The organism is Variovorax sp. V93, assembly GCF_041154485.1.
In the GTDB taxonomy this organism is placed as follows: Bacteria; Pseudomonadota; Gammaproteobacteria; order Burkholderiales; family Burkholderiaceae_C; genus Variovorax; species Variovorax beijingensis_A.
Map to the genome: position 1 here is coordinate 5,035,501 of NZ_AP028669.1, position 55,585 is coordinate 5,091,085.

53 protein-coding genes (2 of these 53 running past the window's edge) are annotated in these 55,585 nt (G+C 68.5%); 30 read left to right on the top strand and 23 right to left on the bottom strand.

Annotation, left to right across the window (positions count from 1 at the left end; translation table 11 throughout):
* A protein-coding gene (locus tag ACAM54_RS23925; protein WP_145739582.1) for a magnesium transporter CorA family protein crosses the window boundary here: on the top strand, positions 1 to 1,007 show its 3' portion. The gene continues 154 nt to the left of window position 1, outside the view; only the last 1,007 of its 1,161 coding nucleotides appear in the window; the start codon falls outside the window, past its left edge; its stop codon occupies positions 1,005 to 1,007.
* Between the two features lie 85 nt (positions 1,008 to 1,092).
* On the opposite strand, the gene ACAM54_RS23930 is transcribed toward ACAM54_RS23925, so the two are convergent.
* Positions 1,093 to 1,461, bottom strand: coding sequence for a DUF4148 domain-containing protein (locus ACAM54_RS23930; RefSeq protein ID WP_369649148.1), 369 nt, complete (start codon positions 1,459 to 1,461; stop codon positions 1,093 to 1,095).
* A 265-nt stretch (positions 1,462 to 1,726) separates the two neighbouring features.
* Here ACAM54_RS23930 and ACAM54_RS23935 point away from each other — a divergent pair, with 265 nt between their 5' ends.
* Positions 1,727 to 2,632 (top strand): LysR family transcriptional regulator, encoded by a 906-nt coding sequence (locus tag ACAM54_RS23935; protein WP_369649149.1) that lies wholly within the window; start codon positions 1,727 to 1,729, stop codon positions 2,630 to 2,632.
* 18 nt (positions 2,633 to 2,650) lie between these two features.
* Here the strand turns inward: ACAM54_RS23935 and ACAM54_RS23940 are convergent, their stop codons facing one another.
* Positions 2,651 to 3,334, bottom strand: coding sequence for a dienelactone hydrolase family protein (locus tag ACAM54_RS23940; protein WP_145739576.1), 684 nt, complete (start codon positions 3,332 to 3,334; stop codon positions 2,651 to 2,653).
* Between the two features lie 46 nt (positions 3,335 to 3,380).
* Positions 3,381 to 3,986 (bottom strand): 2-hydroxychromene-2-carboxylate isomerase, encoded by a 606-nt coding sequence (locus tag ACAM54_RS23945; protein ID WP_369649150.1) that lies wholly within the window; start codon positions 3,984 to 3,986, stop codon positions 3,381 to 3,383.
* 73 nt (positions 3,987 to 4,059) lie between these two features.
* On the opposite strand from ACAM54_RS23945, the gene ACAM54_RS23950 reads away from it, so the two are divergent.
* Both ACAM54_RS23950 and ACAM54_RS23955 read left to right on the top strand, forming a co-directional pair.
* On the top strand, positions 4,060 to 4,806 hold the full coding sequence (locus ACAM54_RS23950; protein WP_369649151.1) for an SDR family oxidoreductase: 747 nt from the start codon (positions 4,060 to 4,062) through the stop codon (positions 4,804 to 4,806).
* A 2-nt stretch (positions 4,807 to 4,808) separates the two neighbouring features.
* Complete coding sequence (locus tag ACAM54_RS23955; RefSeq protein WP_015867683.1) at positions 4,809 to 5,462, top strand: MarC family protein; 654 nt, start codon at positions 4,809 to 4,811, stop codon at positions 5,460 to 5,462.
* A gap of 5 nt (positions 5,463 to 5,467) precedes the next feature.
* Here ACAM54_RS23955 and ACAM54_RS23960 read toward each other — a convergent pair whose 3' ends face one another.
* The 10 genes from ACAM54_RS23960 to purT all read right to left on the bottom strand — a co-directional run bounded on the left by ACAM54_RS23960 (position 5,468) and on the right by purT (position 16,325).
* Positions 5,468 to 5,929, bottom strand: a complete 462-nt coding sequence (locus ACAM54_RS23960) for an EVE domain-containing protein (protein ID WP_369649152.1) — start codon at positions 5,927 to 5,929, stop codon at positions 5,468 to 5,470.
* A gap of 7 nt (positions 5,930 to 5,936) precedes the next feature.
* Positions 5,937 to 7,103 carry an ABC transporter substrate-binding protein gene (locus ACAM54_RS23965; protein ID WP_369649153.1) on the bottom strand — a complete coding sequence of 389 codons (1,167 nt, stop codon included), beginning with the start codon at positions 7,101 to 7,103 and terminating at the stop codon, positions 5,937 to 5,939.
* A 32-nt stretch (positions 7,104 to 7,135) separates the two neighbouring features.
* Positions 7,136 to 9,016, bottom strand: a complete 1,881-nt coding sequence (locus tag ACAM54_RS23970; protein ID WP_369649154.1) for a long-chain fatty acid--CoA ligase — start codon at positions 9,014 to 9,016, stop codon at positions 7,136 to 7,138.
* Between the two features lie 4 nt (positions 9,017 to 9,020).
* Complete coding sequence (locus ACAM54_RS23975) at positions 9,021 to 9,794, bottom strand: ABC transporter ATP-binding protein (protein ID WP_369649155.1); 774 nt, start codon at positions 9,792 to 9,794, stop codon at positions 9,021 to 9,023.
* Positions 9,795 to 10,275: 481 nt separating this feature from the next.
* Positions 10,276 to 11,100, bottom strand: a complete 825-nt coding sequence (locus ACAM54_RS23980; RefSeq protein ID WP_369649156.1) for an ABC transporter ATP-binding protein — start codon at positions 11,098 to 11,100, stop codon at positions 10,276 to 10,278.
* Positions 11,097 to 12,173, bottom strand: a complete 1,077-nt coding sequence (locus ACAM54_RS23985) for a branched-chain amino acid ABC transporter permease (protein ID WP_145739563.1) — start codon at positions 12,171 to 12,173, stop codon at positions 11,097 to 11,099. The genes ACAM54_RS23980 and ACAM54_RS23985 overlap by 4 nt, the downstream gene beginning before the upstream one ends.
* A gap of 94 nt (positions 12,174 to 12,267) precedes the next feature.
* Positions 12,268 to 13,143 carry a branched-chain amino acid ABC transporter permease gene (locus tag ACAM54_RS23990; RefSeq protein WP_192325514.1) on the bottom strand — a complete coding sequence of 292 codons (876 nt, stop codon included), beginning with the start codon at positions 13,141 to 13,143 and terminating at the stop codon, positions 12,268 to 12,270.
* 17 nt (positions 13,144 to 13,160) lie between these two features.
* A complete protein-coding gene (locus tag ACAM54_RS23995; RefSeq protein WP_369649157.1) occupies positions 13,161 to 13,991 on the bottom strand; it encodes a helix-turn-helix domain-containing protein in 831 nt (276 codons plus the stop codon).
* 126 nt (positions 13,992 to 14,117) lie between these two features.
* Positions 14,118 to 15,059, bottom strand: a complete 942-nt coding sequence (locus ACAM54_RS24000) for an alpha/beta hydrolase (protein ID WP_369649158.1) — start codon at positions 15,057 to 15,059, stop codon at positions 14,118 to 14,120.
* Positions 15,060 to 15,122: 63 nt separating this feature from the next.
* Entirely contained in the window at positions 15,123 to 16,325 is a 1,203-nt protein-coding gene (gene purT / locus ACAM54_RS24005) for a formate-dependent phosphoribosylglycinamide formyltransferase (RefSeq protein WP_369649159.1), read from the bottom strand.
* Positions 16,326 to 16,506: 181 nt separating this feature from the next.
* On the opposite strand from purT, the gene ACAM54_RS24010 reads away from it, so the two are divergent.
* Together ACAM54_RS24010 and ACAM54_RS24015 are read left to right on the top strand one after the other, a co-directional pair.
* Entirely contained in the window at positions 16,507 to 17,355 is an 849-nt protein-coding gene (locus ACAM54_RS24010; protein ID WP_145739552.1) for a 3-hydroxybutyryl-CoA dehydrogenase, read from the top strand.
* A 34-nt stretch (positions 17,356 to 17,389) separates the two neighbouring features.
* Positions 17,390 to 18,205 (top strand): crotonase/enoyl-CoA hydratase family protein, encoded by an 816-nt coding sequence (locus ACAM54_RS24015; RefSeq protein WP_369649160.1) that lies wholly within the window; start codon positions 17,390 to 17,392, stop codon positions 18,203 to 18,205.
* A 13-nt stretch (positions 18,206 to 18,218) separates the two neighbouring features.
* On the opposite strand, the gene ACAM54_RS24020 is transcribed toward ACAM54_RS24015, so the two are convergent.
* Entirely contained in the window at positions 18,219 to 18,989 is a 771-nt protein-coding gene (locus ACAM54_RS24020) for a type III pantothenate kinase (RefSeq protein WP_369649161.1), read from the bottom strand.
* Between the two features lie 134 nt (positions 18,990 to 19,123).
* Between ACAM54_RS24020 and lysM the strand changes: the two genes are divergently transcribed.
* Entirely contained in the window at positions 19,124 to 19,585 is a 462-nt protein-coding gene (lysM, locus tag ACAM54_RS24025) for a peptidoglycan-binding protein LysM (protein WP_209537316.1), read from the top strand.
* 56 nt (positions 19,586 to 19,641) lie between these two features.
* Here the strand turns inward: lysM and ACAM54_RS24030 are convergent, their stop codons facing one another.
* Positions 19,642 to 20,055: a rhodanese-like domain-containing protein gene (locus tag ACAM54_RS24030; RefSeq protein WP_369649162.1), complete on the bottom strand. Its 414-nt coding sequence runs from the start codon at positions 20,053 to 20,055 to the stop codon at positions 19,642 to 19,644.
* Between the two features lie 219 nt (positions 20,056 to 20,274).
* Here ACAM54_RS24030 and ACAM54_RS24035 point away from each other — a divergent pair, with 219 nt between their 5' ends.
* The 3 genes from ACAM54_RS24035 to ACAM54_RS24045 all read left to right on the top strand — a co-directional run bounded on the left by ACAM54_RS24035 (position 20,275) and on the right by ACAM54_RS24045 (position 24,086).
* Entirely contained in the window at positions 20,275 to 21,384 is a 1,110-nt protein-coding gene (locus ACAM54_RS24035) for a TRAP transporter substrate-binding protein (protein ID WP_145739543.1), read from the top strand.
* A gap of 123 nt (positions 21,385 to 21,507) precedes the next feature.
* A complete protein-coding gene (locus ACAM54_RS24040) occupies positions 21,508 to 22,176 on the top strand; it encodes a TRAP transporter small permease subunit (RefSeq protein WP_369649163.1) in 669 nt (222 codons plus the stop codon).
* Complete coding sequence (locus ACAM54_RS24045; protein ID WP_369649164.1) at positions 22,173 to 24,086, top strand: TRAP transporter large permease subunit; 1,914 nt, start codon at positions 22,173 to 22,175, stop codon at positions 24,084 to 24,086. The genes ACAM54_RS24040 and ACAM54_RS24045 overlap by 4 nt, the downstream gene beginning before the upstream one ends.
* A 57-nt stretch (positions 24,087 to 24,143) precedes the next feature.
* Here ACAM54_RS24045 and ACAM54_RS24050 read toward each other — a convergent pair whose 3' ends face one another.
* Complete coding sequence (locus tag ACAM54_RS24050) at positions 24,144 to 26,207, bottom strand: PEP/pyruvate-binding domain-containing protein (RefSeq protein WP_369649165.1); 2,064 nt, start codon at positions 26,205 to 26,207, stop codon at positions 24,144 to 24,146.
* A 139-nt stretch (positions 26,208 to 26,346) separates the two neighbouring features.
* On the opposite strand from ACAM54_RS24050, the gene ACAM54_RS24055 reads away from it, so the two are divergent.
* Together ACAM54_RS24055 and gorA are read left to right on the top strand one after the other, a co-directional pair.
* Complete coding sequence (locus ACAM54_RS24055; RefSeq protein WP_369649166.1) at positions 26,347 to 28,281, top strand: DUF6600 domain-containing protein; 1,935 nt, start codon at positions 26,347 to 26,349, stop codon at positions 28,279 to 28,281.
* 102 nt (positions 28,282 to 28,383) lie between these two features.
* Complete coding sequence (gorA, locus tag ACAM54_RS24060) at positions 28,384 to 29,742, top strand: glutathione-disulfide reductase (protein ID WP_369649167.1); 1,359 nt, start codon at positions 28,384 to 28,386, stop codon at positions 29,740 to 29,742.
* Here gorA and ACAM54_RS24065 read toward each other — a convergent pair.
* Both ACAM54_RS24065 and ACAM54_RS24070 read right to left on the bottom strand, forming a co-directional pair.
* Positions 29,739 to 30,635, bottom strand: a complete 897-nt coding sequence (locus ACAM54_RS24065) for a ketopantoate reductase family protein (protein ID WP_369649168.1) — start codon at positions 30,633 to 30,635, stop codon at positions 29,739 to 29,741. The genes gorA and ACAM54_RS24065 overlap by 4 nt on opposite strands.
* 59 nt (positions 30,636 to 30,694) lie before the next feature.
* Positions 30,695 to 31,603, bottom strand: a complete 909-nt coding sequence (locus ACAM54_RS24070; protein ID WP_369649169.1) for a LysR substrate-binding domain-containing protein — start codon at positions 31,601 to 31,603, stop codon at positions 30,695 to 30,697.
* Positions 31,604 to 31,790: 187 nt separating this feature from the next.
* On the opposite strand from ACAM54_RS24070, the gene ACAM54_RS24075 reads away from it, so the two are divergent.
* The 7 genes from ACAM54_RS24075 (at position 31,791) to ACAM54_RS24105 (ending at position 39,048) form a co-directional block, all read left to right on the top strand.
* On the top strand, positions 31,791 to 32,558 hold the full coding sequence (locus ACAM54_RS24075) for an ABC transporter permease (RefSeq protein WP_369649170.1): 768 nt from the start codon (positions 31,791 to 31,793) through the stop codon (positions 32,556 to 32,558).
* Complete coding sequence (locus tag ACAM54_RS24080; protein WP_369649171.1) at positions 32,555 to 33,583, top strand: ABC transporter ATP-binding protein; 1,029 nt, start codon at positions 32,555 to 32,557, stop codon at positions 33,581 to 33,583. The genes ACAM54_RS24075 and ACAM54_RS24080 overlap by 4 nt, the downstream gene beginning before the upstream one ends.
* Before the next feature lie 25 nt (positions 33,584 to 33,608).
* Positions 33,609 to 34,697: an extracellular solute-binding protein gene (locus ACAM54_RS24085; RefSeq protein ID WP_369649172.1), complete on the top strand. Its 1,089-nt coding sequence runs from the start codon at positions 33,609 to 33,611 to the stop codon at positions 34,695 to 34,697.
* Positions 34,698 to 34,703: 6 nt separating this feature from the next.
* On the top strand, positions 34,704 to 35,525 hold the full coding sequence (locus tag ACAM54_RS24090) for an ABC transporter permease (protein WP_369649173.1): 822 nt from the start codon (positions 34,704 to 34,706) through the stop codon (positions 35,523 to 35,525).
* Positions 35,476 to 36,024 (top strand): TIGR00725 family protein, encoded by a 549-nt coding sequence (locus ACAM54_RS24095; protein ID WP_369649174.1) that lies wholly within the window; start codon positions 35,476 to 35,478, stop codon positions 36,022 to 36,024. The genes ACAM54_RS24090 and ACAM54_RS24095 overlap by 50 nt, the downstream gene beginning before the upstream one ends.
* Positions 36,025 to 36,417: 393 nt before the next feature.
* A complete protein-coding gene (locus ACAM54_RS24100; RefSeq protein ID WP_145739517.1) occupies positions 36,418 to 37,935 on the top strand; it encodes an AMP nucleosidase in 1,518 nt (505 codons plus the stop codon).
* A 153-nt stretch (positions 37,936 to 38,088) separates the two neighbouring features.
* Positions 38,089 to 39,048, top strand: a complete 960-nt coding sequence (locus tag ACAM54_RS24105) for a tripartite tricarboxylate transporter substrate-binding protein (protein ID WP_209537323.1) — start codon at positions 38,089 to 38,091, stop codon at positions 39,046 to 39,048.
* 9 nt (positions 39,049 to 39,057) lie between these two features.
* Here the strand turns inward: ACAM54_RS24105 and ACAM54_RS24110 are convergent, their stop codons facing one another.
* Positions 39,058 to 39,753, bottom strand: a complete 696-nt coding sequence (locus ACAM54_RS24110) for an ArsR/SmtB family transcription factor (protein ID WP_369649175.1) — start codon at positions 39,751 to 39,753, stop codon at positions 39,058 to 39,060.
* 83 nt (positions 39,754 to 39,836) lie between these two features.
* Between ACAM54_RS24110 and ACAM54_RS24115 the strand changes: the two genes are divergently transcribed.
* Positions 39,837 to 41,009, top strand: a complete 1,173-nt coding sequence (locus ACAM54_RS24115) for a cytochrome P450 (RefSeq protein ID WP_369649176.1) — start codon at positions 39,837 to 39,839, stop codon at positions 41,007 to 41,009.
* 18 nt (positions 41,010 to 41,027) lie between these two features.
* On the opposite strand, the gene ACAM54_RS24120 is transcribed toward ACAM54_RS24115, so the two are convergent.
* Together ACAM54_RS24120 and ACAM54_RS24125 are read right to left on the bottom strand one after the other, a co-directional pair.
* On the bottom strand, positions 41,028 to 41,999 hold the full coding sequence (locus tag ACAM54_RS24120; RefSeq protein ID WP_369649177.1) for a pyridoxamine 5'-phosphate oxidase family protein: 972 nt from the start codon (positions 41,997 to 41,999) through the stop codon (positions 41,028 to 41,030).
* Complete coding sequence (locus ACAM54_RS24125; protein ID WP_369649178.1) at positions 41,996 to 42,655, bottom strand: glutathione S-transferase family protein; 660 nt, start codon at positions 42,653 to 42,655, stop codon at positions 41,996 to 41,998. The genes ACAM54_RS24120 and ACAM54_RS24125 overlap by 4 nt, the downstream gene beginning before the upstream one ends.
* Positions 42,656 to 42,777: 122 nt before the next feature.
* Here ACAM54_RS24125 and ACAM54_RS24130 point away from each other — a divergent pair, with 122 nt between their 5' ends.
* From ACAM54_RS24130 to ACAM54_RS24160, 7 genes are all read left to right on the top strand, one after another.
* Positions 42,778 to 43,668, top strand: coding sequence for a LysR family transcriptional regulator (locus tag ACAM54_RS24130; RefSeq protein ID WP_192325493.1), 891 nt, complete (start codon positions 42,778 to 42,780; stop codon positions 43,666 to 43,668).
* 57 nt (positions 43,669 to 43,725) lie between these two features.
* A complete protein-coding gene (locus tag ACAM54_RS24135) occupies positions 43,726 to 44,703 on the top strand; it encodes an ATP-binding cassette domain-containing protein (protein WP_186454112.1) in 978 nt (325 codons plus the stop codon).
* Positions 44,704 to 44,712: 9 nt separating this feature from the next.
* Positions 44,713 to 45,552 (top strand): ABC transporter permease, encoded by an 840-nt coding sequence (locus ACAM54_RS24140; RefSeq protein ID WP_369649179.1) that lies wholly within the window; start codon positions 44,713 to 44,715, stop codon positions 45,550 to 45,552.
* A gap of 654 nt (positions 45,553 to 46,206) precedes the next feature.
* Positions 46,207 to 46,662 carry a MarR family winged helix-turn-helix transcriptional regulator gene (locus ACAM54_RS24145; protein ID WP_369649180.1) on the top strand — a complete coding sequence of 152 codons (456 nt, stop codon included), beginning with the start codon at positions 46,207 to 46,209 and terminating at the stop codon, positions 46,660 to 46,662.
* A 93-nt stretch (positions 46,663 to 46,755) separates the two neighbouring features.
* Positions 46,756 to 47,181, top strand: a complete 426-nt coding sequence (locus ACAM54_RS24150; protein WP_145739499.1) for an organic hydroperoxide resistance protein — start codon at positions 46,756 to 46,758, stop codon at positions 47,179 to 47,181.
* 187 nt (positions 47,182 to 47,368) lie between these two features.
* The gene (locus tag ACAM54_RS24155) at positions 47,369 to 48,487 is read left to right on the top strand and encodes a DUF2855 family protein (protein WP_369649181.1); all 1,119 of its coding nucleotides are present in this window, start codon (positions 47,369 to 47,371) and stop codon (positions 48,485 to 48,487) included.
* Between the two features lie 33 nt (positions 48,488 to 48,520).
* Positions 48,521 to 49,555, top strand: a complete 1,035-nt coding sequence (locus ACAM54_RS24160) for a serine/threonine protein kinase (protein WP_369649182.1) — start codon at positions 48,521 to 48,523, stop codon at positions 49,553 to 49,555.
* On the opposite strand, the gene ACAM54_RS24165 is transcribed toward ACAM54_RS24160, so the two are convergent.
* Entirely contained in the window at positions 49,546 to 50,448 is a 903-nt protein-coding gene (locus tag ACAM54_RS24165) for a LysR family transcriptional regulator (RefSeq protein ID WP_369649183.1), read from the bottom strand. The genes ACAM54_RS24160 and ACAM54_RS24165 overlap by 10 nt on opposite strands.
* A gap of 90 nt (positions 50,449 to 50,538) precedes the next feature.
* Between ACAM54_RS24165 and ACAM54_RS24170 the strand changes: the two genes are divergently transcribed.
* The 3 genes from ACAM54_RS24170 (at position 50,539) to ACAM54_RS24180 (ending at position 54,758) form a co-directional block, all read left to right on the top strand.
* A complete protein-coding gene (locus ACAM54_RS24170; RefSeq protein WP_369649184.1) occupies positions 50,539 to 52,257 on the top strand; it encodes an acyl-CoA dehydrogenase family protein in 1,719 nt (572 codons plus the stop codon).
* Between the two features lie 29 nt (positions 52,258 to 52,286).
* Entirely contained in the window at positions 52,287 to 53,273 is a 987-nt protein-coding gene (locus tag ACAM54_RS24175) for a Bug family tripartite tricarboxylate transporter substrate binding protein (protein ID WP_369649185.1), read from the top strand.
* Between the two features lie 339 nt (positions 53,274 to 53,612).
* The gene (locus ACAM54_RS24180) at positions 53,613 to 54,758 is read left to right on the top strand and encodes a CaiB/BaiF CoA transferase family protein (protein WP_369649186.1); all 1,146 of its coding nucleotides are present in this window, start codon (positions 53,613 to 53,615) and stop codon (positions 54,756 to 54,758) included.
* Here ACAM54_RS24180 and ACAM54_RS24185 read toward each other — a convergent pair.
* A protein-coding gene (locus ACAM54_RS24185; RefSeq protein WP_145739484.1) for a LysR family transcriptional regulator crosses the window boundary here: on the bottom strand, positions 54,753 to 55,585 show its 3' portion. 73 nt of this gene lie beyond the right edge of the window; the window shows 833 of its 906 coding nt (coding positions 74-906); its start codon lies beyond the right edge, outside the window — the gene reads right to left on this strand; its stop codon occupies positions 54,753 to 54,755. The genes ACAM54_RS24180 and ACAM54_RS24185 overlap by 6 nt on opposite strands.

Here is a 55,585-nt window from a genome sequence, read left to right on the forward strand (position 1 = left end):
TGCAGTCGCTCTGCCAGGCGCAGCTGGTCGACCTGCATGTGGCGGACCTGCTCAACGACCAGCTGCCGTCGCACTACGACTACACCTCGCAATATGACGTGCTGGTGTTCCGGCGCCTCTCGAGCGGCCCTGGCCAGGCGGCGCTGGGCAACGGCAAGGGCACCACGGGCGGCGAGCCACCCCTTCCCGCGCCGTTGCGCCGCGGCCCTCCCGTATTGCGCCGGGTCGACACCCGCCCGGTGGGTTTCGCGCTGTTCGACCGCGTGCTGCTGTCGGTGCACCCCGAGGACGGCGCGGTGCGCGATGCCTTTGCCGCCCGGCTGCTCGCCGCGGGATCGCCGGACGACAAGGGCGCCCCCGCCCTCGACGTGCGCGCCACCTCGGCCCGCGTGCCCACCGGCACCGCCGACCTGATGCTGCGCGTCGTCAACCAGATCGTCGACGGCTACCTGGACATGCGCCGCGAACTCACGCGCCAGCTCGACCACTGGCAGACCGAGCTGATCGATCCGCGCAGCCGCTTCACCAACTGGGGCGCGCTGATGGAAGCCCGGCAGTCGCTGCACCACCTGGACGAGATCTGCGAAGACCAGCGCGCGGCCATCCAGGACTGGATCGATTCGCTCGAGACGCTGCCCCCGGTCAAGGGCGAGGCGGAGCAGCGCGAGCGGGAACTGATCATGGTGCGAAGCCGCGACGTGCTCGAGCACATCGAGCGCGTGGTGCACCACGTGCACCGGCTCGAACAGAACGCGGAAACCGCGGTGCAGATGCATTTCAGCGTGCAGGGCCACCGCGCCAACGACATCATGCGGGTGCTCACGGTGCTGACGGCCATCTTCCTGCCGCTCAACCTCATTGCCGGCATCTTCGGCATGAACTTCGAGTTCATTCCGCTGGTGCACAAGGCGGATGGCTTCTGGATCGCCATGATCGCGATGCTGGTGATCGCGCTGCTGCTGGTGCTGGTGTTCTGGCGCAAGCGCTACCTGGCGCGCACGCGCTGAGGGCCCCGTCCCGCTTCAAAGCAAAAAAGCCACGCAATTGCGTGGCTTTTTTGCTTACCCGCGAGGGCCAGCGGTTTCGCCGGTCTTACTTGGCGACGGCGCCCGAGCCTTGCTGGGCCTGGACACGTGCGTCCATCGGGTGGGGCATGGTCGAGACGACCTTGCTGTTGACGCGCGAACCCGAGGTCACGTTCTGGTCCGGAGCGTAGGCGGTGCGGACGGCTTCGGCTTCGACGAGCGCGCGGTCCTTCGACACGGCGACGGTTTCCGGGCCGCGCGAACCGCGGGTCACGTTCTGGTTGGGAGCCGATGCGGTGCGCACGGCTTCGGCGTTGACTTCGTCGCGGCTCTTGGTCGAGACGGCGGTGTTCACGCCTTCGTAGGATTCGGCTTGGGCGCCGGTGGCGGCCAGCAGGGTCAGGGCAGCGGCGGCGAGGATGTGCGAGGTCTTCATTTCAATTCCTTGTGTTGGTTGGATGGTTCGTCCACCAGGCTCGCTCGTTCATTCGTTCGTGCTCACCTGTGCGGCGAGTTTCCAACTGAACGGCATGTGTAAATCACGCGGAACAGAGACACGGTGTTTCCTCTATTGAAACAATGACGCACCGGCAGCATGCACACGAACCGGGCGCGCACCGGCGCCTGCAAATGCCGGGGCTTCCCCGAGAATCGAAGCGGGCGGGCCGCGGAACGGAAACAATGGGCGCTTTGACTTTGACATGGACAGTCTCGATCTGATCAGAACCTTCCGGGAAGTGGCCTCGCATGGCAGCTTCTCGCACGCGGCCAAGAAGCTCGACATGTCGAAGGCGACGGTCAGCAAGTACGTGGCGGAGCTCGAAACCCGCTTCGGCGTGCGGCTTCTCAACCGCTCCACGCGCTCCGTGAGCCTGACCGATGCCGGGCAACTGCTGCTCGAGCGCAGCACCCCGGTGCTCGAAATGGTGGAGCTCACCCAGGCCGAGCTGCAGGAGCGCGCCAGGCAGCCCGGCGGCCGGCTGCGGATTTCAGCGCCGCACGGCATGGGCAACGGCGAGTTTCCGAGCCTGCTGGCCGACTTCATGCGCTACTACCCGGACGTGAGCATCAGCCTGCAGCTGACCAACCGCACGGTCGACCTCGCGGAAGAAGGCATCGACGTCGACATCCGCAGCGGCCCGGTCGAGGACGCCAACCTGATCGTGCGCAAGCTGATGCTCATGGAGATGGTGGTCTGCGCCTCGCCGGTGTACTGGAAGAAACACGGCAAGCCCGAGCATCCACGCGACCTCGCGGCGCACGAGGCGCTCACGCATTCGCTGCTGGGCGCCCAGCCGGTCTGGCGCTTCGACGACGGCGGCGAGCCGCTGGACGTGCCGGTGAAGAGCCGCATGGACTGCACCGAGGGTGCGCCGCTGATCCGGGTCGCGATGCACGGCTTCGGCGTGATCTACCTGCCCTCGATCCTCGTGCAGTCGCACATCGAGCATGGCGAGCTGGTGCCGGTGCTGCAGGGCTATGCGCGCAAGGACATGTGGCTGTCGGCCGCCTACCTGCAGCGGCGCCACAACAGCGCGGCGCTGCGTGCGCTGCTCGACTTTCTGCAGACCCGCGTCGGCAAGGGGCCGGGCTCGCGAAAGAAATAGGCCGGGCCCCGGCCGCACTCAGCCGACGTGCTTGGCAAAGAACCCGAGCGTGCGCGTGCGCGCGAGCTTGGCGGCCTCGGCGTTGTAGGAGCCGCGCTGGTCGCAGTTGAAGCCGTGGCCCGATTCGTAGACGTGCACCTCCACCTCGGGATGCGCCTTCTTGAAGGCCTCGATGGTGTCCAGCGGGATCCAGTGGTCCTGGTTGCCGAAATGCGCGAGCACCGGCACCTTGGGCTGGCGCGCGGTTTCTTCCGGCGTGGTCATGCCGCCGCCGTAATACGGCGCCGCAGCGGCAATGCCGGGCACCAGGCTGGCGGCGCGCCAGACCAGCAGGCCGCCCCAGCAATAGCCCACGATGCCGACCTTGCCGGCTTTCGACGCATAGGCCACGGCGGCCTCGATGTCCTGCAGCACGCCGGGCGCGGGCAGCGCCTCGACCGCGGTCTTCAGCGCGAAGCCGGCCTTCATGTCCTCGTCGCTGTAGCCGAGCTCGACGCCGGGCTTCACGCGATGGAAGGTCGAGGGCGACACCGCCAGGTAGCCGTCCGCCGCATAGCCGTCGGCCACCGAGCGGATGTGCGAGTTGACGCCGAAGATCTCCGGCACCACGACCACCGCGCCGCGCGGCTTGCCGGCCGGTTCGGCCACGTAGGCGGGAAAGGTGAAGCCGTCCTTGGCTTTCAGATCGATGAATTGACCCATGTTGTCTTGCTCCTTGAATGGCAACTGAAAGGAAAAGGAATGCCGGCTACTGGCGCAGCGCGCGTTCGACGAAGTCGAGCCGGTCCTGGCCCCAGAATATCTCGCCATCGATGACATAGCTTGGCGCACCGAACACCTGGATGTCGATCGCTTCCTGCGTGTAAGCCTCGTAACGCTCCTGCACCGCCTGGCTCTGCGACTGCTCCGCGCGCTTGGGCGACAGCCCGCATTCGACGACCAGCGAATCGAGCACCTTCGGGTCGCCGATGTTGCGCTCCTGCACCCACACGGCCGCGAACACTGCCGCGCACATGCGCATGGCGGCCTCGGTGCCGTCGTGCATGTCGACCGCGATGATGACCCGGGCCGCGTCATCGCTGGCGACCGGAAAGAACTTCGGCCTGGTGTTCAGCGGCAGGCCGAGGTGGCGCGAACAGCGCGCGAGGTCGACCAGCCGGTACGCCTGGCGCTGCGGCGCGCGCTTGCCCAGCGGCAGCCCGCCCGACACCGGGAACACGCTGCCCAGGTCGATCGGCCGCACGCGCACCTTGGCGCCGGCGGCCGCGGCGATCGCGGCAAAGCGGGAATGCCCCAGATAGGTCCATGGGCTCTGTGGCGCAAAGTAATAGTCAATCGTCTTGTCAGTGCTCATGCGCTTGCCCCCGATGATGTAATCCAAGCCGACGGTTTTAACTGACACGCAGTTTCTCTGCAGGAGGTAGGTTTTGGACCAGGTGCTCTTGATCACGGGCGGCGGCCGCGGCATCGGCGCCGCCACCGCCCTGCTGGCGGCGCAGCGCGGCTACGCGGTGGCTGTCAACTACGCGAGCAACTCGCTCGCCGCCGACGAGGTGGTGCGCGCCATTCGCGCCGGCGGCGGCACCGCCATGGCCGTGCAGGCCGACGTGGGCGACGAAGCCCAGGTGCTGGCCATGTTCGAGAAGGTCGATGCCAGGCTCGGCCGGCTCACGGCTCTGGTCAACAACGCCGGCGTCGTCGACGTGCAGGCTCGCGTCGACGAAATGAGCGTGGCGCGGCTGGAACGCATGTTCCGCATCAACGTGATCGGCAGCTTCGTCTGCGCGCGCGAAGCGGTTCGGCGCATGAGCACCCGGCACGGCGGATCGGGCGGCGCCATCGTCAACGTCTCGAGCGCCGCCGCACGGCTGGGCTCGCCCGGCCAGTACGTCGACTACGCGGCCAGCAAGGGTGCCATCGACACCTTCACCATCGGCCTGGCCAAGGAAGTGGCCGCCGAGGGCATCCGCGTCAACGCGGTGCGCCCGGGCCTGATCGACACCGAGATTCATGCCTCCGGCGGCATGCCCGCCCGCGCCTTCGAGCTCGCGCCCACCGTGCCGATGCAGCGCACCGGCAGCGCCGAGGAAATTGCCGGCGCGATCCTGTGGCTGCTGTCCGCCGAAGCGAGCTACACCACCATGGCCCTGCTCGACGTGACCGGAGGGAGGTAGAAGTGAGCACCTCGATGGACCTGATCAAGCCGCTGGTCACGCTGGTGGCCATCGTCAACCCGCTGGCCATCGTGCCTTTCTTCATCCACTACACGCAGGGCTATTCGGATGCGCAGCGCCGGCACACGGTGCGCATGTCGGCCTTCAGCGCCTTCGTGGTGATTGCGGTCAGCGCGCTGATCGGGCTGCAGCTGCTGGCGTTCTTCGGCATCTCGATTGCCAGCTTCCAGGTGGGCGGCGGCCTGCTGCTGCTCATGAGCTCGCTGTCGATGCTCAACGCCAAGCCGGCCGAGAGCAAGACCAATGTCGAGGAACTGCGGGCCACCGAGGTCAAGGCGTCCATGGGCGCCTCCATTGCGGTGGTGCCGCTCACCATTCCGCTGCTCACCGGGCCGGCCACGATCTCCACCGTGGTGATCTATGCCGACAAGACGCAGCACCTGTGGGAGCTCGGGCTCCTGGTGGGCTACGGCGTGGTGGTGGCGCTGGCCACCGCGCTGGCGTTTTCGCTCGCGCAGCCGATCGCGCGCGTGCTCGGCAAGACCGGCATCAACATCATGACGCGGCTCATGGGCCTGATCCTCGCGGCGCTCGCGGTCGAGGTCATGGCCGACGGCCTGGGCAAGCTGTTTCCGATCCTGCAGCGCGTGGGCTGACTGAATCAGCCCAGCATCTTCTCGATGACTCGCCAGTGCGCGGGCTCGACCGGCGTGATCGACAGCCGGTTGCCCTTGCGCAGCACGACGAGCTCGGCCAGCTCGGGCTTGCCACGCAGCTCGGGCAGCGGCAGCAGGCGCGTCTTGCGAACGGCCTGCACGTCGACCAGCAGCCAGCGTGGATCGTCCTTCTTCGAGGCCGGGTCGTAGTAGGGCGACTTCGGGTCGAACTGCGTCGGGTCGGGCTTGATGCCCGAGGCCACGCGCGCAAGGCCTGCGATGCCGGGCTCGGGGCAGCTCGAGTGGTAGAACAGCACGCCATCGCCGACCTTCATGCCGTCGCGCATGAAATTGCGTGCCTGATAGTTGCGCACACCGGTCCAGGCCACGGTGGCGTTGGGCGCGGCGAGCGCATCGTCGATCGAGACCTCGTCGGGCTCGGATTTCATCAACCAGTAGTTGGGCATGGTCCCGCTATGGTGTCACATAGTCGGACACGACGACCCATTTCCCATCCTTGATCTGGGACAAGCGCGACTGGTCGTTGCCCAGGCGCTTGGTCGCGGTGTACGAGCTCTTGGGGCTGCCGAACATGTCGGGCTCGAAGGTCATGCTGTCCATGGACTTGATGAAGCTGTCGGTCGTGAGGTTCGGGCCGGCCTTCTGCGCCGCCTTGATGAACGAATCGATGATGACGTAGCCATACACCGAGAACACCGTCGGGTCTTCGTTGAACTTGGTCTTGTACTTGTTGGCCCAGAAGCGCAGCGGCTGCGACTGCTCGTCGGTGTAGGGGTTCTGCACCGTCATGGTGGCGTAGATGCCGTCCATGGCCTTGCCGCCGAGCTTGTGGATCAGGTCGGTGTAGGACGCGCTGGAGCCCAGGAAGGTCGGGTTGAAGCCGGTCTTGCGCGCCTCGCCCACGGTGCCGATGGTCTCGCGGATGATGGTGCCGAGCACCACCAGGTCGCAGTTGGCGGCCTTCATCTTGGCGACCTGCGAGCTGAAGTCGGTGGCGCCGCGCTTGAACGAGGTCTTCTCGGCCAGCTCCATGCCGGCGGTCTTCAGGCCCGCCTCGGCGCCGCGCAGCACCTCGAGCCCGAATTCGTCGTCCTGGTAGATGGTGCAGACCTTCTTGTCGCCCTTCTCCTTGATCATCTTCGGCAGCGCGAGGCGGATCTGGTCGTAGTAGGTGGCCGCGAACGAGTACTTGAGCCGGTTCAGCGGCTCGTACATTTCGCGCGCCGCGGTGATCGGCATGAAGTTGACGATGTTCTTCTCGAACTGCACCGGCATGGCTGCCATGTTCTGCGCCGTGCCGATGTGGCCGGCCATGATGAAGATCTTCTCCTGGTTGACCAGCTTCTGCGCCGCGAGCACGGCCTTCTTCGGGTCGTAGCCCGAGTCCTCGACGAACAACTTGAGCTTGCGGCCGTGGATGTTGCCCTGCTCGTTGAGTTCGTCCACGCGCAGCTGCATGCCGTTGCGCGCCTGCTTGCCGAAGCCCGCGAGCGGGCCCGACAGGTCCTGGATGGTGCCGATGCGGATCTCGTCCTTGCTCACGCCCTGCTGCTGCTGCGCGGACGCGAACGCTGCGGCCAGGCCCAGCACGGCCAGGGTCGTCACTGTCTTGAGCTTCATGGGGTTGTCTCCTCGGGTTGACGAAAAATGAATCAGCGGTACATCGCCTCGATGCGCTCGGCGTACTTGGCCTGGACCAGCTTGCGCTTGAGCTTCATGGTCGGCGTGAGCTCCTCGTCCTCTGCGCTCAGCTGCGTTTCGAGCAGGAAGAACTTCTTGATCTGCTCGACCCGCGCAAACTTCGCGTTGACGCGGTCGATCTCGCCCTGGATCAGGTCCCGCACCTCCTGCGCGCGCGTCAGGCTTTCGTAGTTGCTGAACGGCACGTCGTGGTCCTGCGCAAACTTCTCGACGTTCTCCTGGTCGATCATGACGATCACCGTGAGGTAGGGTTTCCTGTCGCCGATCACCACTGCGTCGGTGATGTAGGGGCTGAACTTGAGCTCGTTCTCCAGCTCGCTCGGCGTGATGTTCTTTCCCCCTGCCGTGATGATGATGTCCTTCATGCGGTCGGTGATGCGGAAATACCCTCCCGCGTCGACCGTTCCCACGTCGCCGGTGTGCAGCCAGCCGTCGGCGTCGATGGTCTCGGCCGTCTTCTCGGGCAGGTTGAGGTACCCCATGAAGACATTGGGGCCGCGCACCAGGATTTCGCCGGTCTGCGGATCGAGGCGCACCTCGTTGTAGCTGGTGGCCGGGCCGATCGAGCCCGGCATGATGCGCGAGGGCGGCACGCCGGTGGAGGCACCGCACGATTCCGTCATGCCCCAGACCTCCAGCATGGGCACACCCAGCGCGAGGTACCAGCGCACGAGCTCGGGCGAGATCGGCGCCGCGCCGGTCACGAGGAAGCGCGCGCGGTGGATGCCGATGAGCTTGCGAACGTTGTCGAGCGCCAGCCAGCGCGCCAGGCGGAACTTCAAGCGCAGCCAGGCACCCACCGGCTGGCCCTGGAGCACGCGCTCGGCAATCTGCCGGCCGACGCCGATGCTCCAGCCGTAGGCGACCTGCTGCAGCCGGCTCGCCTCCTTCAGCGCGATCATCACGCCCGAATAGAACTTCTCCCACACGCGCGGCACGGCGGTGAACACGGTGGGCGAGATCTCGCGCACGTTCTCGGGCACCGTCTCGGGGTTCTCGACGAAGTTGAGGATCGAGCCGGTGTACATCGCGAAGTATTCGCCGCCCATGCGCTCGGCGATGTGGCACAGCGGCAGGAAGCACATGCGCTCGTCGCCCTCGCCCTGCGCGAGCAGCGTGTTGTAGCCGCGCATGGTGTAGACCAGCCCGCGGTGGCTGTGCATCGCGCCCTTGGGCTTGCCGGTGGTGCCGGAGGTGTAGACCAGGATCGCGAGGTCTTCCGGGCGGCAGGCGGCGACGCGCTGCTCCAGCGCCTGCGGATGGGCCTGCAGGTGGTCGCGGCCGAGTGCGCGCAGCACGTCCAGGCTGATGACGCCCGGGTCGTCGAGGTCGCGCAGGCCTTCCATGTCGAACACGACGACCTTGCGCAGCATCGGCAGCCGCGCGCGCACTTCGAGCGCCTTGTCGAGCTGCTCGTCGTCCTCGACGAAGAGCACGGTGGTGCGGGAGTCCTCGCAGAGGTAGTGCACCTGCGAGGCCGCGTCGGTGGGATAGATGCCGTTGGACACGCCACCGCAGCTGAGCACGGCGACGTCGCACAGCACCCATTCGATGACGGTGTTGGCAAGGATCGAGGCGCATTCGCCCGGCCCGAAGCCGAGCGCCAGCAGGCCGCCCGCAATCTCGTGCACGGCTTCGGCGGTCTGCCGCCAGGTCCAGGCGCGCCAGATGCCGAATTCCTTCTGCCGCATCCAGACCTTGTCGGCGCGCAGCTCCACGGCCTTCCAGAACACGGCGGGGATGGTCTCGCCCGGCACGACGATGCCGGGACTCGGCTGCAGATGCGCCAGGTCCCAGAGGCCTGCTGGAGCGCGCAGGGCAGTCGTGCTCATGCCTTCATCTCCAGGTCTTCTTCTTTTTCCAGCGCCGCTCGCCGCGCACGCCGTCGTCCTTGACGCCGAGGTAGAACTCCTTGATGTCCTCCTTTTCGCGCAGGCGTTCGCAGGTATCTTCCATGACGATGCGGCCGTTCTCGAGCACGTAGCCGTGGTCGGAAGCGTTGAGCGCCATGTTGGCGTTCTGCTCCACGAGCAGGATGGTGGTGCCGCGCTCGCGGTTGATGCGCACGACGATCTCGAAGATCTCTTTCGTCAGCTTGGGGCTGAGACCGAGGCTGGGCTCGTCGAGCAGGATCAGATGCGGCGCGGCCATGATGGCGCGCGAAATGGCGAGCATCTGCTGCTGGCCGCCCGAGAGCAGGCCGGCATCCTGCGCGGCCCTTTCGCGCAGGATGGGGAAGTAGGTGTAGACGCTCTCCATGTCGCGCGCCACGCCGTCGCGGTCCTTGCGGGTGTAGGCGCCCATCAGCAGGTTGTCTTTCACCGACAGCAGCGGAAACACCTCGCGGCCTTCGGGCACGTGGCTCAGGCCCTGCTGCACGATGTAGGCCGGGTCCTTGGCGGTGATGTCCTTGCCCTGGAATTCGATGCTGCCTTTTCTCGGGTCGATGATTCCCGAGATCGTTTTCAGGATGGTTGTTTTTCCTGCGCCATTCGAACCCAGGACAGTCACTATTTCGCCCTGCCTGACTTTCAGGCTCACGCCGCGGATGGCCTTGATCGGGCCGTAGGCGCTTTCGACGTTGAGCAGTTGGAGGACGACGTCGGTCATGGCGTCGTCCCTCGAACGTTCGACGAGGGCGGGGAGCGGCGTTGGAGCCCATGCCCCGGCCGGGCCGACGTCACCGGCCGCTTCGCGGCTCCCCTGCGCTGCTCGCGACAGGCGGGGTCTCGCAGAACTCGCTCCACTGCGTTGCGCTCAAACAGCTGCGAGCCCTGATCCGCCTGTCGCTGCGCTGCTCGGCGGTGCCTCAACGGCCCGCCCGGGGCATGGGCCCCAACGCCGTGGACAGGCTCAGGGTATTTCCTCCACCCCGAAGCCCGGTGTGCGGTGCGGGGCGGGCGCCCCCTCTGTGCCGCCGAGGAGCGCAGCGTTTCGCGGATCAGGGCTCGCAGCTGTCTGAGCGAAGCGAGTTCTGCGAGACCCCGCGAAACGCGAGCACCGCAGGGAAGCCGCGAAGCGGCCGGCATAGTGGGGGCGATCGCGTCGCGCCGCATACCGGGCGTCTCCAACGAAGCAGCGGACACAGCCTTCATGCCACCCTCCTCAAGCTGCTCACGTCATCCACAGTCCCAAGATAGGCTTCGATGACACGTGCGTCTGCCTGCACCTCGCGTGGCGTTCCGGTGGCCAGCACCTCGCCCATGTTCATCGCGAGCACGCGGTCCGACACCTTCGACACCAGAGACATGTCGTGCTCGACCATCAGCACCGACACCCCCAGCTCATGCTGGATGTCCTGGATCCAGAACGCCATGTCCGCCGTCTCTTCGACATTGAGCCCGGACGATGGCTCGTCGAGCAACAGCAGCTTGGGCTCGGTGCACAGCGCGCGCGCGAGCTCCACCACCTTGCGAACGCCGTACGGCAGGCCAGCCACCATCGAATCGCGGTGATGCTGCAGGTCCAGCAGATCGATCACCTGCTCCGCTTTCTCGCGCGCCTGAATCTCGGCACGCCGCGTGGCCGGCGTGAAGAACACCTCGCTCCAGAAACCCGTCTGCCGATGCGTGTGGCGGCCGATCAGCAGGTTGTGCAGGACCGTGGCGTGCTCGAAGAGTTCGATGTTCTGGAAGGTGCGCGCAATGCCGAGCGCGGCAATCGCGTGTGGCGCCTGGTGCGTCAAGGCCAGCGGCCCGGCCGCCCCGCCATGCCACGTGATCTCGCCCATTGTCGGCGTGTAGATCCGGCTGATCAGGTTGAACACCGTCGTCTTGCCCGCGCCGTTCGGTCCGATCAGCGTGAACACCTCGCCGCGCCGCACGTCGAAGCTCACCTTGTTGACCGCGAGCACGCCGCCGAAGCGCACGCTCAGGTCCTTCGCCGAAAGAAGAATGTCGCCGCTGCTGCTCGTCATCTCAATCGGTCCGACTTGGTGAACGACTTCTGCCGCTTGAACAGCCCCTTGCGGTAGAACGGAAAGAGCTGCAGCCAGGTGCGGATCTTGAGCCAGCGGCCATACAGCCCCAGCGGCTCGAACAGCACGAAGGCGATCAGCACCAGCCCGTACACCAGCCCCTGCAGACCCGGCGCCTGCCCGATCACGGCCGGCAGCCAGTCCTTGCCCATCGAGATCAGCTGCGGCATCGCGATCAGGAAGATCGCGCCCAGAAACGCGCCATGCACCGAGCCCAGGCCGCCGATCACCACCATCAGCAGCAGGTCGATCGACTGCAGGATGTTGAACTGGTCCGGCGAGATGAAGCTCAGCTTGTGCGCATACAGCGCGCCGCCCAGGCCCGCGAGCGCGGCCGAGATCGCGAACGACATCGTCTTGTAGCGCGCCAGGTGAATGCCCATGCTCTGCGCCGAGATCTCCGAATCGCGGATCGCCACGAAGGCGCGGCCGGTCGGCGAACGCAGCAGGTTCAGGATGCCGAGCGTGCTGAGCACCGCCACCACCAGGCACAGGAAGTAGAAGCCATTGCCCGACCCGAGCGACCAGCCGAACAACTGCGGCGGCTTCACATGCAGCCCCGCGTTGCCGCCCGTCACGCTCTCCCAGCGCGCGAACACTTCCTCGACGATGAAGCCGAACGACAGCGTGGCGATGCCCAGGTAGATGCCCTTCACGCGCAGGGCCGGCAGCGCGACCACCACGCCCACCGCCGCCGACAGCGCCGCGGCCGCGAGCAGCGCAATCGGAAACGGCACGCCCAGGTTGGTCAGCACCCCTTGCGTGTAGGCTCCCGCGCCAAGGAAGGCCGCATGCCCGATCGAGAACTGCCCCGTGAAGCCCGCCAGCAGCATCAGGCCCAGTCCGACGATGCCGTAGATCAGCACGAAGGTCAGCTGCGCGAGCCAGTACTCGTCGATCGCCCAGGGCGCGGCGACGAGGAACGCGGCGAGCAGGCCATACCAGAAAACATGGCCGCCGTGCTTGGCGAGGCGGATGTCCTGGTCGTAGCTGGTCTTGAAGATGAAGCGCATGAATCAGGTCCGTCGCCGGGCCGCCCCAAGGCGGACCTGCGCCCCCTCGGGGGGCAGCGAGTACACGAAGTGACGAGCGTGGGGGCACATGCTTCTACACCTTCTTGCGCAGCTTCTCGCCAAAGAGACCGTTCGGCTTGATCATGAGCATCAGCAGCACCACGATGTACGGCGCCGTGTCCTTGAAGCCGTCGGGCAGGTAGAAGCCCGCGAACGATTCGACGATGCCGATCACCAGCCCGCCGACGATGGCGCCCGGCAGGCTGCCGAAGCCGCCCACCACCGCGGCCGGAAAGGCCTTGAGCCCGATGAAGCCCATGTTCGCGTGGACGAAGGTGATGGGCGCAAGCAGCATGCCGGCAATGGCCGCGACCGCCGCCGCGAGCCCCCACACCAATCCGTTCAGGCGCTTCACCGGAATGCCCATGTAGTACGCCGCGAGCTGGTTCTGCGACGAGGCCTGCATCGCGATGCCGAGCTTGCTGTAGCGGAACATCGCGAACAGCAGGCCGCAGAGGATGGCCGTGGCGATGATGATCGCGAGCTGCTCGAGGTTGACCACCAGCCCGCCCAGCTTCCAGATCTGGTCCTTGTAGGGCACGGGCAGCGTGTGGGTGTCGGTGCCGATGCCCGGCACCATGGTGATGAGCCCGCGCGCCACGTAGGCGATGCCGATGGTGAGCATCACGATCGAGAATTGCGGCTGCCCGAGGATCGGGCGGATCACCACCAGTTCGAGCAGCACGCCGAAGGCCGCCATCGCCACCACCGCGAGCAGGGCCGCGAGCCAGAACGGCATCCCGAACAGCGACATGCCGGCAAACGCGCCGAAGGCGCCGAGCATCATCAGGTCGCCCTGCGCGAAGCTCACGGTTTCGGTGGCCTTGTAGATCAGCACGAAGCCCAGCGCGATCAGCCCATAGATGCAGCCTTGTGCAATGCCCGACAGCAGGAGTTGGAGGATCTGCATGGGGCCTCTTCTTGCGGCTACTGCCTGAAGCCGCCGGCTGCGTCGTGCAGCGCGAGGCGGCGCGAGCCGGCCAGGATGTCGCTGGGCTTCAGGCCGTAGACCTGGCGGATCGAATGGCTGAAGTGCGTCGAGTCGGGGTAGCCGGTGTCCAGCGCGATGTCGGTCAGCGTGCTGGCCTGGCGCACATGGCGCAGCAGGCTGCGCGCGCGCTTCCAGGCCCGGAAGGCGCGAAACGCCATGCCGGTTTCCTGCTTGAACAGATGCAGGAAGCGCGAGAACGACAGGTGCACCGAGGCCGCGCAGTCCTCGGCCGAGGCAGGTGCGGCCGGGTCGGCGTTGATGGCGTCGATGACCTTGCGGATGCGCGCATCGAGCGCGCGCGGCGCCAGCGGCGCGCCGAAGAACAGCGCATCGAAGTCGAAGCCGTCGAAGTCCGTGCCGCGGCCCGATGCGGCGAGCAGGTGCGCATGGACATTGCGCATGCGCCGCACGAAGGCCGGCGCATCGACCGGCCCGCAGTGCTGCATGAAGGCCGGCATCCGGGCGGGATCGACCGACTCCGATTCGATCAGCAGGTTGAAGATGAGCGGATGCGCGCTTTCCACGCGGTGCGGCACCTGCGGCGGCACCACCAGCAGCTCGCCCGCCTGCCAGGCGCCGCCGCCGACGCACAGGCGGTTCGGCGGCGCGCCGGCGGGCGACACGTACACCCCGTACCCGCCCATGGTGCGCTCGGCCGCGGCCCCGAGCAGCCCGGCGTAGAACACACGCTGGTGCGTGAGCCACATCAGGCGCTCCCCGCGCTGCGCGCCGCCGCTTTCCGGCGGCGCCGCCTTCGTTCGCTGCATGGTGTCTGTCTCCTGCATCGGGCCGCCGCCGGCCCGGGGCCGGCGCTGCGTTGGCTGGATCGTAGCGGCGGGGGCCGGCTGCGCGGCGTGCATTTGCGCGGGGACTTTCCCTAGGGCTTGCTGGCGCTATGGCGCGAGCGCGCGGCGAAGCTCGGCGCAGCACAGCGCGATGGCCGTATCGGCCTCGTCGAGCACCTTGCCCATGGTGATGAAGCCATGGATCTGGCGCTCGAAGCAGGCGTACGCGGCGCGGTTGCCGGCGGCGGTCAGCGCCTCGGCGTAGGCCATGCCTTCGTCGCGCAGCGGGTCGTAGCCGGCGGTGAGCACCAGCGCGGGCGGCAGGCCCGAGAGATCGGCGCACAGCAGCGGCGACGCGCGCCAGTCGAGGTCGTGCCGGGGGTCGTCGATGTAGTGGTCGTGGAAGTACGCCATCGTGTCGCGGGTCAGCAGGTAGCCCTGGCCGTTGGCCTGGTGCGAGGGATGGCCGCGGCGCATGTCGGTGGCGGGATAGACCAGCAGTTGGAAGGCGATGGGCAGGTCGCCGGCATCGCGCGCGGCAATGGCCGCCACCGCGGCGAGGTTGCCGCCCGCGCTGTCGCCGCCCACCGCGAGGCGGCTTGCATCGAGGCTGAGCGAGGCGGCCTCGCGGCGCACCCAGCGGGTGGCGGCCAGCACGTCGTCGACGGCAGCCGGGAAGCGATGCTCGGGCCCCATGCGGTAGTCGACCGACACGACCGCGCAGCCCGCGCCGTCGGCAAGCGAGCGGCACAGCACGTCGTGCGTGTCGAGGTCGCCGATGACCCAGCCGCCGCCGTGGAAGTACACGAGCACCGGCAGCGCGGCATGGGCCAGGGAACCCAGCGGGCGGTAGAGCCGCACCGGGATGGTGCCGTACGGCCCGTCGGCCTCCAGTTCGCGGACTTCGGCGACCGGCGGGGCCTCGGGTTGGGTGGTGGCGCGGCGCTCGCGATAGAAGGCGCGCGCCTCGGCCGGCGAAAGCGTGTGCGTGGGCGGGATGCCGCGCGCCTCGATGAAGTCAAGCAAGGCGCGCGCCTGGGGGTGCAGCATGGTGTCTCCGGTGGATCGGTCCGACCATGCCCGCGCCGCCCTGGCGCGGCTTGCGAAAACTGGCTAAGCCTTGCGCGGCTTCACGCGCGAGGCGGCTTCCTTGGCCAGCCTGCGGGCCGTGCCGGTGTCGGCCGCATGCACCAGCGCCACGCCCATGCGGCGCTTGGCAAAGCTCTCGGGCTTGCCGAACAGACGGATGTCGCTGCCGGGCACCTGCAGCGCCTCGGCCACGCCGTCGAAGGCGATGCCGGCAGCATCCACGCCGCCATAGATCACGGCGCTGGCACCGGGGCTCTTGAGCGAGGTGTCCACCGGCAGGCCGAGGATGGCGCGCGCATGCAGCTCGAACTCGTTCTGCCATTGCGTGGCCATGGTCACCATGCCGGTGTCGTGCGGACGCGGGCTCACTTCGCTGAACCAGACCTCGTCGCCCTTCACGAACAACTCGACGCCGAACAGGCCCTGGCCTCCCAGGTCGGACGTGACGGCCTCGGCAATCTGCTGCGCCTTCTGCAGCGCGGCCGGCGCCATCGGGTGCGGCTGCCAGCTTTCGACGTAGTCGCCGCTCACCTGCACATGGCCGATGGGTTCGCAGAACCGGGTCTCCACCGCGCCGGCCGCGTCCCTGGCGCGCACCGTGAGCAACGTGATCTCGTAGTCGAAGTCGATGAAGCCCTCGACGATCACGCGGCCGTGGCTCACGCGGCCGCCGGCCATGGCGTAGTCCCAGGCCTTCTGCACGTCGGCCGGGCCGTCGATCTTGCTCTGGCCCTTGCCGGAGCTGCTCATCACGGGCTTGACGATGCAGGGATAGCCGATGCCCGCGTCGATGGCGGCCTGCAGCTCGGCCAGCGAGTCGCAGAACTTGTAGGGGCTGGTGGGCACGCCCAGCGTCTCGGCGGCCAGGCGGCGGATGCCTTCGCGGTCCATCGTGAGGCGGGCGGCGCGGGCGGTGGGAATCACGCGCACCACGCCGGCGTCCTCGAGCTGCTGGAGCATCGGCGTGGCGATGGCCTCGATCTCGGGCACCACGAGCTGCGGCTTCTCGGCCTCGATCAGCGCCTTGAGCTGCTCGGGGTCGCTCATGGTGATGGTGCGCGCATGGTGCGCCACCTGCTGGCCCGGCGCGTTCTCGTAGCGGTCGACCGCGATGGTCTCCACGCCCAGGCGCTGCAGCGCAATCAGCACCTCCTTGCCGAGTTCGCCGGAGCCCAGCAGCATCACGCGGGTGGCCGAGGGGGAAAGAGGGGTGCCGAGGGTGGTCATGGTCGGAGTCGAAAAGAGGGAAGAAAAAGCAATCGCCGCACTGTAAGCCACCCGCGGGCCACCGGTGTCACGCGCGGCAACGGCGGGCCGGGCGGGGCTGCTTCACAATCGATCTCCTGCCGCGGTGGCGCGTCCACCCGCTCCCTCTTTTTTCCGCTTTCATTCTTCAAGGAGTTTTCTCATGACGATTCAGACCGTCGGCATCATCGGCGCCGGAACAATGGGCAACGGCATCGCGCAGGCCTGCGCGGTGTCGGGCGTCAACGTGGTGATGATCGATGTCGCCCAGGCGGCGGTCGACAAGGGCCTGGCCACCATCTCGGGCAGCCTCGACCGGCTGATCAAGAAGGAAAAGCTCACGGCCGAGCAGAAGACTGCCGCGCTCGCGCTGATCAAGGGCTCGACCGATTACAACGACCTGAAGGGCGCGCAGCTCGTGATCGAGGCCGCCACCGAGAACCATGCGCTCAAGCTCAAGATCCTCAAGCAGGTCGACGAGCTGCTGGCGCCCGAGGTGATCATCGCCTCCAACACCTCGTCGATCTCGATCACGCAACTGGCCGCCGCCACCTCGCGCGCCGACCGCTTCATCGGCATGCATTTCTTCAACCCCGTGCCGATGATGGCGCTGGTGGAGCTGATCCGCGGCTACCTCACGAGCGACGCCACGCACGATGCCGTCAAGGCGCTGGCCGAGAAGCTCGGCAAGTCGCCGATCACGGTGAAGAACGCGCCGGGCTTCGTGGTCAACCGCATCCTGGTACCGATGATCAACGAGGCCTTCTTCGTGCTGTCCGAAGGCATCGCGACGGCCGAGGACATCGACGCCGGCATGAAGCTGGGCTGCAACCAGCCGATCGGCCCGCTGGCGCTGGCCGACATGATCGGGCTGGATGTGTGCCTGGCCGTGATGGAGGTGTACCTCGAGCAGTTCGGCGATTCCAAGTACCGGCCCTGCCCGCTGCTCAAGGAGATGGTGGCTGCGGGCCAGCTCGGGCGCAAGACCGGGCGCGGCGTGTACACCTACTGATCTGGCGTCCGACAAGAACAAGGAGACAAACGCCATGACCGCGACACCCACCACCCCGCCGGCAGAAGGCTGCATCGACACCCAGGTGCTCGGCCACGTGCTCTTGATCGGCATCAACCGCCCGGCCAAGCGCAACGGCTGGACGCCGCCGATGTTCAGGCAGCTGGCCGAGGCCTACACCCGGCTCGACGACGACCCGGCGCTGCGCGTGGGCGTGCTGCATGCCTTCGGCGACCACTTCACGGCCGGGCTCGACCTGCCGGCGGTCGCCGAGTACATGAAGCGCGGCGAGAAGGCGATTCCGGCGGGCCTGGTGGAGCCGCACGACTTCGGCCTGCCCGGCTACCGCCGCCGCACCAAGCCGATGGTGGCGGCGGTCAAGGGCATCTGCTTCACGGTGGGCATCGAGCTGATGCTGGGTGCCGACATCGTGGTGGCGGCCGACAACTGCCGCTTCTCGCAGATGGAGGTGCAGCGCGGCATCATGGCCACGGGCGGCGCCACGCTGCGCATGGCCGAGCGCGCGGGCGTGGGCAACGCCATGCTGCATTTGCTGACGGCCGACGAGTTCGACAGCGCCGAGGCCTATCGCCTGAACTTCGTGCAGAAGGTGGTGCCGGCCGGGCAGGAGCTCGACGCGGCGCTGGCCATTGCGCAGCGCATCGCGGCGCAGGCCCCGCTGGCGGTGGTGGCCACGCGGCTCAACGTGATCAAGGCCGTCGAACAAGGACCGCTCGCGGCCGTCTCGGAATTCATCGAGACACAGAAGCGGCTGTCGAACAGCGAGGACGCGGCCGAAGGCGTGCGTTCCTTCGTCGAGCGGCGGCCCGCGCGCTTCAGCGGCCGTTGACGCTGCCGGCGGGTCAGCCGCGTGCCTGGGCAATCACCAGCAGGCCGTCCATGATCAGGCTTTCGACCAGCTCGAAATCCCCGTTCATCACGGGCGCCATCTTCCAGCCCGCGCCGCCGGTCATGTAGCAGGCGGGCTCGGCGCCGCAGTGCGAGCGCACGTGCTGCACCATGCGCTCGACCGCGCCGGCAATGGCATAGGTACCCCCGCTGGTGAGCGCGTCGCTGGTGTTGGTGGGGAATTCGCGCACCTCGCCGGTCGGCACGTGCAGGCCGGCCGTGCCCGACTCCAGCGCACGCAGCATGATGCCGTGGCCCGGCAGGATCAGGCCGCCCAGGAACTTGCCGCCGGCATCGATGGCCTCGACCGTCACCGCGGTGCCGATCATCACCACCACCATCGGCCGCACCGGCCCCGCGTCCAGCATCCGGTGGCGTGCACCGATCATCGCCACCCAGCGGTCGGCGCCCAGCCGCGTCGGATGGTCGTAGCCGTTGACGATGCCGGCCTCGGCCGCGCTCGACACCACCCAGCGCGGGGCGCAATCGAAGCGCTCGACGATCTGCTCCTCGGCGCGGCGGCGCACCGCGTCGCCGGCCACCACGCAGCCGAGCATGGAGCCGGGCGCGGGCAGCTCGGCCCAGGGGCCGTCGGCCAGCCGCTCGATGTGGTCGAGGAACTCCGCCCCATGCGCCTGCAGCGCGGCCCCCGGATGCGCCGCATCGTAGAGCGCCCATTTGAGGCGGGTATTGCCGATGTCGATCGCGAGGAAGGGGGATGCCATGGGCGGGATTATTGCGACTTTGTCGTGATCGATGCTGGCACGTCTTTGACACACGCGGCGCGGACCTACGCGCCCACGTCCGGTTTCGCCGCTACATTCGCGATTCCCCTCAACCAAGGCGCAAGGAGAGAACCATGGGTTTGCTCAGTTTCATCAAGGAAGCCGGCGAGAAGCTGTTCGGCGGATCGTCGGCGCAGGCGGCCGAGCCGGATGCCAACACCAAGGCCGCGGCGGCCATCAAGACCTACATCGAGACGCAGAATCTCGGGCTCACGGGCCTGGAGGTGACCTACACCGCGAGCAGCGGCGTGGTGACCCTGGCCGGCCAGGCGCCTTCGCAGGAAGCCAGCGAAAAGGCCGCGCTGGCCGCGGGCAACGTGGCCAATGTGACGAGCGTCGACAACAAGCTGGTCGCCCCGCCCGCACCGCCGGCCCAGTACCACGACGTGGTGAAGGGCGACACGCTGTCGGCCATCTCCAAGAAGTACTACGGCGACGCCAACAAGTACAACGTGATCTTCGAGGCGAACAAGCCGATGCTGAGCCATCCGGACAAGATCTATCCGGGGCAGAAGCTGCGCATTCCGGTGCTGTGAGCTGATTCACCCAGTTGCAATGAAAAAGGCCCACTGGTTTCGGTGGGCCTTTTTGCTTAGTTCTGCTTCCAGGGCAGCCCGCGCTTGCGCCAGCCGCCGATCTGCCCGCGGTGGCCGCTCTCATCCGGATTGCCCTCGAAACCTTCGAGGATGTTGTAGGCCTCCAGCCCCAGTTCGGTGGCGCGCCGTGCGGCGGCGATGGAGCGCACGCCGCTGCGGCACAGCAGCACCAGTTTCTTCCTGCCATCCTCGCCCGCGGCGCGAATGCCGCCGTCGAAGGCCGGGTTGAGCGCCATGCCTGGCCACTGCTTCCAGGCCAGCGGCACGGCGCCGGGCACGTAGCCGACCCATTCGCGCTCGGCGTCGGTGCGCACGTCGACCAGCACGGCCTCGCCGCTGGCCATCCACTCCGCGGCCTGCTCGGGCGTCACGTCGCCGGCATAGCCTTTTTCCCCAACGGGTTCAGTCATCTCTGTTCATTCCTTCCAATCGATAGGGTTACTTCACTGGCAACAGCCGTCTTTACGCTGTTCGGCGTCCTCGCCGGATGATGGAATTTTTCACCAGTTCGTGAAAACCCTGTTTGTCACATATTCCAGCGCGCCAAAGATGCGGATGGGCCTGCCGAACATCGCGCCAAGAAGGCGGGCAGGGTTTCTTCGGTCAGAAATTGTATGGAGAGAGACAAGATGACAGACAGCAAATCGCCCGGCCGCCGCAACCTCCTGAAGGGTGCCGCCGTTGCCGCAGGCGCCATGTCGGCGCCGATGGTCAGCATGGCCCAGACCACCTCCCTGCGCTTCCAGAGCACCTGGCCGGCCAAGGACATCTTCCACGAATATGCGCAGGACTTCGCGAAGAAGGTCAATGACATGGCGGGCGGCCGCCTCAAGATCGAGGTGCTGCCCTCGGGTGCGGTGGTGCCGGCGTTCCAGCTGCTCGAAGCGGTGAACAAGGGCACGCTGGACGGCGGCCATGGCGTGGTCGCCTACCACTACGGAAAGAACTCGGCGCTCGCGCTGTGGGGTTCGGGTCCGGGCTTCGGCATGGACGCCAACACGGTGCTGGCCTGGCACAACTACGGCGGCGGCAAGGCGCTGCTCGACGAGATCTACAAGAGCCTGAACATGGAGGTGGTGTCGTACCTCTACGGCCCCATGCCCACGCAGCCGCTGGGCTGGTTCAAGAAGCCGGTGGCCAAGGTGGAAGACATGAAGGGCCTGAAGTTCCGCACCGTGGGGCTGGCGGTCGACATGTTCACCGAGATGGGCACGGCGGTGAACCCGCTGCCCGGCAGCGAGATCGTGCCCGCGCTGGACCGCGGGCTGATCGATGCGGCCGAGTTCAACAACGCCTCCAGCGACCGCGTGCTCGGCTTTCCCGACGTGGTGAAGAACTGCATGCTGCAGAGCTTCCACCAGTCGGGCGAGCAGTTCGAGGTGCTGTTCAACAAGGGCAAGTACAGCGCGCTGCCGCAGGAACTTCGCTCCATCATCGACTACGCCGTGCAGGCCGCGAGCGCCGACATGAGCTGGAAGGCGGTGCAGCGCAATTCGCAGGACTATGCCGACATGAAGAAAGCCGGCATCAAGTTCTACAAGACGCCCGACGCCGTGCTGCGCGCGCAGCTTGCTGCCTGGGACAAGACGGTGGAGAAGAAGTCCGCAGAGAACCCGCTGTTCAAGAAGGTGCTCGACTCGCAGCGCGTGTTCGCGGAGCGCGCGCTGCAGTGGCAGAACGACTACGGCGTCGATTTCAAGATGGCCTACAACCACTACTTCGGCAAGAAGAAGAGCTGACACCGGTCGGCGTGCGCTTCGTGTCGCTTCGCCAAACCTCTTGCAGGGAGCAACACCTGTGGCCCGGCAAAGCCGGTTCCACGGTGTTCCACGGATGGGTCCTGCCTATCAACATGACATGACATGAACACCCAACGCTTCCTCCACGCCGTCGACCGGTTCAGCATGGTCGTGGGCAAGACCTTCTCTTGGCTCATCGTGGCGCTGATGCTGCTGGTATGCGGCGAGGTCTTCAAGCGCTACGCGCTCAACGCACCCACCGCCTGGATCTTCGATGCCAACAACATGCTCTACGGGACGCTCTTCATGATGGGCGGCGCCTACACGCTCTCGCAGGCCGGCCACGTGCGCGGCGACTTCCTCTACGGCAGCATGAAGCCGCGCACGCAGGCCGCGCTCGACCTGGTGCTGTTCATCCTCTTCTTCCTGCCCGGCGTGGTGGCGCTCACCTGGTCGGGCTGGACCTACTTCGGCGAATCGCTGGCGATGCGAGAGCAGACCTTCAATGCCGTCCCGATTCCGCTCTATCCCTTCAAGTTCGTCATTCCGGTGGCCGGCGCCGTGCTGCTGCTGCAGGGCATTGCCGAGATGGTGCGCTGCGTGCTGTGCCTGAAGACCGGCGCGTGGACGCCGCGCCTGAAGGACGCGGAAGAGATGGACGTGGTCGGCGAACAGCTCGCCGGCAGCACCCATGTGGACGAAGCCGCCAAGCGCGAGGTGATCGACAAGGCCAAGGCCATCGAGCAGGCTGCGCAGCAGCGCAAGAGCGGCACGGCAGGAGGTACCCAGTGAGCGACCCCGCACTCGGCCTCTCGATGCTCGGCCTGATCGTGGTCGTGATCATGCTGGGCTTTCCCACGGCGTTCACGCTGATGGGTCTGGGCATGTTCTTCGGCTTCATCGCCTTCCACGATCCCGCCGCGCACTGGCTGGACAACAGGATCTTCGACCTGATGGTGCAGCGCGCCTTCGGCGCCATGACCAACGAGACGCTGCTGTCGATCCCGCTGTTCGTGCTGATGGGCTATGTGATGGAGCGCGGCGCGCTGGTCGACAAGATGTTCCACAGCGTGCAACTGGCCTTCCGCCGCGTGCCGGGGTCGCTCGCGGTGACCACGCTGATCGTCTGCACCTTCTGGGGCATTGCGAGCGGCCTGGTCGGCGCGGTGGTGGTGCTGATGGGCGTGATCGCGATGCGGCCGATGCTCAACGCCGGCTACGACACGCGCCTGGCGGCCGGCGTCATCACGGCGGGCGGCACGCTCGGCATCCTGATTCCGCCCTCGGTGATGATCATCGTGTACGCGGCCGTGGCCGGGCAGTCGGTGGTCAAGCTCTATGCGGCGGCGATGTTCCCGGGCTTCTTCCTCGCCTTTCTCTACCTGGTCTACGTGATCGGCTGGGCCATGCTGCAGCCGAAGGTCGCGCCCAAGCTGCCGGCCGACCAGCAGCGCGCACCCATCTCGCCCTGGGTCGCGCACATCGCAGCCAGCTATTCGCCGCGCATGCTGCCCGCGCTCGCAGCGGCCGTGGTGTCGCCGGCGCGCGCGCTGCGCGGCGCGGCCGAGGGCGTGCGCATCACCTGGTGGATGCTGCTGCGCAGCCTGCTGAGCGCGCTGGTGCCGCTGGCGCTCGCGGCCGCGACGCTGGGATCGGTCTGGTGGTACGTGGCGATCTACTCGCAGGCGGACAACAGCAGCAGCGGCAACGCGCCGGTGGCGCAGCAGCAGCAGCAGGCGGCGCCCGAAGCTTCCTCCGGAACCGGGCTGGCCGAACCGCCGGCGTCCGACGCGCCGAAGGAGCCTGCCGCGGAAGGCGGCCTGCAGGAGCCGCCGGGCGGCGTCGAGGAGCCTCCCGGCAGCGAAGCCCCGGCCCCCGTAGCGGCCGAGGGCGGCCTGCGGCAGCTCGGCGAAGCGGTCGATGCGCCGAAGACCGCCGCCGTGCCCGAGGCCTTCTACACCGGCTTCCTGCTGGCCAGCCTCTTCACGCTCGCACTGCTGGCCTGGTACTACTGGCGCATGGACGCGGAGCAGTTCGAGATCCTGCGCATGCTGGTGTCGTCGGTGATGCCGCTGGCCACGCTCACCCTGGTGGTGCTGGGCGTGATCCTGTTCGGCATCACGACCGCCACCGAGTCGGCCGCGGTGGGCGCGGCCGGCGCCTTCCTGATGGCGTGGCAGGCCGGCACGCTGAACTTCAAGAAGATCAAGGAGGCCGTGTTCCTCACGCTCAAGACCACCTCGATGGTGTGCTGGCTGTTCGTGGGCTCGGCGCTGTTCTCGGCGGTGTTCGCGCTGCTGGGCGGCCAGCGCATCGTCGAGGAATGGGTGCTGGGCATGAACCTCAGCCCGCTGCAGTTCCTGCTGCTGTCGCAGGCGATCATCTTCATCCTGGGCTGGCCGCTCGAGTGGACCGAGATCATCGTGATCTTCGTGCCCATCTTCCTGCCGCTGCTCGCGCACTTCCAGATCGACCCGCTGCTGTTCGGCGTGCTGGTGTTCGTGAACCTGCAGGCGGCGTTCCTCTCGCCGCCGGTGGCGATGTCGGCCTTCTACCTGAAGGGCGTGTCGCCGCCGCACGTGACGATCAACCAGATCTTCGCGGGGATGATGCCCTACATGCTGATCGTGATCCTGTGCATGGTGTTCATGTACATCTGGCCGGGGCTGACGCTGTGGCTGCCGCAGTACCTGTATGGATGAGGCGCCGCCGGTGCCGCGGCGGCACTGCGAGCGGAACCAGACGGAGAACGCCGGCGCTCAGCGGCGCCGCTCCACGTACGGCCGCGCCTGCAGCAGCACGATGCGCTCGCCCACCGTGGCCCATTCGATGTCCTGGTCGACGCCGTTGAACGCGCGCTTCACGGCCGCCCCCACGGTGGCCAGCCGCACCACCAGCTCGTCGGTCAGCACGTTGCGCCCGGCCTCGACCGGCACCTCCTTCACGCCGCCGTCCCTGTCCAGCTGCAGCGCCGTCTCTTCGGCCGAGCGGCTCAGCACCTGGATCGCTTTGGACCAGCTCGAATACATCACCTGCTCGGCCACGCGCCGCCCCTCCACCACGCGGATGCCGATGCCGCGCTTGGCCGAGATGTAGGTGGCGTGCGGATGGCCGGCGTCGAAGGGGTCGCGCGTGATCATCACGCCGGCGCTGGTGGAATCGATGGCCGTCTGCACGAACACGCCCATCAGCACCGACTCGGCGCCGAAGCCCGCGGCGCTGCGCGCCTCCCAGGCCTCGGGGTTGAACACCGAGGCCCAGACCTTCTTCACCGCGAGTTCGAGCGCGTCGCCGGTCTTGACGTTGGGCACGGTGGTGTAGAGCCCCGCACCACTGAAGCCCGGCAGGTCTTCGGAGTTGGACGTGCTGCGCACGAACACGCCGCCACCGCCGAGCTGCGCCTGCCATGCGGCCCGCCATGCCGCGGCGCTGGCTGCATCGACCGGCCACTGCACGATCTCGTCGCGCAATTGCGCCAATGCCTGCTGCCGGATCTGCGGATCGCCCGCGAAACCGGGCTGCTGCCGCATGCTGGCGATGCGCTCGGCCAGGCCGTTCGCGCGCATGAAGCGGTCGTAGTGCGCGAAGGGAATGCAGAAGCCGTCGGGCACGGTCGTGCCCGGAATGCGCGCGGCCAGCATGGCGCCGAGGTTGGCAGCCTTGGCGCCGCATTGCGCGCTGTTCCGGGCGCGCAATGACGCCAGCGGCAGCAGGCGCGTCTCGCGCAGGTCGGGCTTCGCGGCCTTGCCGCTGCCCGGCAGTGCGCCAGTGGCCGCCGCACGCGCCGCGCGCGGCGGCAGCGCGGCGATCTCTTCCGTCGTGAGGCGGCGCACCTGGTAGCCCGACGCGGCCACCTTGAGCGCCACCCACTGCCCCGCGTGCTCGCGCAGCACGGCCGCGGCATCGCGCACATAGGCGTTGGGAATGCCCCAGCCCTTGGCCAGCAGGTTGACGTGCGACAGCGCGGTGGACGGCCGCTCGGTCAGCACGCCGGCCACGGGCGGCAGGCCGATCGGCACCTGGCGCAGCACGGCAATGTCGTCAGGCAGCAGCGCGTTCAGCGCATTCGCGCCCGAGGCCTCGTCCACGATGCGCACGCGGCCCGTGGCCGTGCCCAGGTTCATCGGCATGTAGGGCTGTTCGCGGATCAGCGCCTCCTGGCTGACGAAGCCGATGCCCGCCTCGTTCGCGATGCGTTCATGCAGCGTCGAGTTGGTCTTGAATTTCACGGGCGCGAAGAAGCTGGCCTTCACCTGCGCATCGGCCTCGCGCAGCAGCGCGGGCGTGAGCCGGTCGCCTTCCCAGAACTCGTAGGTGAAGCTGCCGATGTTCTGCTGCCAGCTCAGCGTGCCGAACAGGAAGCGGCGATCGGGCACGAGGTAGTTGCGGTCGATCTCGCGCTTGCCCGCGCGCGGCGCGAGCCCGGTCTCGCGCACGAAGCGCACATGCAGCTGGTAGCGCGGCGTGTCGATGTAGTAGGTGCGCACCGGCCTCGCATGGCGGTCGACCGCGAACAGGACGTGGGCCAGTTGCATCGGGGTGCCGGCGTCGTACACGCGGGCCAGGGTGTCGAAGTCGCCGCGGCTGCGCAGCATCGGCAGCGACGCGGGTGCGGCCGGCCGCGCCGGAGGCTGCGCGCCTTCCGGAGCCGCCTTGTTGTTCTGCTGCTGGTAGTAGGAAGGCTTGCGCGCGAGCTGCGCGCCCGCGGGCGCGGCGGCAACAATGGCCATCGCGGCGCAGGCGAGCGCTGCCGCCCACCGGGCCGCACTATTGTTTCGGTAGCGCAATTCGCCCAGTGCACAGGCGTTCTTGTTGTTTTTCATGCCGAGTCCTCGATTACAAGCGGTTGCCGAATGTGCGTGCGCTTCACCAAGCAGGGGACATGCGCTGACAGCGGCAGCGGATTCTCGCGCGTTACATATCCAACGCTTTCATCCGGCCCCGGGAACCAGAGACAAACCCATGAACCGCCCCGCCTTTCCTGATCTTCACCGGCCATGGCGCCGATGGCTGCTCGGCTTTGCGCTGCTGTGCCTCGGTGCGGCGGCCAGCGCACAGCAGGACCCGCCGGGACGCGTGGCGCGCCTGAACCTGCAGCAGGGCACGGTGAGCTTCGCGCCGGCCGGCGAAGACAGCTGGTACGACGCACAGCCCAACCGCCCCATCACCACCGGCGACCGGCTCTGGACCGACCGCAATGCGCGCGCCGAAGTCCACATCGGCTCGGCCGCGCTGCGCATGGACGGGCAGACGCATGTCGAATTCTCCGAACTCGACGACGACACCGTGCGCCTCACCGCGAACCAGGGCAACCTGCAGCTGCGCGTGCGCGACGACCTCGCGGGCCAGCGTTTCGAGGTGGACACCGGCAACCTCGCGGTCGTGATCGACGCGCCCGGCGAATACCGCGTGGCGGCCGACCCGGCGGCCGGCACCACCTGGATCGCGGTGGCTTCGGGCCGCGTCACGCTCTATGGCGAGAACGGCGAATCGCAATCGCTGGGTGCGCGGCAGCAGCTCACCGTGTCGGGCCGCAACCTGGCCGCGGTGGGCGGCGCGCCGGCGCAGAGCGGCAGCTTCGACGCCTGGGTGGCGGAGCGCAACCGCATCGAGGACCAGTCGATCTCCGCACGCTACGTGTCGCGCGAAGTCGTCGGCTACCAGCAGCTCGACCTCTACGGCGACTGGCAAAGCGACCCCACGTACGGCGACGTCTGGTTCCCGCGCAGCGTGGACGCCGACTGGGCGCCCTACCGCGACGGCCAGTGGGTCAACATCGCACCCTGGGGCCTGACCTGGGTCGACGCCGCGCCCTGGGGCTTTGCGCCTTTCCACTACGGCCGCTGGGCACGCGTGGGCCCGCGCTGGGCCTGGGTGCCGGGACGGCCGGCCGCACGGCCCGTGTATTCGCCCGCGCTGGTCGGCTTCGTAGGCGGTGGCGGCGCCAACGCCGCCTTGCAGATCGGCGATGGCCGCAGCGGCGTGGGCTGGTTCCCGCTGGCCCCCGGCGAGGCATGGCGGCCCGGCTATCGTGCGAGCCAGCGCTACCTCGACCAGGTGAACCGCATGGCGGCCTACCGCAACCGGCAGGCCGAGCTGCGCAACGGCTTCTATGCCAACCAGCAGATGGCGGGCGCCGTGACCGTGCTGCCGGCCGATCGCTTCGGCCGCGGCCCCTTCGGCCGGCGCGACCTGGTGCGGCTGCCGGACGACCGCTTCGCGCGCGTGCCGGTCGCGCCGGCGCCGGGCATCCCGATGCACAACTTCGGCGGCGGCTTCGGCCGGCCGGCCGCGGTGGCACCGCCGACGCAGCTGATGGCGCGCGAGCAGCAGGAACTGCGCTACGAACAGGCGCGGCGAACCCAGCAGATGCAGCAGGCGCAGGCGATCCAGCAACAACAGCAGCAAATGGAATGGCAGCGCCAGCAGGGCTTGCGCCAGCAGCAGGAATGGCCGCAACGCGGCGCCCAGGACCAGTGGCAACAACGGCAGCAGCAGCAGATGCAGCTCCAGCAACAGCAGCAACAGGCCTTGCGGCAACAGCAGGAGGCGCAGCAGCGTGCAGCCCAGGCGCAGGCCCAGGCACAAGCCCAGCAGCAGATGCAGCAGCAACAACGCGCGGCACAGCAGCAGGCCCTGGCTCAGCAACAGATGCTGCGCCAGCAGCAGGAGGCGCAGCAACGCGCCGCCCAGGCGCAGCAGCAGATCCAGGCACAACAGCAGGCCCAGCGCCAAGCCCAGGAAGCGCAGGTGCGCGCGATGCAGCAGCAACGCGGCTTCACCGCACCAGCTCCAGCGCAACCCCAACCTCAGGCCCAGCCGCACCTCCCTGCGCAACCGGGCCAGTCCGGCGCCGACGACCGCCGGCGGCTCTGGACCTCTCCCGACCAGCGCTGAACGCCGGTCGCGCGGCGCGGCAGCGCCGCCGCACCGTGCAAGCCCCGCCGCAAGCGGCGCTCTTGGCCGGCGGCTACAGTCGCCGCCAAGGAGCGTCTTTCCATGCGCACATTCGACTTCGATCTTTTCGTCATCGGCGGCGGCAGCGGCGGCGTTCGCGCAGCCCGCATGGCGGCCCAGCAAGGCGCACGCGTGGCCTTGGCCGAGGCGGCCGAACTCGGCGGCACCTGCGTCAACGTGGGCTGCATTCCGAAGAAGCTCTACAGCTACGCCGCCGGCTATGCCGAATCCTTCGAGGAAGCCGCGGGCTATGGCTGGCAACTGCCGCAGGCGCCGCAATTCGACTGGGCGCACCTCAAGGACCAGCGCACAAAAGAAATCAAGCGGCTCAACGGCGTGTATGCCTCGCTGCTGAAGAATTCCGGCGTGGTGCTGGTCACGGGCTGGGCGCAGCTGCTCGACGGCCACACGGTCGAGGTCGACGGCAAGCGCCACACCGCGCGCCATCTGCTGGTGGCCACCGGCGGCACGCCCTACGTGCCCGACATTCCGGGCCGCGAGCACATCGCCACCTCCGACGCGATGTTCGACCTCGACCCGTTTCCCAAGCGCCTGCTGGTGGTGGGCGGCGGCTACATCGCCTGCGAGTTCGCATCGATCTTCAACGGCCTGGGCGCCCAGGTGACGCAGCTGCATCGCCGCGCACACCTGCTCACCGGCTTCGACGACGACCTGCGGCAGTTCCTGGCCAACGAGATGGGCAAGGCGGGCGTCGAGGTGCGGCTGAACTGCGAGGCCACCTCGATCACGCGCGGGGCGCACGGGCTCACGGTCACGCTCGCGCGCGGCCAGCAGATCGAAGCCGACACGGTGCTGTTTGCGACCGGCCGCGTGCCCAACACCCAGGGATTGGGCCTCGAAGCGGCGGGCGTCAAGCTCGACGAGCGCGGCGCCATCGCGGTCGATGCGCACTACCGCAGCTCGGTGCCGTCGATCCATGCGGTGGGCGATGTGTCCACGCGCGTGCAGCTCACGCCGGTGGCGCTGGCCGAGGCGATGGTGGTGGTCGATGAACTGTTCGGCAAGGGCCGGCGCCGGCTCGACTACGAGTTCATTCCGACGGCCGTGTTCACGCACCCCAACATCGGCACCTGCGGCTACACCGAGCTCGACGCGCGCGCGAAGTTCGGCGACGTGGCGGTGTTCTCGAGCGAGTTCAAGTCGCTGCGCCACACGCTGTCGGGCCGCACCGAGCGCACCTTCATGAAGCTGGTGGTCGACAAGGCCAGCGACCGCGTGGTCGGCCTGCACATGGTGGGCGCCGATGCGGGTGAGGTGGTGCAGGGCTTTGCCGTGGCGATGCGCGCGGGCGCGACCAAGGCGCTGTTCGACAGCACCATCGGCATCCACCCGACGGCGGCCGAAGAGTTCGTGACGATGCGCGAACCCATGCCGGGCTAGCGCCGCTTGCCTTCGAGCAGCTTCACCATCACGAACAGCACGCGGTTGGCGGGCGTGGGCACGCCGAGCGCCTCGCCGCGGCGCACGACGAAGCCGTTGAGGTGGTCGATTTCGCTGGGCTTGCCGCGTGCGAGGTCCTGCGCAGTCGATGAATACTGCGAGGGCATCGACTGCGCGATGCCGCGCACGGCGGCGTCGGTATCGCCCGGAATGACGACGCCCTCGGCCTTTGCCACGGCCAGGCATTCGGCGACCACGTCGCGGATCACGTCGGCCACGCCCACGCCTTTCACGAGTTCGCCGTAGGGCAGCTGCGACACGGCCGACAGCGCGTTGTAGGCGCAGTTCAGCACCAGCTTGGCCCAGAGCGAGCCGCGCACGTTGCCGGAAATCTGCGTGGGCACGCCGGCGGCCGCCAGCTGCTGCGCGACCTGTTCGCTGCGGCGTGAAGGCGCGATCACCAGCTCGCCGCGGCCGTGGTGCTTCACATGGCCGGGGCCGGCCATCTCGGTGGCCACGTAGACCACGGCGGCCGCCACCTCGCTGGACGGCAGCACCGAACGCACGCGCTCGTCGTTGTCGACGCCGTTCTGCAGCGTGAGCACCAGCGCATCGGGCGAGAGATGCGGCTTGATCTGTGCCGCGGCCGATTCGGTGTCGGTGGACTTCACGCAGAACAGCACAAGCTGGGCGCCCTGAACCGCGCTGGGCTCGGTGCTGGCGCCGAGCGGCACCTGCTCGTCGAAGGCCTTCGTCTCCAGCCGCAGCCCGTTCGCACGAACCGCCTCCACGTGCGAAGGCCGGCCGATCAGCACCACCTCGTGGCCCGCGCGCGCCAGCATGGCGCCGTAGTAGCAGCCGACTGCGCCGGCGCCCATGACTGCGACTTTCATCGTTTCGCTTCCTTGGTTGTCTGACTGTTCGAGTACAGAGATTAGCGAAGCCTGCTGCCTCATGCCTGCGTGCCGCGCGATTTCACGCCCTCCTCCATCAGCCATTCCCGAAACGCCACGAAGGCCGGCAGGTCGAGCCGGTCCGGCCGATAGCAGAGGTAGTGCCCCTGGTCCACGCGCACCGGCGTGCCGCAGGGGCTCAGCAGCGATCCCTCGGACAGCTCTTCCTGCACCAGCAGCTTCGGCACCAGCCCGATGCCCAGGCCGCTGAGCGCCGCCTGGATCAGCGCCGAATACTGCGCGAAGCGCGGCCCGGCCACGGTCTGCACCTCGGGCACGCCGTGCTGCGAGGCCCACTCGCGCCAGGCGGTGGGCGCGCCCTCATGGTGCAGCAGCGTGTGGGCGACGACGTCGACCGGCTGCGCGATGCGATGGCGCTGCTCGACCAGCGCGCGCGCCGCGATCAGCACGAACTCCCTGCCCGCGATGTATTCGGACACCACGCCGGGCCAGCCGTCGGGGCCGTAGCGAATGGCGGCATCGACGCCGGCCGGGATGCCGTCGCTGGGCTCCAGGTGGCGGCTGAAGCTCAGCATCACATGGCGGCTCTTCTGGCTGAAGGCCGGCAGGCGCGGGATCAACCACTTGGTGAGGAAGGTGGGCACGCTCGCGAGCGTGAGCAGGCCGGCGCCGGCATCGCCCGAACGCGCCTCGAAGGTCGCGGTCTCGATGGCGCGCAGCCCGCCCGAGATCTTCTGCCAGTACACCCGCCCCTGCGGCGTGAGCTGCACGCCGCGGCCGTTCTTCTGCAGCAGCTCGCGGCCCAGGAAGGCCTCGAGCCCCGCGATCTGCTTGCTGACCGCACTCACCGTGATGCACAGGGCGCCGGCCGCGAGCGTGATGCTCTGGTGGCGCGCCACGGCGTCGAAGGCCAGCAGTTCCTGGATGGTGGGGCAGTCGCGCTTCATGCATGGCTCCGGTTGATGAAAGCTCCGTGAAAAACACTTTCCGATTGCTCAAGCGTCGTCATCCAGCTTTCACCCATAAGTACGCATGTGCTTCCTAGAATTCGCTGGAGCGCGGCAACTGGCCGTGCGCAAAAGGTAGCGCACCCGGAAAGTATGCCGGCTGCGCAAGACATCGGGAGACATCCACTTGGTTCGCGGCATCTCGCTCATCTACGGCCTGTACCTGCTGCTGCCGATCGCCCTGCTGCTGGTCGGCAGCTTCGGCGGCAACTGGACCAACACGCTGCTGCCCACGGGCATCACCGGGCAGTGGTACCTCGATCTCTGGCTCGACAGCTCATTTCGCAAGGCCTTCGCAAGCAGCCTGGTGGTGGCCATGTCGGCCTGCGCGATCAACACCGTGCTGGCGCTGCCGCTGGCCTATGCGCTGTACCACGGCGCCCGCCGCAGCAGCAGCCTGGCGGCGCGCATCGTGAGCGCCATGCCGATCGCGGTGCCCGCCATCACGCTGGCCTTCGGCTACATGATCGTGTTCAACACCGACCTCGCGCCATGGCTGGGTTCGATGCCGCTCTTGATCGCGGCGCACGCGATCCTCACGCTGCCCTACCTCACCAACACGCTGCTGGCCGACCTGCGCCACCTCGACTTGGGCCGGCTCGAGCAGGCGGCCGCGACGCTCGGCGCCTCGGGCTGGCAGCAGTTCACCGGCATCGTGCTGCCGAGCCTGCGGCAGAGCCTGATCAGCGGGCTGGTGATGGTGGCCGCCATCTCGGTGGGCGAGTTCGGCGTGTCGAACCTGCTCACGAGCTTCCAGAACCGCACCTACCCGGTGGTGCTGCTGCAGGCCTTCTACGGCGCGACGGGCTTCGCCTGCGCGGCCACGGTGATCCTGTTGGTGCTGGCGAGCGCGTCGGCCCTTCTTTCTTCCTCCCTTGTGAAGCAGCGCGCATGAGCCTCCTCCTCGACAACGTCAGCTACAACTACCCGGGCAGCACGCACGGCCTGCACGAGGTGTCGCTCGACGTGCGCACCGGCGAGCTGGTGGCGGTGATCGGGCCGAGCGGCTCGGGCAAGTCGACCCTGCTGAAGCTGGTGTCGGGCCTGGAAACCGGCCACACCGGCCGCATCGCGCTCGACGGCGAAGACATGTCGCGCACGCCGGTGCACCAGCGCCACATCGGCATGGTGTTCCAGAGCTATGCGCTGTTCCCGCACCTGAGCGTGCTCGACAACGTGGCCTACGGGCTCAAGCTGCGCAAGGTGGCCGCCACCGAACGGCGCCGCCGTGCGCAGGAACTGCTGGACGTGGTGGGACTTGGCGAGTACGCGCAGCGCGCCGTCGCGCAGCTCTCGGGCGGGCAGCAGCAGCGCGTGGCGCTGGCGCGCGCGCTCGCCATCGACCCGCGCGCGCTGCTGCTCGACGAGCCGCTCTCGGCCCTCGACGCCAGCGTGCGCGGCCACCTGCGCGACCAGATCCGCTCGATCCAGCAGCGCTTCAACGCCACCACGCTGCTGGTCACGCACGACCAGGAAGAGGCGCTCGTGATGGCCGACCGCGTGGCCATGCTCAAGGACGGCCGCCTGCTGCAGATCGCGACGCCGCGCGAGATCTACGAGAACCCCGCGAGCCGCGCGGTGGCGGAGTTCGTCGGACTCTCGACGATCCTGCCCGCGAAGGTCGGCGCGCCGGACCGGCTGAACCTTGGCTTTGCCGAGCTTGCCGCGCCCACGGGCGGCCGCACGGCCGGCAGCGCGGTGCATGTGCTGGTGCGGCCCGAGCACATCCAGGCCGATCCGCCGGCCGGCAGCCTCAACCGCCTCGCGGGCCGCACCGGCGCGCAGCGCTACCTGGGCGCGCTCACGCGCTACGACTTCGAGGTGGCGGGCGCCCCCAGGCCCTTCCTCGCCGAATCGGCCGCACCCGCCGCCGAAGCGATTGCCATCGCGCCTGAACACCTCCGTTTACTCGACCACTGACCCTTTCTCTCCAAGGAGCCACCCCATGCAACGCAGACATCTGATCCAGGCCGCCGGCGCACTGCCCGCACTGTCATTGGCCTCCCTCGCGGCCCGCACCGCCTTCGCCTTCGACGGCCCGGAGCTCTACGCTGGCGAGAAGGCGCTCTATGCCGAGGCGCAGAAGGAAGGCCTGTGCGTCTCCTTCGACACCGGCCCCGAGTGGGCCAACTGGAAATCGCTGTTCCGCGACTTCAAGAAGCGCTACCCCGAGATCGAGCTGACCTACAACGACATCGGCTCGGCCGCCACCGTGGTCGCGCTCGAGAAGACCAAGCGCCGCCCGCAGGCCGACACCGCCTACTACTTCGCGGCCTCCGCCGTCGACGCCGCGAAGAAGGACGTGGTCGCGCCCTTCAAGCCCGTGAACTTCGACAAGCTGCCGCCGGTGTTCCGCGAGGCCGAGGGCCGCTGGTTCACCATCCACACGCTCAACATCGCCTTCCTGGTCAACAAGAAGCTCGTGAAGAGCGTGCCCACGGGCTGGGCCGACCTGCTCAAGCCCGAGTTCAAGAGCACGGTGGTCTACCTCGACCCGCGCTCCACCGGCATCGGCCAGGTGCTGACCTTTGCCGCGGCCTATGCCAACGGCGGCAGCGTCGACAACGTGCAACCCGGCACGGACTACCTGGGCAAGCTGCATGCGGCCGGCAACGTGCTGCGCGTGGAAGGCACGACGCCGTACGCCAAGTTCCTCAAGGGCGAGATCCCGGTCTGGATCAGCTACGAGAACGATGGCCTCAAGGCCAAGCACGTCGACGGCATGGGCGACGCGGTGGAGGTCGTGATCCCGAAGGAAGCGAGCGTGGCCGCGCCCTATGCGATCAGCCTCGTGAAGAACGGCCCCAACCCCAATGCCGGCAAGCTGTGGCTCAACTTCATCATGAGCGAGGCCGGCCAGTCGCTGTTCGCGCAGGGCTTCGTGCGGCCTGCCGTGCCGGGCACGCCGCTCTCCGCCGATGTCGCGGCCAAGATGCCGGCCGCGCCGCAGATCCGTCCGCTCGACGTGGTGAAGGCCTCGGAACGCAAGGCTGACGTGGACAAGCTCTGGGCACAGGCCGCGCTGGGGAAGTAGGCCCGTATGCGACGCTTTGGCGCCTGGCCCGCCTGGGCCTTCATGGCGCTGTTCTTCGCGGTGCCGCTGGCGGCGCTGCTGCCCGAGGCCTTCGGCGACGGCGGCAGTGCCTTCGGGCGGCTGTTCGGCAACCCGCTGTTCCTGGGCGCGCTGCGCAACACGCTGGGCCTGGGCCTCGCGGCGGGCGCGATCTCGGCGCTGGTGGGCACCTGCATCGCCATCGAACTCGCGCGCCAGTCCGAAGGCCGGCGCCATTGGATGATGACCCTGCTGGGCTTGCCGCTGGCCTTCTCGGGCCTGGTGATCGCCTACGGCTTCATCCTGGCCTTCGGGCGCGCGGGCTTCGTGACGCAGCTGCTCGCGGGACTGGGCGCCGACCCGGCCGCGCTCGGCAGCTGGATCTACAGCGTGTCGGGCCTGGGTTTTGCGTATGCGTACTACCTGATCCCGCGCGTGGCGCTGTCGCTGTACCCGGTGTTCGCCAACCTCGACCTGCGCCCGGCGCAGGCGGCGCGCACGCTGGGCGCCTCGCGGGCGCGGGCCTTCCGGGACACGGTGCTGCCCGAGGTGATGCCCTCGGTGCTGTCGAACGCCTGCATGGTGGCCGCGATCGCCATGGGCACCTATGGCACGGCGCTGGCGCTGGTGGGCACGCAGCTCAACATCCTGCCGCTGATGCTGTTCGCGCAGGTGGGCGACGGCGGTTCGGATTTTGCGGTGGCAGCGGCCTTGTCGCTGGTGCTGATGGTGGTGTGTGTGATCGTGATGGGAGTGGGCGATGTCCTTACGCGAAGGCGCGAGCGCGGTGCGGCCGGCGCCGGTCATTGAGGCGCTGGCGCGCCTGGCGCAGAAGCAACAGGGACCGGCGCGCCACCGCCAGCCGGTGGCCGTCCTCGGCCCCGGCGACGGCGGCCCGGCCGAATGCGAGGCGGCCTACGCCGTGGCGCATGCGCTGGCCGGTGCGGGCATGGCGGTGGTCTGCGGCGGCCGCGGCGGCGTGATGGCCGCGGCCTCGCGCGGCGCCGCCGAGGCCGGCGGCATTGCCGTGGGCATCCTGCCCGAGGACGACGACCGCAATGCCAACGAATGGCTCAGCGTGGCCATTCCCACCGGCATGGGCGAGATGCGCAACGGCATCATCGCGCGCAGCGGCGTGTGCCTGGTCGCCATCGGCGGCAACATGGGCACGCTGTCGGAAATGGCGATGGGGCTCAAGTGGGGCAAGCCGGTGTTCGTGATGCATGGCGACGTCGAACTGCCGGGCGCGGTGCAGGCCACGGGCGTCGACGACATGCTGGCCAAGGTGCTGGAGTGCCTCCTGGCCTGAGAGGCTGTTCACGATATGTCCAGGGCCATGTAGATGCGCGGGGGCGCGGTCAGTTCAGGGCGCCTGCACAGGACACCGGGTGTCCCCCTCCGCGAATGTCCCCCGGCTTCGCCTCCTCCTTTATTTCGCTGCGGGAGACACCCGATGCCCTGCGCACGAGGGCACGCGGCTGGTTTGCGGCCGATCAACCACCGCTTTGCATAACGATCACGTCGATGGGGTGCCTTGCGCAGCGAAATAAAGGGGGAGGCCGCAGGCCGGAGGACATTCTCGGAGCAAGGTATCCCGTCGGCGTGATCGCGCCCTGGACAACGTGACCCCAATAGATCGCGAACAGGCCCTGAGCCCTGCAGCGACGAAGCAGCCGGCACGGCCGCATTGCACAATGCCGTCATGCCCTACATGCCCACTTTCGTCGCCCCCGCCCGCTTCAACGACGCCGCCGCCGCGCTCGAACAGGTCAAGTCCATCTACCAGGGCGGCCTCGCGCATCTGCGCGAATCGATGCTGCGCTTCGTGGCCGGGGAGGCGCTGCCGGGTCGGGTGCGGGCCTGCTACCCCTTCGTGCGGGTGCACACGCACACCGTCTCGCGCCACACGCCGCCGGCCAACGCGGGGCTGAGCTACGGCTTCGTCGCCGGGCCCGGCCGCTACGAGACCACGCTGACGCGGCCCGACCTGTTCTCGCGCTACTACCTCGACCAGTTCCGCCTGCTGCTGGAAAACCACCAGGTCGAGATCGAGGTGGGCACCAGCACGCAGCCGATTCCCATCCACTTCTCCTTTGCCGAGAACGACCACATCGAAGGCACGATGAGCGAGGAGCGGCGCGCGCTGATGCGCGACGTGTTCGACCTGCCCGACCTGGGCGTGATGGACGACGGCATCGCCAATGGCACCTACGAGGCGCTGGCGGGCGAGGCGCAGCCGCTGTCGCTCTTCACGGCCGCGCGCGTGGACTACTCGCTGCACCGGCTGCGGCACTACACCGGCACCGCGCCCGAGTGGTTCCAGAACTTCGTGCTGTTCACCAACTACCAGTTCTACATCGACGAGTTCGTGCGCCTGGGCCACGAGGCCATGGCCGACGAGAAGAGCGAATACGTCGCCTTCATCGAGCCCGGCAACGTGGTCACGCGCCGGCGCGGGCTGGCCGCCGGCGCCAGCACCAGCTATGGCGGCCTGCTCGACGGCAGCCAGGGCACGGCGCCGCCGCGTCTGCCGCAGATGCCGGCCTACCACCTGGTGCGCGAGGACTGCAGCGGCATCAGCATGGTGAACATCGGCGTCGGCCCGGCCAATGCCAAGACCATCACCGACCACATCGCCGTGCTGCGCCCGCATGCCTGGATGATGCTGGGCCACTGCGCGGGCCTGCGCAACGCGCAGCAGCTCGGCGACTACGTGCTGGCGCATGCCTACGTGCGCGAGGACCACGTGCTCGACGAGGAGCTGCCGCTGTGGGTGCCGATCCCGGCACTCTCGGAAATCCAGCTCGCGCTGGAGAAAGCGGTGGCCGACGTCACGCGCTACACCGGCCCGGACCTGAAGAAGATCATGCGCACCGGCACGGTGGCGAGCACCGACAACCGCAACTGGGAGCTGCTGCCGGGCAACCAGCCGCAGCGCCGCTTCAGCCAGAGCCGGGCCGTGGCGCTCGACATGGAAAGCGCCACCATCGCGGCCAACGGCTTCCGCTTTCGCGTGCCCTACGGCACCTTGCTGTGCGTGAGCGACAAGCCGCTGCATGGCGAGATCAAGCTGCCGGGCATGGCCAACCACTTCTACCGCGAGCGCGTGGAGCAGCACCTGCGCATCGGCATGCGGGCCATCGACATCCTTCGCGAGCAGGGTTCGACCCGGCTGCACAGCCGCAAGCTGCGGAGCTTCGCGGAGGTCGCTTTTCAGTAATAGTTGGCACTCATTAGGGTTTTCACCTAGTCCAGGACGCGCACGGGCGTCGCAATTCGCGGAGATCATTCGTTACCTTTTTCCACAACTGTTAACGAAATGACTCATCCATCGGCTGCTGCGAGCCTTTCCCGCCGCAACTTCAATGCATGGATGGCAGGCGCGGCTGCCGTTGGGGGTGCCGGAGCTGCCGTTCTGTGGCCCCGCGCGGCCGGTGCGGCCGAGCCGCAGCTCGTTGCCAGGCTGCGCATCGTGATTCCGGCCAACGAAGGCGGCGGCTGGGACCAGACCGGCCGCGCGCTCGGCGCGGCGCTGCTGGCCTCGGGCGCGGCAGGCGAGGTGGTCTACGAGAACATCGGCGGCAAGGGCGGCACCATTGGTCTCGCCAAGTACGTCGAGAAATACGACGCCGACCCCGACACCCTGCTGATGAGCGGCATGGTCATGGTCGGTGCGGTGGCACTGCAGAAACCGGCCGTCACCATGGCCCAGGTCGCGCCGGTCGCGCGCCTCACCAGCGACTACGAAGTGGTGGCCGTGAAGGCCGACTCCCCCATCAAGACACCGAAAGACCTGATCGCCCAGCTGCGTGCCGATGCGGCCAAGGCCGTCATCGCGGGCGGTTCGGCCGGTGGCGTGGACCACATGTACGCCGGCATGCTGGCCCGCGTGGCCGGCAACACCGCGGGCCTGGTCTACCAGCCCTACCCGGGCGGCGCGCAGGTGGTGGAGGCGCTTGCCACCGGCAAGGCCGTGGCCGGCATCTCGGGCTTCAGCGAATTCAGCGCGGGCCTGTCCAACGGCACGCTGCGCGCCATCGGCGTGTCGTCGAAGCGGCCGTTCCTGGGCATTCCGTCGGTGCGCGAGCAGGGCGTGGACGCCGACCTGGCCAACTGGCGCGGCGTGCTCACCGGCAAGAAGGTGACCGAGCAACGCCGTGCCGTGTTGCTCGAGGCCGTGCACCGCGCCACCAACGCCGATGTCTGGCAGAAGACCATCAAGCGCAACAACTGGGATGCGTACTGGATGGCAGGCAAGGATTTCGAGAGCTTCCTCGAACTCGACCTGGCGATGGCCGGGCCGATGATCTACCTGCTCAAACTCAAGGCCTGACGGCGCGCTTCAGGCAAAGAGCTCGGGCATCTCGCGCTGTGCCCTGGGCGTGAGCACCAGTGCGCGGCCGTCGAGCTCCTGGCGGACCCAGCCGCGGCGCAGCGACAATTGGAGCCAGGCCGCGCCGAGCGCGCCGCCCAGGTGCGGTCGGCGCTCGCTCCAGTCGAGGCAGGCGCAGGCAAAACGCCGGCGCGAGCGGCGCACCGCATCCACCTCGACCCCCAGGCTCTCCAGCGCGATCGCGCCTTCGGGCGTGAGTTCGTACGCGCCGCTGTGCAGGCCGCTGAGCCAGCCCTGCGCATGCAGCCGGTCGTGCAGCGCGACGCCCGCCGTGCCGGCCATGTGGTCGTAGCAGGTGCGCGCGGCGCGCAGGCGGCTCGGCGTGCTGGGCTTGAACTGCTCGGCGCGCGGCGCGCCGGCCACCACCATCAGGCTTTCGAGGGCGGCCGCCACGTTGTCGCCGGCCAGCCGGAAGTAGCGGTGCTTGCCCTGCACCAGCAGCTCGACCAGCCGCTCTTCCTTGAGGCGCGCGAGGTGCGCGCTGGCGGTGGAGGCGGCCACCTCGGCGACGGTGGCCAGCTCGGTCGCGGTGCGCGCGTGGCCGTCCATCAGGCAGCTGAGCATGCGGGCGCGCGCGGGTTCGGCGATGGCGCCTGCAAGGCGGGCCAGCTGGAGATCCACGGTGGAGGATGAGTGCGTGTCCATGCGCCGATCGTAAGACCCGCCCGCAATCGACACTTCGTTCACGGGCGAAGTGTGGCCGCGGTGCCGGCTGCACACTGGACGCCATGAACACCAGCCCCACTTCCCTCGCCGGCCGGCCTGCCGATCCGGTCGCGGCCGTCACGCATGCCGATCCCTATCCCTTCTATGCCGAACTGCGCGAGGGGCCGCCGCTCGCGTGGAACGAGACGCTGCGCCTGTGGGTCGCGAGCCGCGCGGAGGTCGTCGAATCGCTGCTGCTCGCGCACGGCGCGCTGCGCGTGCGGCCGGCGGCCGAGCCGGTGCCGCGCGCCGTTGCGGGCAGCGCGGCGGGCGAAGTGTTCGGCCATCTCGTGCGCATGAACGACGGCGCGGCGCACCAGGCCCATCGGCCCGCGCTGCAGCGTGCGCTGGCCGGGCTGGACCTGGAAGCGGTACGCACGGCGGCCTTGCGGGTCGCGCATGGCGTGCCGGCGCAGCCCATGTCGGACGCGCTGTTCTCCATGCCGGTGCGGACCGTCGCGCACCTGCTGGGCTTTGACGATGAGGCGCTGCCGCGGGTGGACCGGTGGATGCGCGATTTCGTCGCCTGCCTGTCGCCGCTGTCGACGCCGGACCAGCTGCAGGACGCCAGCGCCGCCGCGGGCGAACTCATGGCACGCTTCGAGGAGCTGGCCGCAGGCGCACCGCCGCGCAACGGAACCCTGCTCGCGGCCGTGCTCGCCGAAGGCGAAGCTGGTGCGCCGCTTTCGCGCGCGTTGCTCGCGAACCTCGTCGGCCTGCTCTCGCAGACCTGCGATGCGACGGCCGGCCTGCTGGGCAACAGCCTGATCGCGGTGATGCGCGAACCGTCGCTGCAGCAAGCTGCGCAGACCCAGGCCGGGTTGCAGGCGATCGTGGAAGAAACGGCGCGGCACGACCCCTCGGTACACAACACGCGGCGCTTCGTGGCCGAGCCCGTCACCATCGCGGACACGCCGCTGGCAGCGGGCGACACGGTGCTGCTGGTGCTGGCCGCGGCCAACCGCGATCCCGCGCTCAACCCCGAGCCCGAGCGCTTCAGCCTCGTGCGCGCGCGGCGCCGCATGCTCGGCTTCGGCCACGGCGTGCACGCCTGCCCGGGCCAGGCGCTGGCCTGCACGCTGGCCGCCGCGGGGCTGGAGGCGGTGCTGCATCGCAGGCCTGACCTCGCGGCACTGCGCGAACGCGGCTGGCACTACCGGCCTTCGGTCGCCGCGCGCATTCCGGTCTTTCATTGACGGGAATGCGAAGGCCGTTCAGGCGCGCGCGGAAGCCCAGCGTCCGGTGCCTTCCAGATGGGGCGACAGCGCCGCATCGCCCCAGCGCAGCGGCAGGGCCGCGGGCCGGCGCAAGGCGTGCTCGACGTGCAGCCGCAGCAGCCGCTCGGCACCTTCGAACTCGGCGATCTCGGGGCCGTCGAGCACCAGCTCCGCGGTGGCCGCCACATGCAGCAGATCGCCGCTGTCGTAATCGATGAACAGCAGGCCCGCACGCGGATGGGCCGCCAGGTTGCCCAGCGTGTTGAAGAAGCGGTTGCCGTTGAAGTCGGGCACCGTGAGCACGCCACCGTCGTCGACGCGAACGAAGCCGGGCCGGCCGCCGCGGTGCGACACGTCGACGCCGTGCGAACGTGCATCGGCTTCGTCGCCGGCAGCCGCCTCGTCCGGGTAGGCCGTGGCGATGAACAGCGTGTCGGCGCTGCCGATGAGACGCTGCGCGTCGAGATCGAGCGTGTCGAGCCGCTGCACGGGCGCGCTGCCGTCGCGCGCGGCCACCAGTTCCGGCTCGCGCGCCTGGATGTAGCGCGGGCAGTTGCCGAAGCTCTGCTGCACCGCGACCATGAAGCCGCGAGCATCGAGCGCCTCGACCGTGCCGTTCATGCGGTTGCGCCGCCGCGTGTGCGGCTCGATGCCCAGCAGGCCGAGCGCGGCACCCTGGGCGAGCTGCCCGGCCAGCGGATCGCCAGTTGCCGGCAGCGCGTCGACGCGCAGGTGCGTGGCATCGGGCGAATGTGCGAAGCCCGCGGGCGCCGCGAGCACGCTGGGCCAGGGCTGCAGATCGGCATCGAGGCTGCCGACCACGAGGAACGGCAGCTGCGCGAAGAATTCGCGGTGCTGGTCGGGCATGTAGTCGCGGATCACGCGCGGACCCATGGCCTCCATGCGCTCGCGCCAGCCCGTCTGCAGTTGCAGTGCGCGCTCGCCGGCGTGGAAGGGCGCGGCGATCATGATTCAGCCGCCGCCAGCCCGACCGGCGTGCGCACCATCGGCACGAAGCCGGGCAGGGCCTCCACGCGCGCGAGCCAGGCACGCACCTGCGGGTAGGCATCGAGCGCCACGCGGCCTTCGGGCGCATGCGCCACGTAGGCGTAGTTCGCGATGTCGGCCAGCGTGGCCGCGGGCCCGGCCAGGAAGGGCTGCTGCCCGAGGTGGATCTCCATCACCGCGAGCAGCGCATGCGAACGCGTGACGGTCTCCGTGGGATCGGCGGCCCGGCCGAACAGTGCCATGACGCGTGCGGCGGCCGGCCCGTAGGCCAGCGGCCCCGCGGCCACCGAGAACCAGCGCTGCACGCGCGCCGCGCCCACCGGGTCGCGCGGCATCCAGCGCGCCGGATCGGCCGAATAGCGCTCGTTGAGGTAGACCAGGATCGCGTTGGAATCGGCCAGCGTCGTTTCGCCGTCCTCGATCACCGGCACCTGGCCGAAAGGGTTGCGCGCCAGGAACTCGGGCGTGCGGTTGTCGCGCTTCTTCAGGTCGAGCTCGATGACCTCGAAGGGCAGGCCGAGCATCGAGAGGAACAGCCGCACCCGGTGCACGTGGCCCGAGATGGCGCTGCCATAGAGCTTGATGGGTTGGGAGGGAGGGGAGGCGATGGCGTTCATGGTGGTTCTCTGCAATGTGGAGTGGGCGTGATCGGGATTCTTCTCTCTTGCGCTGAATGAAGGAATAGCCATTCCTGCATTTGACTGCTGCGTCAATCGGTTTAATCCTGTTTAATCGCGCCATGGATCGTTTCAAGGCCATGCAGACCTTCGTGCAGATTGCCGACCAGGGCAGCCTGACCCGCGCCGCCGAGGCGCTCGGCAGCTCGCTGCCCGCGGTGGTGCGCGCGCTCGCCGCGCTCGAGGCGCACCTGGGCGTGCGCCTCTTCCACCGCACCACGCGCCGCCTCTCGCTCACCGAGGAAGGCCGCCACTACCTGCCGAGCGCGCGCGAGGTGCTGCTGGCGGCCGATGCCGCCGACCTCGCGCTCAAGGCCGAGGCGCGGGAGCCCGCGGGCCAGCTCACCATTACTGCGCCGGTGCTCTTCGGCCACATGTACGTGGCGCCCGCCATCACGCGCTTCATGCAGCGCCACGACAAGGTGCGCTGCAGCGTGCTGCTGCACGACCGCACGGTGAACCTGCTGGAGGAAGGCATCGACGTGGGCATCCGCATCAGCCCGCTGGCGGATTCGTCGCTCGTGGCGCAGACGCTCGGCACCATCCGGCGCGTGGTGGCGGCGAGCCCCGAGTACCTCGCGCGCCACGGCACGCCACGCCATCCGCGCGATCTCCATGGCGCCCCCTGCGTGCGCGGCCGCATCGACGCGCCGCCGCAGTGGATGTTCCACGACCGCGGCAAGACCGTCAGCGTGACGCCGAGCTGCCGCCTCGAGTTCAACCACCTCGCCCCGGCCATCGAGGCCTGCGCCGCAGGCATGGGCTTCGGCACCTTCTTCTCCTACCAGGTGCTGCCGCATGTGGCGCAGGGCCGGCTGCAGCTGGTGCTCGAGGATTTCGAGCCGCCGCCGCGGCCGGTGAGCGTGATCTATCCGAACGCGCGGCTGCTGCCGGCCCGCACGCGGGCCTTCATCGACTGGATGAAGACAGAGTTCAACGGCCTGCGGATGTGAAGCCCCGGTTGCCGGATACGGTTCCGAACCTGCGCTGCTTGTCCATCGGTTGAAGCGATGGCGGCAGCGTTCGCGAGCCTGGGCCAGAATGGCCGCGTGCCATCCTCCTCTTCCACCCCCCTCTTTCACGCCAGCCATCTGCTCAAGCGCTATGGCGGCACCACGGTCGTGGACGACCTGTCGTTCGAGATCGCGCCCGGTGAATGTCTTGGCGTGATCGGCCCGAACGGCGCCGGCAAGACCACCACGATCCGCATGTGCCTGGGCCTGACCGCGCCCGACGGCGGCGAGATCTCCGCGCTGGGCCTGCAGATGCCGCGCGATGCGCTGGCCATCAAGGCGCAGCTCGGCGTGGTCTCTCAGTTCGACACGCTCGACCCCGACTTCAGCTGCGCCGAGAACCTCGTGGTGTATGGCCGCTACTTCGGCTTCAGCAAGGCGCAGGTGCGCGAGCGCGTGCCGCAGCTGCTGGAGTTTGCGGCGCTCTCGCACAAGGCCGATGCAAAGCCGGGCGAGCTCTCGGGCGGCATGCGCCGGCGCCTCTCGCTGGCGCGCGCGCTGGTGAACGACCCGAAGCTGCTGATGCTCGACGAACCCACCACGGGACTCGACCCGCAGGCGCGCCACCTGATGTGGGAGCGCCTGCAGGTGCTGCTGCAGCAGGGCAAGTCGATCCTGCTGACCACGCATTTCATGGACGAGGCCGAGCGCCTGTGCTCGCGCCTCCTGGTGCTCGACCACGGCCGCAAGATCGCCGAGGGCCGCCCGCGCGACCTGATCGCCGAGCACCTGGAACCCGACGTGGTCGAGGTGTATGGCAACGGCGCGCTCTCGCTGGCCGAGTCGCCGGAACTGAAGGCGATGGCGGCGCGCGTGGAAGTGAGCGGGGAGACAGTGTTCTTCTATACGCAGGACGCGCGCCGGCTGCTCGATGCGCTCACGCGGCACGGCCGCCTGCGCACCTTCCACCGGCCCGCGAACCTCGAAGACCTTTTTCTCAAGCTCACGGGTCGTCAGATTCGTGAAGACGGCTAGGCCAGCATCATGAATACGACGACTGCAACCCCTTCCGCCATGGCATCGCCACCCTCTCCGTCCGTGTGGCGCGCACCCGAGATCTCACTGCGTTGGTGGCCCGTGTTCCTGCGCAACCTGCTCGTGTGGCGAAAGCTCGCGATACCGAGCCTGATCGGCAACATCGCCGAGCCGCTGATCTGGCTCGTGGCCTTCGGCTACGGCATGGGAGCACTGATCGGACAGGTGTCGGTCAACGGAAGCTCGGTGCCGTACATCCTGTTCCTCGCGAGCGGTTCGATCTGCATGAGCGCGATGAATGCCGCGAGCTTCGAGGCGCTGTATTCGGCGTTCTCTCGCATGCAGGTGCAGAAGACCTGGGACGGCATCATGAATGCGCCCGTGGGCCTGGACGACATCGTGCTGGCCGAGATGCTGTGGGCGGCGTTCAAGTCGATCTTCACCGTGACCGCGATCCTGTTCGTGATGCTCGGGCTGGGCATCAGCCACAGCCCCAAGCTGATCGTCGCTTGGATGGTGCTGATCGGCGCGGGCATCACCTTCTCCTCGATCGCACTGATCTTCAATGCGCTTGCCAAGAGCTACGACTTCTTCACCTATTACTTCACGCTGTTCATGACGCCGATGATGTTCTTGAGCGGCGTGTTCTTTCCTTTGGAACAACTGCCTTCCGCCGTGAGGGCCGTGGCGGCATGGCTGCCGCTGACCAATGCGGTGGCGCTGGTGCGGCCGCTGTTCATGGACCAGTGGCCTGGCGACTGGTGGCTGCATGCGGGGGTGCTGGCGGTGTATGCGGTGGTGGCTTTCTGGGTGGCGCTGGCGTTGACTCGGAAGAGGTTTGGGGGGTGATGTTTTTTTGGGGTTTCGGGGCCGGGTCTCGGCCCGGCAGCCGACCTACTTTTCTTTGCTTCGCCAAAGAAACGTAGGCAAAAGAAAGGCGACCCTACTGTCTGCGTCCCTCCGCTTCGCTGCGGGCAACCTGCGGTGCTCGCGTTTCGCGGGGTCTCGCAGAACTCGCTTCGCTCAAACAGCTGCGAGCCCTTGTCCGCGAAACGCTGCGCTCCTCGGCGCATACAGAAGGGGTGGGAGCCGACGGGCCGTCGCTTCGCTCGGCCCGATATCAACCCCAACAGCCAATACCAACCACCGCGGCGCGCAGCGCCGCGGTGGCTTGGTGGCCGAGCGAAGCAAAGGCCCGTTCGGTCTCCCCTCCCCTCTGGCTGCGCCGAGGAGCGCAGCGTTTCGCGGATCAGGGCTTGCCCTTGTTTGAGCGAAGCGAGTTTGGGCGAGACCCCGCGAAACGTGAGCACCGCAGGTTGCCCCATAGCGCAGCGAAGGGGTCGCAGACAGTGGGGTCGCCTTTCTTTTGCCTACGTTTCTTTGGCGAAGCAAAGAAAAGTAGGTCGCCCGCCGGGGCGAGTCCCGGCCCCGGAAAACAAACCCAAAACAGAACCCAAAACAATTACATTGCACGCAATCAAATTGCACACTACAATCCCCGCCATGCGCAGCACCCCACAAGCCACAGACGAAATGCTCAAGCTGGACAACCAGCTCTGCTTCGCCGTCTACTCCGCCTCATTGGCCATGACCCGCCTCTACAAGCCGGTGCTGGAAAAGCTGCAGCTCACCTATCCCCAATACCTGGTCATGCTCGCCCTCTGGGAACATGACGGGCCGATGGTCTCCGAGCTCGGCGAGCGCCTCTCGCTGGATTCCGGCACGCTCACCCCGCTGCTCAAGCGGCTCGAAGCCACCGGCTACGTGGCCAGGGTGCGCGACGCGGCCGACGAACGCCGCGTGCACATCACGCTCACCGCTGCGGGCCGCAGGCTCAAGGCCCGCGCCGCGAACGTGCCCGAATGCCTGATGGCCGCCGCCGAGTGCTCGGTGCCCGAACTGATTTCGCTCACCCAGCAGATCCAGTCGCTGCGCGACCGCATCAAGAAGGCGGCCTGAACAGACAGGTCCACCGGTTTTCTTTCTCCCCGCTTCGATCGAAAGAGAGAGAAGCTTTTTTTCCACCCTCCCTCCATCCTCAAAGGAATCACCATGACCACCAAGCTCGACAAGGTTCTCTACACCGCTGAAGCCCACACCGTCGGCGGCCGTGACGGCGCAGGCAAGTCCAGCGACGGCGCCATCGACGTCAAGCTCAGCTCGCCCGGTTCGGGCAAGCCCGGCACCAACCCCGAGCAGCTGTTCGCGGTCGGCTATGCCGCCTGCTTCATCGGCGCAATGAAGGCCGTCGGCCCGAAGATCGGCGTCAAGGTGCCCGAGGACGTGGCCATCGACTCCAGCGTTTCCCTTGGCCCGACGAATGGCGGCGCCGCCTACGGCATCGCCGTGAAGCTGGCCATCACGCTGCCCGGCCTCGACGCCGACCAGAAGCAGAAGCTGGTCGACACGGCCCACCAGGTCTGCCCGTACTCGAACGCCACGCGCGGCAACATCGACGTCGAACTCTCGATCGCCTGATTCCGCGCCCAGCGCAACAACAAGAAAGCGTCCCGGCCACAAGCCGGGGCGCTTTTTTATGGCCGGCGTTGTCTCACGGGTGACGCGGAAAAGGGAAGCGCGATAGCGCCTTTCATCGAGCTTGGCTAATGTGGCTGCAGCACGCGCCATCCCCGCAACCCACACCACCACCATGGAGATCGACACCATGAGCAGCACCACCAGCCTCCTGATCCGCAAGGGCGAACTCGCCACCACGCGGCTGCACACCGCCGCCGACCAGCCGCTGGCCGACGGCCAGGTGCGCGTGCGCATCGACAGCTTTGCGCTCACCTCCAACAACATCACCTACGCCGCCTTCGGCGATGCGATGAGCTACTGGCAGTTCTTCCCGTCCACGGAAGAAGGCTGGGGCAGCATCCCGGTATGGGGCTTCGCCAGCGTGGTGCAGTCGCTGCACCCGGGCGTGGCGGTGGGCGAGCGGCTCTACGGCTACTGGCCGATGTCGTCGGGCGCCGTGCTGAGCCCGGACCGCCTCTCGCCCGGGCGCTTCACCGATGCCGCCGCGCACCGCGCGGAACTGCCCGCGGTCTACAACCAGTACTTCCGCTGCAACGCCGACCCGCTCTACACCGCGGACACCGAAGACGTGCAGGCGCTGCTGCGCCCGCTGTTCATCACCTCGTGGCTGATCGACGACTTCATGGCCGACAACGATTTCTTCGGCGCGAACACCCTGCTGCTGTCGAGCGCATCGAGCAAGACGGCCTACGGCACCGCCTTCCAGCTGCACCAGCGCGAAGGCATCGAGGTGATCGGCCTGACCTCGCCCGCCAACGTGGCCTTCTGCGAGAGCCTGGGCTGCTACCACCGCGTGGTCACCTACGACGCGCTCGACGGCATCGCGGCCGGCACGCCCTGCGTCTATGTGGACTTCGCGGGCAACGCCGGCCTGCGCAACGCGATCCACGCGCGCTTTTCCAACCTCAGGTACAGCTGCTCGATCGGCGGCACGCACGTCGAGCAGCTCGCGGCCAGGGGCGCGGGCAAAGACCTGGCAGGCCCGCGCGCCACGCTGTTCTTCGCGCCGGCGCAGATCAAGAAGCGCACCGCCGAGTGGGGCGCCGACGAATTCGGCCGGCGCATGGTGGCCGCATGGCACCACTTCCTGGCCACGGTGACCGACGCGAAGAAGCCCTGGCTGCGCGCCGAGCACCACCACGGCGGCGAAGCGGTGCAGGCCGCCTATGCGCAGGTGCTGGCCGGCAAGGGCGACCCGCGCACCGGCCATATCCTTTCGCTTTACAAACAACCGGGCGGCCTCTGACATTCCGGGGGCCGGGGTAGCGACAATCGCTGCATGACCCTTTCCCCCGCAGCGCCCGCGAACACCCATCCTTACGAGAGCCTCACGCCCGACGTGGTGCTGGACGCCCTGGCAACGCTCGGCCTGCACGGCGATGGCCGTCTCACCGGCCTGAACTCGTACGAGAACCGGGTCTACCAGGTGTTCCTGGAAGACCGCAGTGCCGTGGTGGTCAAGTTCTACCGCCCCGAGCGCTGGAGCGAGGCCGAGATCCTCGAGGAGCACGGCTTCTCGCTCGAACTGGCGGCGGCCGAAGTACCGGCCGTGGCGCCGCTGGCTTTCGGCGGCGCCACGCTGCACCGCCACGGCGGCTTTGCCTTCAGCGTGAGCCCCTACCGCGGCGGCCGCGCGCCGGAGCTGGACGATTTTGAAGTGCTCGAATGGGTCGGCCGCTTTCTCGCGCGCATCCACACCGTGGGCAGCGCCAGGCCTTTCGAGGCCCGGCCCGCGCTCGACCTGCAGACCTTCGGCATCGCCTCGCGCGACTGGCTGCTGGCCCACGACAAGGTGCCGCTCGACGTGCAGCGCGACTGGGAAAAGGCCTGCAACGAAGCGCTGGACATGATTGCCGCCACCGCGCTGGCAGTGAACGCCCCGGCCTCCGACTTCCAGCCGCGCAAGCTGCGCCTGCATGGCGACGTGCATCCCGGCAACATCCTGTGGACGCCGACCGACCGGCCCGGCGGCGGCCCGCACTTCGTCGACCTGGACGATGCGCGCACCGGCTTCGCGGTGCAGGACCTCTGGATGCTGCTGTCGGGCGAGCGCGCGCAGCGCACCGCGCAGCTCTCGGGCCTGCTCGACGGCTACGAGCAGTTCCGCGAATTCGACCGCCGCGAACTCGCGCTGATCGAGCCGCTGCGCACCCTGCGGCTCATCCACTACAGCGCCTGGCTCGCGCGGCGCTGGGAAGACCCGATCTTCCCGATCAACTTTCCCTGGTTCGGCTCCAGCGACTACTGGAAGGGCCAGATCCTCGTGCTGCAGGAGCAGTGCGAGCAGATGGCGGAAGAGCCGCTCTACGCCTGAGGACGGTCCTCGGCGGCGAGGCTTTCCGCGACGCCCTGCAGCAGCCGCTCGGCCAGCACGTTCGGCGGCCCGCTGCGCCACACGCCGTAGGCCTCCGATTGCGCCACCGCGCGGTCGAGCGGCCGGAACACCGCCCCGCGCAGGGCCGAATGCCGCATGGCCTGCGGCACCAGCGCGACGCCCATGCCCTGCGACACCAGCGAGACCACGGCCAGCCAGTGGCGCACCTCGTGCCGCACCTCGGGCAGGAAGCCGGCGTCGGCGCAGATCGACAGGATGCGCTCGTGGTAATCGGGCGAGGCTTCGCGCGAGAACAGCACGAAGGGCTGGCTGCGCAGGTCGGCCGGCGCGAGCACGCGCTTGCGCGCGAGCGCGTGGCCCGAAGGCAGGCAGCACACGAAGGGCTCGGACAGCAGCAGCCGGTGCTGCAGCTCGGGCGGCATGCGGCTGGTGTGCACGAAGCCCAGGTCGAGACGGTCGTGCAGCAGCTCGGCGATCTGCACGCCTGAATTGAGTTCGGCGAGCGTGACGCGCACCGCCGGGTGCCTGGCCTGGAACACGCGCAGCGCCTGCGGCAGGCCGCGGTAGAGCATTGCACCGACGAAGCCGATGCGCAGCCTTCCCGCCGAGCCCGCGGCCACGTCGCGTGCTTCGAGTGCCGCCTCTTCCGCCTGCAGCAGCAGCCGCCGCGCCGAGACGCGCAGCGCCTCGCCCGCATGCGTGAGCCGCACCTCCTTGCTGTTGCGCTCGAACAGCCGCGCGCCCACCGACTCCTCGAGCTGGCGGATGGCCACCGACAGCGGCGGCTGCGAGATCGACAGGCGCCGCGCGGCGCGCCCGAAATGCAGCTCCTCGGCCAGCACGGAAAAGTAGCGCAGGTGTCGCAGTTCCATGGATAGGTAAATCGAATCGAACAAGACCTAATCGATATTAGACACGGATCATCGGGGACCCAACAATGCGGCGAACCAGGAGACAAACGCATGGCCCAGAACGACGCCACCGCCGCGCACGCGCACGCGCACCCGATTCCCGACCGCCACGGCCAGAACCTGTTCATGGCCGACACCGAGCTGCACAGGCTGCTCGCGCTCTACCTGCCCGACGATCTGCGCGCACACATGCAACCGCATTTCGAGCGGCTGGGCGGCCTCGCGGGCGGCCTGCTCGACGACCTGGCCAGCACCGCCGACCGCAACCCGCCCACGCTGAAGCAGCGCACCCGCACCGGGCTCGATGAACAAAAGGTCGTCAAGCACCCGGCCTACGTGGAGATGGAGCGCCTCGCGCTCAGCGAATTCGGCCTGGCCGCGATGTCGCACCGCGAGGAGACGCTGGGCTGGAAGGGCAAGATGCCGCCGCTCGTCAAGTACGTGCTGACCTATCTCTTCGTGCAGGCCGAATTCGGCCTGTGCTGCCCGGTGTCGATGACCGACTCGCTCACGCGCACGCTCAAGAAGTTCGGCCGCCCCGAGTTGGTCGCGCGCTTCCTGCCTCGGCTCACGTCGCTGGACTTCGAAGAGCTTGCGCAGGGCGCGATGTTCATGACCGAGCAGGCCGCGGGCTCCGACATCGCGGCCACTGCGACGATGGCGCGGCAAGAGACTGATGGCAGCTGGCGCATCACCGGCGACAAGTGGTTCTGCTCCAACCCCGATGCCGACTTCGCGATGGTGCTCGCGCGCGCCGAGAACGGCCTGCCCGGCATGAAGGGCGTGTCGCTGTTCCTGCTGCCGCGCCGGCTCGAAGACGGCAGCCTCAACCACTACCGCATCATCCGGCTGAAGGACAAGCTGGGCACGCGCTCCATGGCCAGCGGCGAGATCCGGCTCGAAGGCGCGATTGCGTACCTGGTGGGCGAGGAAGGCCGCGGCTTCGTGCAGATGGCCGACATGGTCAACAACTCGCGCCTGTCGAACGGCGTGCGCGCCGCCGGCCTCATGCGCCGCGCGGTGGCCGAGGCCGAGTACATCGCCGCCGAGCGCCGCGCCTTCGGCCGCACGCTCGACCAGATGCCGCTGATGCAGCGCCAGCTCGACAAGCTGCGCCTGCCGGCCGAACAGGCGCGCACCATGGTGTGCCAGACCGCGCTGGCGCTCGCGCGCTCCGATGCCGGCGAGCCCGACGCCTACGCACTGCTGCGCATCCTCACGCCGCTCATCAAGTTCCGCGCCTGCCGCGACGCGCGCAAGGTCACGGGCGACGCGATGGAAGTGCGCGGCGGCTGCGGCTACATCGAGGAATGGAGCGACCCGCGGCTCGTGCGCGATGCGCACCTGGGCTCGATCTGGGAAGGCACCAGCAACATCGTGGCGCTGGACGTGATCCGCGCCGTGAAGCGCGAAGGCTCGCTGCCGGTGCTGCGCGCGCACTGCGAGCAGCTGCTGGCCGATGCGGCGCTGCCGCCGGCTTTTGCGGCGGCGCTGCGCGATGCGCTGGCGCGCGCCGCCGCACTGGCCGAGACCGCCGCGCGCGAAGGCGGCGACGTGCTGGCGCGCCAGGCCGCCTCGGCGCTCTACCACTGCACGAGCAGCATCGCGATGGCCTGGGAGGCCGCGCGCAGCGGCTCGGCTCCGCGCCTGCGCTGGGCCCAGCTGGTGCTGCTGCACCGCGTGCTGCCGCGCGACCCGCTCGCGCCCGACGCGATGCCCGCGGACTGGAACAGCGCCGCCACTGCGCGCACCGCCAAGGCCACGGCCTGATTCACGACACAAAGAACGGAGACATCATCTTGCGACACCTCACCCACTTCTTCGCGGCCCTGGCCGCCTGCGCCGCGCTGCTGGGCGCCGCACCCGCCGTGCAAGCCCAGGGCCCCTTCCCTTCCAAGCCCCTGGTGCTGGTCGTGCCCTTCCCGCCCGGCGGCCCGACCGACGCCATGGCCCGCACGCTGGCCGCCGAGATGAAGGACCGCCTCGGCCAGCCGATGATCGTGGAGAACCGCGCGGGCGCAGGCGGCAACATCGGCGCCGACTACGTGGCGCGCGCCGAGGCCGACGGCCATACGCTGCTGTTCGGCACCTCGGGCCCGCTCGCCATCAACGCGAGCCTCTACCGCAAGATCAGCTACGACCCCGTCAAGAGCTTCGCGCCGGTGATCCAGGTCGGCTACCTGCCGAACATCCTGGTGGTGAACCCCGCGCTGCCGGTGAAGGACGTGCGCGAACTCGTGGCCTATGCCAAAGCCAACCCCGGCAAGCTCAGCTATGCGTCCTCGGGCAACGGCGCGTCGTCGCACCTGGCGGGCGTGCTGTTCAACTCGGTGGCCGGCACCGACCTGCAGCACATCCCGTACAAGGGCACCGGCCCCGCACTCAACGACCTGCTCGGCAACCAGGTCGGCATGACCTTCACCGACATCCTCACCGCGCTGCCTTACGTCAAGGCAGGCAAGCTGCGCGCGCTGGGCGTGGCGACGGTCGCGCGCTCGCAGGCGCTGCCCGAGGTGCCGACGATTTCGGAACAGGGCTACAAGGGCTACGACGTGAGCGTGTTCTTCGGCATCGTGGCGCCGGCCGGCACGCCCGCGGACCGCGTGAGCAAGCTCAACCAGGCCTTCGCCGAGGTGCTGAACTCGCCCAAGGTGAAGCAGATGTTCGCGGCGCAGGGCCTGGAAGCCTCGGCGGACACCTCGCCGCAGAAGCTCGGGCAGTTCATCGTGAGCGAGTCGGCCAAGTGGAAGGACGTCGTGAAGAAGTCGGGCGCGCAGCTCGATTGATTTCGACGTGATGTTGTTCAGGGCGCGATCACGCCGACGGGGTACCTTGCTCCGCGAATGTCCTCCGGCCTGCGGCCTCCCCCTTTATTTCGCTGCGCAAGGCACCCCATCGACGTGATCGTTGGGCAGGACGGTCGTTGATCCGCCAGCACAAGCGCCGCGCCTCTCGTGCACAGGGCATCGGGTGCTCCCCGCAGCGAAATCAAGGAGGAGGCCGAAGGCCGGGGGACATTCGCGGAGGGGAGTACCCGGTGGCCTGTGCACGCGCCCCGGACAACAGCACCAAGAACAACAGCGCCAGGAACAACAGCCCCACACACGAAAGCACGGAGCACCGAAATGACACAACCCCAAGGCGCCCTCGCCGGCATCCGCGTCCTCGACATCTCGCGCATCCTCGGCGGCCCGTACTGCGGCCAGATCCTCGGCGACCACGGCGCCGACGTGCTCAAGGTCGAACCGCCGCAGGGCGACGACACGCGCACCTGGGGTCCGCCCTTCAAGGACGGCGTGGCGTCCTACTACCACGGCCTGAACCGCAACAAGCGCGTACAGCACCTGGACTTCTCCACCGACGAAGGCCGCGAAGCGCTGCTCGCGCTCGTGGCCGAGGCCGACGTGCTGATCGAGAACTTCAAGACCGGCACCATGGAGCGCTGGGGCATCGGCTACGAGACGCTCTCGGAACGCTTTCCGCGCCTCGTGTGGTGCCGCGTCTCGGGCTTCGGCGCCGACGGCCCGCTGGGCGCGCTGCCCGGCTACGACGCCGCGGTGCAGGCCATGACCGGCATCATGAGCATCAACGGCGAGGCCGACGGCGGCCCGCTGCGCGTGGGCCTGCCGGTGGTCGACATGGTGACCGGGCTGAACGCGGTGATCGGCGTGCTGCTCGCGCTGCAGGAGCGCAACCGCAGCGGCCGCGGCCAGTTCGTGGAGGCGGCGCTGTACGACAGCGGGCTCTCGCTGCTGCACCCGCATGCGGCCAACTGGTTCATGGACGGCACGGCACCGCGCCGCACCGGCAACGCGCATCCCAACATCTATCCCTACGACGCGCTGGCCACGGGCACCGACCCGGTGTTCGTGGCGGTGGGCAACGACCGCCAGTTCGCGAGCCTGTGCCGCTGCATCGGCCTGCCCGGGCTGGCCGACGACCCGCTCTACCGCACGGCCGGTGCGCGCTCGGTGCACCGCGCAGGGCTCAAGCAGCAACTCGAGGCGGCGATGGCCGCGTTCGACGGCCGTGCGCTGGTCGAGCAGCTGATGGCCGCGGGCGTGCCGGCCGCGCCGGTGCTGCCGGTGGATGCCGCGCTCGCGCATCCGCACACGGCGCATCGCCAGATGGTGGTCGAGATGGAAGGCGGCTACCGCGGCATCGGCGCGCCCGTGAAGCTCAGCCGCACGCCGGCGAGCTACCGGCACGCGCCGCTCACGCCAGGCGAGCGCTTCCTGCCCGAATCCGCGGCCGGCGCCAGCGCCTCATGACTCGGGCCGCACGCCCGCGCCCGCCTTGGGCGCATGGAAGGCCTGCATGAACGCGCCCTGCAGTTCCGCCGGCAGGTCGGGCCGGTGGCACATCGCATAGCCGAGGCTCGGCGGATCGTCGGCGAGCGCAACGAAGCGGATGTCGGGCCGCGCAATGCAGGCAAGCGATTCCACCACCAGCCCGATGCCCGCACCGGCCGCCACCAGCCCCACGAGCGAGATCGACGAACTCGCGCACTGGTTGACCTGCGTGGTGATGCCGGCGCGCGCAAGGTACGAAGCAATGCGGTCGAACACCACCGGCCCGATGTCGCGCCGCACCCCGACCAGCGTCTGCTGGCGCAGGTCCGCCGCCGCGATGCGCCCGGCGCCTGCCAGCGGATGCGCGGCCGGCACCACGGCCATGAAGCGGTCGCGGGCCACCTCGCGCACCACGAGGTCGTCGCGCGAGGACGGCGGATGCACCACCGCCAGGTCGAGCCTGCGGTGCGCCACGGCTTCCTCGAGCTCGTCCGACAGGCCTTCGGTCAGCGCCAGCACCACGCCCGGGTGCGCGGCCGAAAAGGCACGCATCGCATCGGGAAAGAAAGACAGCGCCGCGATGGGCGTGACGCCGATCTCCAGCCGGTCGAAGGCGCCGCGCCCGATGGCGCGTGCGGCTTCATCGGTTTCGGCGGCGCGCGACAACAGGCGCCGGGCATGCGGCAGCAGGCGCGCGCCCTGCTCCGTCAGCCGGACGCCGCGCGCCTGCCGGTCGAACAGCGCAAAGCCCAGGGCCTCCTCGAGCCGCTGCACCCGCACGCTGAGCGCGGGCTGCGAGATGGCGA

Bases quoted from the DNA above. Each gene is read 5' to 3' on its own strand.
- ACAM54_RS23930 (WP_369649148.1), bottom strand. From the start codon at position 1,461: ATGAAGACCTCGCACATCCTCGCCGCCGCTGCCCTGACCCTGCTGGCC.
- ACAM54_RS23935 (WP_369649149.1), top strand. From the start codon at position 1,727: ATGGACAGTCTCGATCTGATCAGAACCTTCCGGGAAGTGGCCTCGCAT.
- ACAM54_RS23940 (WP_145739576.1), bottom strand. From the start codon at position 3,334: ATGGGTCAATTCATCGATCTGAAAGCCAAGGACGGCTTCACCTTTCCC.
- ACAM54_RS23945 (WP_369649150.1), bottom strand. From the start codon at position 3,986: ATGAGCACTGACAAGACGATTGACTATTACTTTGCGCCACAGAGCCCA.
- ACAM54_RS23960 (WP_369649152.1), bottom strand. From the start codon at position 5,929: ATGCCCAACTACTGGTTGATGAAATCCGAGCCCGACGAGGTCTCGATC.
- ACAM54_RS23965 (WP_369649153.1), bottom strand. From the start codon at position 7,103: ATGAAGCTCAAGACAGTGACGACCCTGGCCGTGCTGGGCCTGGCCGCA.
- ACAM54_RS23970 (WP_369649154.1), bottom strand. From the start codon at position 9,016: ATGAGCACGACTGCCCTGCGCGCTCCAGCAGGCCTCTGGGACCTGGCG.
- ACAM54_RS23975 (WP_369649155.1), bottom strand. From the start codon at position 9,794: ATGACCGACGTCGTCCTCCAACTGCTCAACGTCGAAAGCGCCTACGGC.
- ACAM54_RS23980 (WP_369649156.1), bottom strand. From the start codon at position 11,100: ATGACGAGCAGCAGCGGCGACATTCTTCTTTCGGCGAAGGACCTGAGC.
- ACAM54_RS23985 (WP_145739563.1), bottom strand. From the start codon at position 12,173: ATGCGCTTCATCTTCAAGACCAGCTACGACCAGGACATCCGCCTCGCC.
- ACAM54_RS23990 (WP_192325514.1), bottom strand. From the start codon at position 13,143: ATGCAGATCCTCCAACTCCTGCTGTCGGGCATTGCACAAGGCTGCATC.
- ACAM54_RS23995 (WP_369649157.1), bottom strand. From the start codon at position 13,991: ATGCAGCGAACGAAGGCGGCGCCGCCGGAAAGCGGCGGCGCGCAGCGC.
- ACAM54_RS24000 (WP_369649158.1), bottom strand. From the start codon at position 15,059: ATGCTGCACCCCCAGGCGCGCGCCTTGCTTGACTTCATCGAGGCGCGC.
- purT (WP_369649159.1), bottom strand. From the start codon at position 16,325: ATGACCACCCTCGGCACCCCTCTTTCCCCCTCGGCCACCCGCGTGATG.
- ACAM54_RS24010 (WP_145739552.1), top strand. From the start codon at position 16,507: ATGACGATTCAGACCGTCGGCATCATCGGCGCCGGAACAATGGGCAAC.
- ACAM54_RS24015 (WP_369649160.1), top strand. From the start codon at position 17,390: ATGACCGCGACACCCACCACCCCGCCGGCAGAAGGCTGCATCGACACC.
- ACAM54_RS24020 (WP_369649161.1), bottom strand. From the start codon at position 18,989: ATGGCATCCCCCTTCCTCGCGATCGACATCGGCAATACCCGCCTCAAA.
- lysM (WP_209537316.1), top strand. From the start codon at position 19,124: ATGGGTTTGCTCAGTTTCATCAAGGAAGCCGGCGAGAAGCTGTTCGGC.
- ACAM54_RS24030 (WP_369649162.1), bottom strand. From the start codon at position 20,055: ATGACTGAACCCGTTGGGGAAAAAGGCTATGCCGGCGACGTGACGCCC.
- ACAM54_RS24035 (WP_145739543.1), top strand. From the start codon at position 20,275: ATGACAGACAGCAAATCGCCCGGCCGCCGCAACCTCCTGAAGGGTGCC.
- ACAM54_RS24040 (WP_369649163.1), top strand. From the start codon at position 21,508: ATGAACACCCAACGCTTCCTCCACGCCGTCGACCGGTTCAGCATGGTC.
- ACAM54_RS24050 (WP_369649165.1), bottom strand. From the start codon at position 26,207: ATGAAAAACAACAAGAACGCCTGTGCACTGGGCGAATTGCGCTACCGA.
- ACAM54_RS24055 (WP_369649166.1), top strand. From the start codon at position 26,347: ATGAACCGCCCCGCCTTTCCTGATCTTCACCGGCCATGGCGCCGATGG.
- gorA (WP_369649167.1), top strand. From the start codon at position 28,384: ATGCGCACATTCGACTTCGATCTTTTCGTCATCGGCGGCGGCAGCGGC.
- ACAM54_RS24065 (WP_369649168.1), bottom strand. From the start codon at position 30,635: ATGAAAGTCGCAGTCATGGGCGCCGGCGCAGTCGGCTGCTACTACGGC.
- ACAM54_RS24070 (WP_369649169.1), bottom strand. From the start codon at position 31,603: ATGAAGCGCGACTGCCCCACCATCCAGGAACTGCTGGCCTTCGACGCC.
- ACAM54_RS24080 (WP_369649171.1), top strand. From the start codon at position 32,555: ATGAGCCTCCTCCTCGACAACGTCAGCTACAACTACCCGGGCAGCACG.
- ACAM54_RS24085 (WP_369649172.1), top strand. From the start codon at position 33,609: ATGCAACGCAGACATCTGATCCAGGCCGCCGGCGCACTGCCCGCACTG.
- ACAM54_RS24090 (WP_369649173.1), top strand. From the start codon at position 34,704: ATGCGACGCTTTGGCGCCTGGCCCGCCTGGGCCTTCATGGCGCTGTTC.
- ACAM54_RS24095 (WP_369649174.1), top strand. From the start codon at position 35,476: ATGTCCTTACGCGAAGGCGCGAGCGCGGTGCGGCCGGCGCCGGTCATT.
- ACAM54_RS24100 (WP_145739517.1), top strand. From the start codon at position 36,418: ATGCCCTACATGCCCACTTTCGTCGCCCCCGCCCGCTTCAACGACGCC.
- ACAM54_RS24105 (WP_209537323.1), top strand. From the start codon at position 38,089: ATGGCAGGCGCGGCTGCCGTTGGGGGTGCCGGAGCTGCCGTTCTGTGG.
- ACAM54_RS24110 (WP_369649175.1), bottom strand. From the start codon at position 39,753: ATGGACACGCACTCATCCTCCACCGTGGATCTCCAGCTGGCCCGCCTT.
- ACAM54_RS24115 (WP_369649176.1), top strand. From the start codon at position 39,837: ATGAACACCAGCCCCACTTCCCTCGCCGGCCGGCCTGCCGATCCGGTC.
- ACAM54_RS24120 (WP_369649177.1), bottom strand. From the start codon at position 41,999: ATGATCGCCGCGCCCTTCCACGCCGGCGAGCGCGCACTGCAACTGCAG.
- ACAM54_RS24125 (WP_369649178.1), bottom strand. From the start codon at position 42,655: ATGAACGCCATCGCCTCCCCTCCCTCCCAACCCATCAAGCTCTATGGC.
- ACAM54_RS24130 (WP_192325493.1), top strand. From the start codon at position 42,778: ATGGATCGTTTCAAGGCCATGCAGACCTTCGTGCAGATTGCCGACCAG.
- ACAM54_RS24135 (WP_186454112.1), top strand. From the start codon at position 43,726: ATGGCGGCAGCGTTCGCGAGCCTGGGCCAGAATGGCCGCGTGCCATCC.
- ACAM54_RS24140 (WP_369649179.1), top strand. From the start codon at position 44,713: ATGAATACGACGACTGCAACCCCTTCCGCCATGGCATCGCCACCCTCT.
- ACAM54_RS24145 (WP_369649180.1), top strand. From the start codon at position 46,207: ATGCGCAGCACCCCACAAGCCACAGACGAAATGCTCAAGCTGGACAAC.
- ACAM54_RS24150 (WP_145739499.1), top strand. From the start codon at position 46,756: ATGACCACCAAGCTCGACAAGGTTCTCTACACCGCTGAAGCCCACACC.
- ACAM54_RS24155 (WP_369649181.1), top strand. From the start codon at position 47,369: ATGAGCAGCACCACCAGCCTCCTGATCCGCAAGGGCGAACTCGCCACC.
- ACAM54_RS24160 (WP_369649182.1), top strand. From the start codon at position 48,521: ATGACCCTTTCCCCCGCAGCGCCCGCGAACACCCATCCTTACGAGAGC.
- ACAM54_RS24165 (WP_369649183.1), bottom strand. From the start codon at position 50,448: ATGGAACTGCGACACCTGCGCTACTTTTCCGTGCTGGCCGAGGAGCTG.
- ACAM54_RS24170 (WP_369649184.1), top strand. From the start codon at position 50,539: ATGGCCCAGAACGACGCCACCGCCGCGCACGCGCACGCGCACCCGATT.
- ACAM54_RS24180 (WP_369649186.1), top strand. From the start codon at position 53,613: ATGACACAACCCCAAGGCGCCCTCGCCGGCATCCGCGTCCTCGACATC.